35 protein-coding genes and 1 tRNA gene are annotated in these 46819 nt (G+C 44.3%); 19 read left to right on the top strand and 17 right to left on the bottom strand.

All coding sequences use genetic code 11. From position 1 onward, the window contains the following. The 4 genes from pyrF to F3741_04005 form a co-directional block, all read right to left on the bottom strand. Positions 1 to 447: orotidine-5'-phosphate decarboxylase (pyrF, locus tag F3741_04020; protein ID MZG29968.1), on the bottom strand; the 447-nt coding region annotated here is incomplete at its 3' end. A gap of 37 nt (positions 448 to 484) precedes the next feature. Next, the gene (locus F3741_04015; GenBank protein ID MZG29967.1) at positions 485 to 1423 is read right to left on the bottom strand and encodes an ATP-grasp domain-containing protein; all 939 of its coding nucleotides are present in this window, start codon (positions 1421 to 1423) and stop codon (positions 485 to 487) included. Between the two features lie 20 nt (positions 1424 to 1443). After that, positions 1444 to 1998 (bottom strand): CoA pyrophosphatase, encoded by a 555-nt coding sequence (locus F3741_04010; protein ID MZG29966.1) that lies wholly within the window; start codon positions 1996 to 1998, stop codon positions 1444 to 1446. Positions 1999 to 2014: 16 nt separating this feature from the next. After that, entirely contained in the window at positions 2015 to 2356 is a 342-nt protein-coding gene (locus tag F3741_04005; protein MZG29965.1) for a Spx/MgsR family RNA polymerase-binding regulatory protein, read from the bottom strand. Between the two features lie 226 nt (positions 2357 to 2582). Between F3741_04005 and smc the strand changes: the two genes are divergently transcribed. The 3 genes from smc to F3741_03990 all read left to right on the top strand — a co-directional run bounded on the left by smc (position 2583) and on the right by F3741_03990 (position 8950). Continuing rightward, positions 2583 to 6140, top strand: a complete 3558-nt coding sequence (smc, locus tag F3741_04000) for a chromosome segregation protein SMC (protein ID MZG29964.1) — start codon at positions 2583 to 2585, stop codon at positions 6138 to 6140. 161 nt (positions 6141 to 6301) lie between these two features. After that, positions 6302 to 7654: a hypothetical protein gene (locus F3741_03995; GenBank protein MZG29963.1), complete on the top strand. Its 1353-nt coding sequence runs from the start codon at positions 6302 to 6304 to the stop codon at positions 7652 to 7654. A gap of 138 nt (positions 7655 to 7792) precedes the next feature. Next, a complete protein-coding gene (locus tag F3741_03990; protein ID MZG29962.1) occupies positions 7793 to 8950 on the top strand; it encodes a diguanylate cyclase in 1158 nt (385 codons plus the stop codon). 25 nt (positions 8951 to 8975) lie between these two features. Here F3741_03990 and F3741_03985 read toward each other — a convergent pair whose 3' ends face one another. From F3741_03985 to F3741_03950, 8 genes are all read right to left on the bottom strand, one after another. Next, a complete protein-coding gene (locus tag F3741_03985; protein ID MZG29961.1) occupies positions 8976 to 9782 on the bottom strand; it encodes a methyltransferase domain-containing protein in 807 nt (268 codons plus the stop codon). Next, the gene (locus tag F3741_03980) at positions 9782 to 10627 is read right to left on the bottom strand and encodes a radical SAM protein (GenBank protein MZG29960.1); all 846 of its coding nucleotides are present in this window, start codon (positions 10625 to 10627) and stop codon (positions 9782 to 9784) included. Before F3741_03980 ends, F3741_03985 begins: the two co-directional genes overlap by 1 nt. Continuing rightward, positions 10627 to 11556 carry a glycosyltransferase gene (locus F3741_03975; protein MZG29959.1) on the bottom strand — a complete coding sequence of 310 codons (930 nt, stop codon included), beginning with the start codon at positions 11554 to 11556 and terminating at the stop codon, positions 10627 to 10629. The genes F3741_03980 and F3741_03975 overlap by 1 nt, the downstream gene beginning before the upstream one ends. Before the next feature lie 46 nt (positions 11557 to 11602). After that, positions 11603 to 12751, bottom strand: coding sequence for a radical SAM protein (locus F3741_03970; GenBank protein MZG29958.1), 1149 nt, complete (start codon positions 12749 to 12751; stop codon positions 11603 to 11605). A 76-nt stretch (positions 12752 to 12827) separates the two neighbouring features. Then, entirely contained in the window at positions 12828 to 13592 is a 765-nt protein-coding gene (locus F3741_03965; GenBank protein MZG29957.1) for a WbqC family protein, read from the bottom strand. Further along, on the bottom strand, positions 13535 to 14548 hold the full coding sequence (locus F3741_03960) for an NAD-dependent epimerase/dehydratase family protein (GenBank protein ID MZG29956.1): 1014 nt from the start codon (positions 14546 to 14548) through the stop codon (positions 13535 to 13537). The genes F3741_03965 and F3741_03960 overlap by 58 nt, the downstream gene beginning before the upstream one ends. 230 nt (positions 14549 to 14778) lie before the next feature. Beyond that, entirely contained in the window at positions 14779 to 15447 is a 669-nt protein-coding gene (elbB, locus tag F3741_03955; protein MZG29955.1) for an isoprenoid biosynthesis glyoxalase ElbB, read from the bottom strand. 233 nt (positions 15448 to 15680) lie between these two features. Continuing rightward, positions 15681 to 17402: an NAD+ synthase gene (locus F3741_03950; protein MZG29954.1), complete on the bottom strand. Its 1722-nt coding sequence runs from the start codon at positions 17400 to 17402 to the stop codon at positions 15681 to 15683. An 88-nt stretch (positions 17403 to 17490) separates the two neighbouring features. Here F3741_03950 and F3741_03945 point away from each other — a divergent pair, with 88 nt between their 5' ends. Together F3741_03945 and F3741_03940 are read left to right on the top strand one after the other, a co-directional pair. After that, positions 17491 to 17931, top strand: a complete 441-nt coding sequence (locus F3741_03945; GenBank protein ID MZG29953.1) for a hypothetical protein — start codon at positions 17491 to 17493, stop codon at positions 17929 to 17931. A 10-nt stretch (positions 17932 to 17941) separates the two neighbouring features. Next, positions 17942 to 18805 (top strand): hypothetical protein, encoded by an 864-nt coding sequence (locus F3741_03940; protein MZG29952.1) that lies wholly within the window; start codon positions 17942 to 17944, stop codon positions 18803 to 18805. A gap of 4 nt (positions 18806 to 18809) precedes the next feature. Here F3741_03940 and F3741_03935 read toward each other — a convergent pair whose 3' ends face one another. Then, the gene (locus F3741_03935; GenBank protein ID MZG29951.1) at positions 18810 to 24608 is read right to left on the bottom strand and encodes a filamentous hemagglutinin N-terminal domain-containing protein; all 5799 of its coding nucleotides are present in this window, start codon (positions 24606 to 24608) and stop codon (positions 18810 to 18812) included. Positions 24609 to 24617: 9 nt separating this feature from the next. Continuing rightward, on the bottom strand, positions 24618 to 26408 hold the full coding sequence (locus F3741_03930; GenBank protein ID MZG29950.1) for a ShlB/FhaC/HecB family hemolysin secretion/activation protein: 1791 nt from the start codon (positions 26406 to 26408) through the stop codon (positions 24618 to 24620). Positions 26409 to 27342: 934 nt separating this feature from the next. Here F3741_03930 and F3741_03925 point away from each other — a divergent pair. Beyond that, the gene (locus F3741_03925; GenBank protein ID MZG29949.1) at positions 27343 to 27765 is read left to right on the top strand and encodes a hypothetical protein; all 423 of its coding nucleotides are present in this window, start codon (positions 27343 to 27345) and stop codon (positions 27763 to 27765) included. A gap of 618 nt (positions 27766 to 28383) precedes the next feature. Here F3741_03925 and F3741_03920 read toward each other — a convergent pair. After that, entirely contained in the window at positions 28384 to 29232 is an 849-nt protein-coding gene (locus F3741_03920) for a hypothetical protein (GenBank protein ID MZG29948.1), read from the bottom strand. 561 nt (positions 29233 to 29793) lie between these two features. Between F3741_03920 and F3741_03915 the strand changes: the two genes are divergently transcribed. The 8 genes from F3741_03915 to F3741_03880 all read left to right on the top strand — a co-directional run bounded on the left by F3741_03915 (position 29794) and on the right by F3741_03880 (position 39407). Further along, entirely contained in the window at positions 29794 to 31851 is a 2058-nt protein-coding gene (locus F3741_03915) for a hypothetical protein (protein MZG29947.1), read from the top strand. A 203-nt stretch (positions 31852 to 32054) separates the two neighbouring features. Beyond that, positions 32055 to 32852, top strand: a complete 798-nt coding sequence (locus F3741_03910; GenBank protein ID MZG29946.1) for a glucose-1-phosphate thymidylyltransferase — start codon at positions 32055 to 32057, stop codon at positions 32850 to 32852. 4 nt (positions 32853 to 32856) lie between these two features. After that, positions 32857 to 33378, top strand: a complete 522-nt coding sequence (locus tag F3741_03905; GenBank protein ID MZG29945.1) for a hypothetical protein — start codon at positions 32857 to 32859, stop codon at positions 33376 to 33378. Positions 33379 to 33501: 123 nt separating this feature from the next. Continuing rightward, positions 33502 to 33581, top strand: a tRNA-Leu gene (locus F3741_03900). Between the two features lie 22 nt (positions 33582 to 33603). Continuing rightward, positions 33604 to 34947: a trigger factor gene (gene tig, locus F3741_03895; GenBank protein ID MZG29944.1), complete on the top strand. Its 1344-nt coding sequence runs from the start codon at positions 33604 to 33606 to the stop codon at positions 34945 to 34947. Positions 34948 to 35071: 124 nt separating this feature from the next. Beyond that, positions 35072 to 35707: an ATP-dependent Clp endopeptidase proteolytic subunit ClpP gene (gene clpP, locus F3741_03890; GenBank protein MZG29943.1), complete on the top strand. Its 636-nt coding sequence runs from the start codon at positions 35072 to 35074 to the stop codon at positions 35705 to 35707. A 39-nt stretch (positions 35708 to 35746) separates the two neighbouring features. After that, positions 35747 to 36994, top strand: a complete 1248-nt coding sequence (clpX, locus tag F3741_03885) for an ATP-dependent Clp protease ATP-binding subunit ClpX (protein MZG29942.1) — start codon at positions 35747 to 35749, stop codon at positions 36992 to 36994. Positions 36995 to 36998: 4 nt separating this feature from the next. Beyond that, positions 36999 to 39407 (top strand): endopeptidase La, encoded by a 2409-nt coding sequence (locus F3741_03880; GenBank protein MZG29941.1) that lies wholly within the window; start codon positions 36999 to 37001, stop codon positions 39405 to 39407. 119 nt (positions 39408 to 39526) lie between these two features. Here the strand turns inward: F3741_03880 and F3741_03875 are convergent, their stop codons facing one another. Continuing rightward, on the bottom strand, positions 39527 to 40099 hold the full coding sequence (locus F3741_03875) for a hypothetical protein (GenBank protein MZG29940.1): 573 nt from the start codon (positions 40097 to 40099) through the stop codon (positions 39527 to 39529). Between the two features lie 480 nt (positions 40100 to 40579). Between F3741_03875 and F3741_03870 the strand changes: the two genes are divergently transcribed. Next, complete coding sequence (locus tag F3741_03870) at positions 40580 to 41419, top strand: hypothetical protein (GenBank protein ID MZG29939.1); 840 nt, start codon at positions 40580 to 40582, stop codon at positions 41417 to 41419. A 102-nt stretch (positions 41420 to 41521) separates the two neighbouring features. Here F3741_03870 and shc read toward each other — a convergent pair whose 3' ends face one another. After that, positions 41522 to 43486: a squalene--hopene cyclase gene (gene shc / locus F3741_03865; GenBank protein ID MZG29938.1), complete on the bottom strand. Its 1965-nt coding sequence runs from the start codon at positions 43484 to 43486 to the stop codon at positions 41522 to 41524. Between the two features lie 191 nt (positions 43487 to 43677). Here shc and rplM point away from each other — a divergent pair, with 191 nt between their 5' ends. The 4 genes from rplM to argJ form a co-directional block, all read left to right on the top strand. Then, a complete protein-coding gene (gene rplM / locus F3741_03860) occupies positions 43678 to 44109 on the top strand; it encodes a 50S ribosomal protein L13 (protein ID MZG29937.1) in 432 nt (143 codons plus the stop codon). A gap of 30 nt (positions 44110 to 44139) precedes the next feature. Then, positions 44140 to 44538: a 30S ribosomal protein S9 gene (rpsI, locus tag F3741_03855; protein ID MZG29936.1), complete on the top strand. Its 399-nt coding sequence runs from the start codon at positions 44140 to 44142 to the stop codon at positions 44536 to 44538. Between the two features lie 201 nt (positions 44539 to 44739). Next, complete coding sequence (locus F3741_03850; protein ID MZG29935.1) at positions 44740 to 45777, top strand: N-acetyl-gamma-glutamyl-phosphate reductase; 1038 nt, start codon at positions 44740 to 44742, stop codon at positions 45775 to 45777. Positions 45778 to 45782: 5 nt separating this feature from the next. Beyond that, a partial coding sequence (gene argJ / locus F3741_03845) for a bifunctional glutamate N-acetyltransferase/amino-acid acetyltransferase ArgJ (protein MZG29934.1) occupies positions 45783 to 46819 on the top strand: 1037 nt, incomplete at its 3' end.

Raw genomic sequence — 46819 nt, 5'->3', positions numbered from 1 at the left:
GCGGACAGCGCGATCCAAAACCAGGGCCGCGGTGTTGATGTCCTCACGAATTCCAAGATTTGCCAGTGAAGAAGCACTCGTGCTTGTTAACACTGTTACAGCCAGCACTTCCAGTCCTGATTTTTTTACTTCCTGTGCTGTTGCAAGAATTTCTTCTCCCTCTGTAGAGTGGATGGTAATGTATCGAACCCCCAGTTTTTCTGCTGAACGCAAAGCGCCTTTCACCGTAGCGGGAATATCGTGAAGCTTGAGATCGAGAAATATGTTTGCATCAGATTGTTCCCGGATCATTTTTACGATATCAGGTCCTTCACTTATAAAAAGTTCCAGACCTATCTTGAAACAGCCGACCACACCTTCCAACAAACGCACATAACGCTCTGCTTCCTTTTTTCCTTGAACATCAAGGGCAAATATCAACCGGTCTTGTGGAGTCATTACATTTATAAAAAATTAGTGTGAAGAAGCCTGGTAATGCTCATTGTTAATGATGAAAAACACTCTCGGGATAACGGGTCATAACCGATTGGTCTTTGATGTCTAAGTTTTCCGAGTCAAATTCCTGCCCGGTCAGTTCTTTATACATCATTAAAGGAACGTTTCCACCAGCATTAATAGTATGAACATAACCACTGCCGAAACGAAGGTTCACATCGGTAAGATAAAATAATTCTCCATCCTTGAAACCCTGAATTGTACAGGGTCCCGTCAAACCCAGTTTTGCAACCAAAGCCTGAACCCTTTCAATGATTTTCTTGTCCATATTGATACGACTGACCATAACCTCACCACCTCGAACTGCCAAACGTTCGCGCGGAACGACCAAACCGGGTTCACCCTCCTTGCCGCAAAATACATCGACACTGAATTCCTGCCCAGTAATCCGTTTCTGAAATACATGGTCCGGGCATTTATGCGTGTAATATTTCAGCTCATCAATGTCTTCAATCACAAACAGGTTTTTACTACCCTCCCCTCGACGCGGTTTGGCTATAAGAGGAAACGGGACTCCTGTTTTTCCCGCCAAGAAGGTTGGAGGCGTCTCAAAACCTTCATTGCTTAAGAACTCAAAAAGTTTCCATTTATCATGACAAATATCGATAGCTCTATCATCAGGAATCCATAACCGACGATTTTCAGCCTCCAGTTCGTTTCGATGCTGAGCAATAAACTCTATCGATTTATTGGTCAACGGTACCAATGCGCAAACGTTTGCAGTCTCACAAAGTTCAAGAACAGCCCTTAGACATTGCGGGTCGGAAAACAACGGTATCACTTCAGAATGGTCGGCTTGTCTTAAAGAAGGTGAAAGAGGATCACTATCTGCGCAAATCGGCTCTATAGGCGGCTTCGCATCCTGAAAGGCCTTGACCAGGGAAACCCGCCAATGTGAAGCCAGGAAAAGAATTTTCAAAGTTTCCATATTAACAAGTTTCCGGGTATCTAATAAGTTGCCAAATGCCCAATATGATTGAGAATCTTTGCAGATGCCCCCCAGATTCTATGATGCCGAAACCAATACATCACCCCTTCATCGGAAGGTTTGCTACCAACGTCTCTTTGTTGCGTTGCAAGCAAGGTTGTAAAGGGCATCTCCAAAACTTCTCCCACCTCACTTTCGGCAGGTTCATATTCAGGAGCCGACTGTAAGACTGAAACAAAAGGGGTGATTTCAAACCCTAACCGGGTATTAACAATCGGTAACTGGCCCAGAACATTTTCCAGTTCAATCTCAATATCAAGCTCCTCCCTCGTTTCCCTTAAAGCCGTGGACAAAAGGTCTTCATCCTGATCTTCCTCAAACACTCCGCCCGGAAAACTCACCTCACCCGCGTGATATCTAAGGTGCATGGCTCTACGCGTCATCAACACATGGGTTTTATTATTCATGGGATAAAGCATAACCATTACGGCCGCCCTTTGCGGGTGAGCCCGGGTTGTTTCCCTTACAAGAGGAAAGTTGCTCTTCAGCTTTTGTTTTATCAAGAACAGATCCATCTTTGTCCCAGTATTCCTACCAGACCGTTTTATATTCTTCTATATCGAATCCTACGGTGATTTTATCTTTATCCACAGCGATCGGTCTTTTAATTAATTTACCATTTGAGGCTAACAAATCTATGGCCTGGCTTTCAGTCATAGTTGGCAGCTTATCTTTAATTTTTAACTCACGGTACTGAACGCCGCTTGTATTAAACAACTTTTTCATTCCTTTGGCCTTTATCGCAGCTTTAAGAACCTGCCTGGATGGCGGCTTTTCTGTAATATCTATGAGATCAAATTTGATCTTTTTGTCTTCAAGATAACGAATCGCTTTGCGACAGGTCCCACATTTATTATACGAGAATAGTTTCATCTATGAACCTCCACGGGTAACTTGAATATCTAAATCCTTTGAACAAACAACATCTATGAAATATTGGTCAATATTCCCCCACCCAATTGCACAATATGTTGTGGGCATGGATTTCGAGTATACCAAACATGGTATAATTTCACTTTACAATATCATAGGATTGGGATAACCTTCCCCGAAGAATATGCGAATTTAAGATCCGATAATCTCTGGAGCTCCATCAAGTATGTACCTGAAAAACTTAGAGCTAGAAGGTTTTAAATCGTTTGTCGACCCCACAAATCTGGAGTTTAGAAACGGTTTCACTGCCATAGTCGGCCCCAATGGTTGCGGAAAAAGCAATGTTTCAGATGCTATTCGCTGGGTCATAGGAGAACAGCGGTCCAAAACTTTACGCAGCACACGCATCACGGACCTCATTTTCAATGGTAGTAACAGCCGAAAACCAGTAAATAGAGCGGAAATCTCACTCACTTTATCCAGCGTGCCTGCAGGAATACGGATAGCCGGTGTCCCCAATGTAGCTGAGGATGTCAAAGTCACCCGCTGCTACCATCGTTCAGGCGAGAGCGAGTTTTACATCAACCAAATTCCCTGCCGCTTGAAGGATATCACGGATTTCCTGATGGACGCGGGTATCAGCCCAAAGGTTTTGACTATTATCGAGCAGGGTCATATTCAGGATATTATCATTTCCAAACCCGAAGAAAGGCGCATCCTGATTGAAGAAGCTGCGGGAATCCTTAAGTTCAAGCATCGCAAAAACGAAGCAATTCGCAAGCTCGAAACTTCAGGGCAAAACCTGGAACGTGTGGCAGATATTGTCCAGGAACTGGCTCGTCAGGTTGAGTCGTTAAAACGTCAGGCCGCCAAGGCAGAACGGTATAAAAAATTTAAAGCCGAAGCCAAGGAACTGTCACTCAAGCTATTTTCTATCAAAGTTCGTCGTTACCAATCCCAGTTAGAAGCTATAGAGACAGAGTTAGAAGAACAAACTAAAAAGAAAACCGAGTGGAGTGCCCGCCATTCCACCTTTGACAACCAGATAGCTCAACTCAATGTAGAAATCGAAGAGTCAATAAACCAGTTGAATGAGACCCGTGAATCCATTCATCACCTGAACTCCCAAATAGGAAGCAGTGAACAAAGCATCACATTTAAAAAGGAACAGAAGTCTGAAGCCGAAGCGGATATTGAATCTGCTACAAAAGAGATTTCCAAAATGACAGGGGAAATTGATGACCTGTCAAAACAGATTGAAAGCGAAAGAATAAATCTTTCTTCCACCTTGAAGAAAATCAACGAGCAGGAAATTGTGCTCGAACAGCGCAAAACGGATGACCAGGAAAAACGGGAGGCTGTCCAGAAAATTCAGGAGCTGGTTTTAAATGGAGAAAGATCGGTTCACAGCCTGTTCCAGCAAACAGCGCAATCTAAAAACCAGATGACCGCACTCGATACACGCATCCAGGGTTTGGAAAATAGTCAGAACAAACTCATTTCGGAAAAAGAGGATGTCTGTTCCCAAATCAAGGAAAACCAGTCAACACTTGAGAATAGAAAAATTGAACACCAGCAGAAAACCGAAGAACTTGAGCGATTAAAAGAAAGGCAAAAGGCGTTACGAGAGGAAACAAGCCTCTATTCTCAACAGCTTCAATCAGAAATCGACAGCCACACTTCCAGAAAAGAAGACTATTTTCATAAAGCTTCCCTACTGGGCTCACTGGAAAAACTGAGGAACCAGTTTGAAGGATTTCATGCTGGGGTTAAATCCTTAATGAACGTCCAGAGCGGTGAACGCATTTCCGGTCTTCGCGAAGTTTTGGTCGATGTTCTTCAAACTCCGCAAGAATATGAAATGGCGATCGAAACAGCTCTGGGGGAAAAACTCCAAAGCGTTATTGTCAACACCCATTCTGATTCAATGGAAGCCATCGGCTACCTTAAGAATCATCACTCAGGAAGAGGTTTATTCGCTCCTCTCAACCCAAAGTCAATCCCTTCTGAGCCTCTTTATATGAATGGCACACAGGGTATTGTGGGTAAAGCTCTAAATTTTATCGAATGCCAGGAAGAGTATCGTCCTGTTATTGAATTACTTTTAAAAAATGTAGTCATCGTTCAAGACATGGATGTTGCGCTGCATTTGCATCAGAAGCCGGAGTTTCATGGAACCGTTGTAACATTAAACGGGGATATGATCGACCCAAACGGTTTTGTAACAGGGGGCTCAGAAGAAAATGACTCCTCCGGACTTCTAGCCAGAAACCGCGAAATAGAATCCCTCACCAGAAATGTTGAGAATGCCAGGGATGAATTAGATGCCTCACAAAAAAATATCGAAAGCAAAAAAGAAAGCCTTTCGCAGTTTGAAGATAAACTGAGACAACTGGACCAGGAAACTCATTCAGCCGAGATCGCAGCGAACAATGTATTGCGCGACCTGGAGCAATCGCATAAAGAAGCCGAGAAGTTGGAAAACAGGCTTGCTGCTATTGAAGAGGAAATCGCAGCCCTGGGTATGGAGAAAGAAAAACTGGATGATGAAAAATCTTCTCTGGCAAAGCTGTTGGAGTCTGCTGAACAAAAAAGAGCCGCGGAAGAAGAACTTTTATCAGGCCACAGGGAAGAACTGGAGCAGAGCCGTACCAGCCTTGAAGAAATTTCTTCAGAAATCAGCCAACTCAAAGTCCTGATCGCTTCACTGATAGGTCGAAGGGAAAACACGCTCACCGAAATAAAACGGCTGGAACTTCAACAGCAAAATATAAAACAGCATATAGAGAAGCGTGAATCCGACCTGGTTTCCAATAATAAAAGAATTACGGAAATTGACGGAGAAGTTTCAACCCTGGAAGAAAGTATTATTAAACTTAGCCGGGAGAAAGACGGATTGACAGAGACCGCCGTCCGGGAAGAAGAATCCCTGCGGCAAAAGGAAGAAGACCTGAAAGAAAAAGAACAAGACATACGGGAACTTTCCAGAAAAATCCAGGAGATCACAGAAACCCTGTCCCAGATAGAGGTGAAACGATCGGAGAACCGCCTGCAAATTGTCCACATTGAAGAACGCGCTTATGAAGACTTTAATGCAACACGGGATGAGCTGAAGTCGGCTTACGACGAAACCGTTGATGAAAACAAAACGGAAGAGGAAGTCAAAGAGCTGAAAGAAAAGATTGCAAGATTAGGCGAAGTCAACCTTGCCGCGCTTTCTGATTTTGAAAAAACCAACGAGCGATACACCTTCCTGAAAAAACAGCAAGACGACCTTGCGGAGTCCATGGAGCTGCTTCACTCGACCATCGAAAAAATAAACCAGACTACCAAACAGCGGTTTCTTGATACATTTGATATGGTGAACGAAAATTTCAAAGAAATTTTTGCCCGGCTCTTTCAAGGAGGAAAGGCAAACCTGACGCTGGTCGATGAATCCAACCCTCTTGATACAGGAATTGAAATCACCGCCAACCCGTTTGGTAAAAGTCTACAAAGTCTTGCTTTAATGTCCGGAGGAGAAAAAGCAATGACTGCGATCGCCCTGATGTTTGCTGTATTCAAAGTCCGGCCCAGCCCCTTCTGCCTTCTGGACGAAGTGGATGCCCCGCTGGATGAGGCGAATGTGGTACGTTTTCAGGAAATGCTTAAAGAAATGGCTGTCAACACACAGTTTATTATCATCACCCATAACCAAAAAACCATGTCTTTCGCCAACGCGCTCTATGGCATAACCATGGAAGAACAAGGTGTTTCCAAAGCCGTTTCCGTTCACTTCAATTAACCCTCCGCTGACACCAGTTCGCAATACCTTTTCTTACTTCCAGCCGCCCGCAGGAAATAATTTTAGCGAATTATCATCTTCAGCCCCTTAGCGCTATAGTCAATTGGACTCAAGCAAAGTGGATGGTATAATCTTCGCCAACTTCTATAAATGGGCGGATTATGGCAGAAGCAAAAGACATTGATGATAGCCTGGAGTTTCTCCGACATTTTGAAAAATATACGGAGAACCCGGACTTAGGCTCCCTCATACGAGAAAAGCTGAGTCTTGATAAAAAATCTCTGGATCTCCTGGGTTGCCAACTGAAAGGTGACGACTTCAAGATAATTTCTGAGGCCTCCCCTCTTAAATCACTTTCTTTTCTCAATCTTGAACAAACAGGTCTGAATTCTTCCGGACTGCAACCGCTCAGCACCTCTGATTGTTTTCGCAATCTGGAAAAACTTTCACTGGCGAACAACAACCTTGATGACGAAGCCTTGTTCTTCCTTTCCAAGTGCCGGGCATTAACAAAACTTAAGAACTTGAGTTTGTCCAGCAACGAGATCAGTACACTTGGCGCAAAAGTTCTTTCGCTGACTGAAGGAATGAACAACCTTGAATGCCTTAATTTTTCCTATAACCGTTTAGAACCGCTCGGCATCAAATCACTTGCAGACTCAAAGCTTGGTCGACAATTAATAGATATCAACCTTCGTGACACGGGAGTTGGCGATGAAGGCTTAAAGCTTTTAACGCAGGTACCTCCCCTTGAAAAAATAAACAAGATTGATCTGTCTGATAATGGGTTGACTTACGAAGGAATGGAAGCTCTGGCACGATCTGATGTGTTTCCCGGTATTAAAACATTGATCCTCAACAATAATCACATTGGTGATGATGGAGTTTACGCCATGGCAGAGTCTGCCATGTTTGAAAACCTGGAAACACTCGTTATGCACAATAACGGATTGACAACCGACAGTGCCATTTCGCTGTCTAACTCCAAATCAATCACCAAACTTAAAGCACTCGATCTAAACAATAACGATCTTCGTGCTGATGGGGTCGAGGCTTTAGTTGGTTCAACAAATATGAGAGGGATGGAAAGCCTTGATCTTGGCGAAAATAAAGTTGGCCAGGAAGGCGCAAAGGCCTTGGCTCAATCTCCCCATTGCGCAGGATTGAAATATTTAAGGCTGAATAATAATAATATTTCAGACCAGGGAGCTTCAGCGCTGGCTAACTCTAAAACACTGACTCAACTGGAATCATTACATCTGGAAAATGAAAACTGGATTCACGCGCAGGGTATCAAGGCAATGGCTGAGTCCAAAAACCTGTCCAGCCTGCGCCACCTGGTACTCGCCTTAAATGTTATTGGTGATGAAGGCGCCATTTATCTTGCTAACTCCAAGCAGCTGGCAGGACTGCATTCTTTAAATGTAGCGGGTAACAAGCTGAGCCCTAAAGGTGAAGATGCGTTGCAAAAATCCACGGTGCTGACTAACCTGCAAGTTCTCGAAATTGTTTGAAAAGTTGATACTTCCCTTACTTTTTCCTTAAATATTGGTCTGTCTATATTTTATAAAATGGCTGCGTAGTCTATTGATTTTCCCTGCTCAGGTGTTACATTTATAATCGACATGTAACTCTTATGACTGGGTTTCAGGATGAGTAGCTTACGGCAGTCTATCATTGATTCTATAAGTTCTTCCTTTGATGAAGAGTCTGATCTACTGGAAACAATTAAGGGGCTGGTAGAAAAAGAAGGGGAAGAAGTTTATCCAACTCTAATCAATATATTGACCCACCTGGAATTCGATGCGAATGATGCCAAAGCTAATTGGGATCGTATCCTCGCCCACCGCGATCTACTAGAAACAAAACTTGACAGGCCTGTCAAATTGATCACCGCAATGTGCGACTATTTCTGTGATGTTTCAAACACAATGACAACCCCAACAATGATCGAGTTGAATCTATTGGAAGAAACAAGAAAGTCTTCACGCTCTGATGGATTAACCGGATTATTTAACAGGCGATTCTTTGATGAAGCCCTTGAAGGAGAAATGAAACGGGCTCAAAGGTATGAAGGAAGCTTTTCTCTTATATTTTTTGATCTCGATAATTTTAAAAAGTTGAATGACACATATGGTCATCAGGCTGGAGACATGACCCTGAAGAAAACAGCAGAAATCATGTTAACAGAAAAAAGAACCGAAGATCTTGCCTGCAGATATGGTGGAGAAGAACTGGTTCTCATCCTCCCGGAAACGACCAAGGTCAATGCACTTGTAATTGCCGAGCGCATTCGCCAAAAAATAGAAGAACTGGAACTCGTATTTGAGGGAAAACAATTTAGCGTGACATCAAGCGGTGGGGTGGCTTCTTATCCGGCAGATGCCAAGGATGTCAAAACATTACTCAACATGGCCGATGTCGCCCTTTATCAGGCCAAAGAAAATGGTAAAAATAGAATTGTGCTTCATAATACGGACAAGCGTCATTATATACGGGTAGATTTCGCCGGAGATGTTCAAATCAACAAAATAGATCAAGAGCGCAGCCAAGTTACCGCGCAAGGAAAAAATTTCAGCCGTTCGGGTTTGCTTCTGGAAAGCCCGGTTCCCATTGACATCGGTACTCGGGTAAAAGTAAAGCTTGCGGACCAGAAACTTGATACGCCAATTACCATGAAAGCTGAGGTAGTTCGATTAGAGAAATTTGACTCCCATTATGACATTGGAATCTCGTTTCTTGAGTTTAACGATATCAGTGGAAATGAACTGGCGAATGCCCTGACCAAATCCCTGTTACCTTCCAGATAAGTTACTATAATTTTTAAATTAAAAACTAAGGGCGGGTGGCCAACAAGTTAAAAGTATTTTGTGTTCCCAATATTCGGTTTGCTATCCAGGAATGGAACCCATAACGCCGGGCACAATATTTTTCAACCCGGGAAACCTCTAATCCTTCTTTACGAAGAATGTCTTCAACCTGCTCAGGATCAATACCTCCAAACTGTCTCTGGTAATCAGAGTGATGGTACTCGTCATCCAGGATAGAGATATTCTTCACCTTCATCACCAGGTGATATAACTTTTCATCAAACCAGGAAAGCGCACGATGCATGGCAAATTTCATCGGAGAGTGAATGTCCTGTTTGAGAGGTTCAAAAAATACCAGTAATTTTTTTCCTGAAGAAAGCCTTTTACAAACCTGGCGCAACACAAGTTCATAATCATAGAGATGATGTAAAATTGCTGACAAGACGACCACATCAAATTCGTCCTGATTTTTAGATAAAAAATCCTCAGCATCTCCCACCACCAGGCGGGCCTTTTGTTTCATGGCTGACGGAATAGACTCCTCAAACGCCTGTAACATTTCGCGCGATAAATCCACTCCGGTCACATGAAAACCCTGCGATAAAAACTCCAAAGACAGATAGCCTGTCCCACAGCCCAGATCAAGAATTTTCGAGTCGGGTTTCAGGGTGGCGGCGATCTCATTCACAACCTTATCTAAAATGGCGCTCTGGAAAAAATTGGTCTGCTCAGGATGGCGTGATAGATATAACCGATTCTCCAGGGCATGAACCCTTCGGTTTTCTTCCAGCACTTTTTCCCTGGTGGCAAAAGATGTCATTGCTGAGTCCATCAGGGAACGAGCTCCTCAAAAAAGAATCGCTTTTTTGTTTTCGATGTTTGACACTCATTGCAATTAATACAAACATCAGGGAACTCTCCCCTTTCATGCTGTGCACGTAATCTTTCAATTTCCCGACCTTGCCACAAGTCTTGAACGCAGTCATGAACAGCATTCCCCAGTTTCAAAGTTGCGTTGTAATCCACACAACAGGGGATCACCGTTCCGTCCCACAGCACCACAAGCTTGCCATAATCTTTGCCAAAGGGTTCCGGGCAGGGTTCCTCTCTTGGACTTTGGACCAGTTTAGGCTGGGTTCGCACATGGTCAACGATAGATTCCCAATGCTCAATAAACGAATCCACATCTTTCTGCGTTTCTTCTTCGACAGTAAAGACCACACCCATGCCCAGTCCAGGCCGTCTTTGATCTTTTTCATTTTTAAGTTTGAGAATACTCTTTTCTATCTTATCAAGTTCAACACCTCGTATCTTCTTAAACGTCTCGGCGGAACCATCAATGGAAAAACGGATGATATTAAGGGGGCTGTCAATAATTTTTCCAATCATTTTATCCGTCAGCAATGTCCCGTTGGTATTCATAACGATATACTTGACACCTGCATTGTGTGCATAGTCAAACATCCTGAAAATATCTTTATGCAGCAAGGGCTCTCCCCAGTTATGCATGCATAGATGTTCCAGGTCAGGGCAATCATCAATGACTTTTTTGAACAGATCAAAGTCCATGAAACCTTCGCTCCGTGTCATACCTTCTGTCACAAAGCAAAACGTGCAACGCAGGTTGCAGGTATTGGTCGGCTCGATGATTAATGAAGTAAGAGGTTTTACACGCATTATTCAAGCACCTTTTCAACGATATAGTCCGGGCGCTCCTGGATCTGCTTATGGACACGTCCGAGATATTCTCCCAGAAACCCTATCGACAGGAGCTGAACTCCGGCAAAAAAAGCAAAAGCCGCTGTAAGAACAACAAACCCATCATATAAAATTCCATTGACGATTCGCTGATACAAAAGAAAAGTCATCATCAGGAACCCGATAAGTGCACCAAACAGTCCCATATAAGTCACCAGCCTGAGCGGAAAGTTGGAATAACCCGTAACCAGGTCCCATGAAAGTTTTATCAATGTGAGAAAACTGTATTTGGTCTCGCCTTTTTTTCGCGCGTGGTGTTCGACTTCAACCTCTACGCTGGGCAATCCCATCCAACTCATCAGGACAGCCATGTAGCGTGACCGATCCTGACATGCTTCAATTTTATCTATCACGCTGCGACGCATTACACGAAACGAACTCAGGTTCAGCTGTACTTTTTTTCCAAAAAGTATCTGCCCGAATCCTCGCAGAAATTTCGAACCCATGACTCGCAGTAAACCATCCCGGCGCTTTTTATGAACAGTGGTGACCAGGTCAACATCATCCGCCAATGCGTCGAGCAGTTTAGGAATTTCCTCTGGTGGATTTTGCAAATCTGAATCGAGTTGGACTATTATCTCTCCACGACTCAATCTAAATCCGGCAAGCATGGCGGACTGTTGGCCAAAGTTTCTCGTCAATCGAACCAGGCGAACTACTTGATTGGCCTCTCTAACACGATTGAGTTTTTCAAATGATCCATCATCACTGCCATCATCCACAATCAGGATTTCGTATGAACGCTTCAACCCATCACCTACACATATCAGGCGCGAGCATAACTCTTCAATCAAGGGCTCCTCGTTATACACAGGAACGACAATAGAAATTTCAGGGTTCTTATCCATATCCGGTATCTCCGCCATTAACGGCGAATCGATTCCTTCCACAATATCAACCGGTTCCTGCCCGGTGGAAAGCTGGTGCTGAACAACCATTTTCTTTGACCTTCGCAAACTCTACACGTTTAACCTTACGTTCAGTAACGGCCTCACCCTCCAACGCGGAGGTCCCAATATACTCAGACTGGCAACAACCCAGACAGCCGGGGAAAATTCCCTCCTCCTTCAGTTTTTCCCGGAAACCACGAATCCGATCAGACTGCCAGGCCGGTGAACGATTTCCATCAGCAACATTTCCTACCCTGTAATGCGGGCAACTGAAAACATCTCCATAAGCCGAAAAAGCCACCTTGGTCCATGGAATATAGCAACGGTAATCCCGGTAGGAGCTTCGATTGCTGTAGTAGCGCACTATCTCATCGATCGTTATATAGTTCGGTGAAAACCTCAGCTGGGTCTGGTTTCTTCTGCCAGCCTCCTGCAACAATTCCAACTGTTCCCGCAAAACGTTCGGATCAATTTCTTCAACCGGCATCGTGGGCCGCTGCAAGTGGTGATCCTGGTCATAATCCTTGCCATGCCAGTAAGTGGCCGGACTGCTTAAAACATAGTTAGCAACGTTGACCCCCAGCTTGTTGGAATATTCATACAATGGAACCAGTTCCCTGACATTTGCCCGGTTGATCACACACGTTACGTGAATGAGGGGGAATCTTGATTTCAGTTCCTTCCGTTTCGCCACCAATCTCTCCAACCCCTGAGTTGTTTTTCTAAAAGATCCCGGAACGGTGGTGATGCTATCGTGCAATGCTTCTGCTCCTTCTAAAGAAACTCCCATGTAAAACAGCCCGGAACCCCAGGTAGACTTCAATCTCAACCGCATGAGATCATCCACAACTTTTTCGCTCAACGTGGTTCCGTTGGTGATGATATGAACTTTGTGCCGCCTCGCCGCGAACTCAAGAATTTCCATGAAATCACTTTTCATGAACGCCTCACCTCCGGTGAAAGTGATCAGCGAAAAACGGGGGAGTTTGGAAATCGCTTTTTTCACTTCCTCACTCGACATCTCATTTTTATAAGAATGGTTCGTTTCCGTTTCATCAATGATCTCCAGGTAATGGCACATGTCACAACGCAGGTTGCACCGATAAGTCACTTCAAAAAATGCCTGCACCGGAGGAAAGGAAGACCGCGGCATCAGATAAAACGGCAGGAACGAATAAAGACGCGGCAATATTTTTTGCAGAAATTTAAAATCAATCATAATTAAAACCCTATGAACAACCTGAACTCAAAGCTTCATGCTGATTCAAAATATCCAGACTCCGCTCACCACAATTGAACAATAAATCAATTGTGGACATCTGAGGCACAAAGCCGGGATACCTTTGCGGATAAACAGGGTGTTCATATTTCTGATATTCCAGCTCAATACCCTGGTTCGAAAAATCCTCTTCCAATATATAATCTTTAGCCGCTTCACCACTCAAATAATGGGTCGCTCCCAGTTCCCGGCAAATCGAAAGGAGTCTCTCTGTTTTTTCTCCTGTGATATTCATATTGGATGAACGCAGTAGCGGAGTTTCAATGCCAATTTCTTCTTTAAGAAAACTTATCGTTTCCAGGCAAATGTCGAACAAAAACGTCCATTCTTTCTCATATATTTTCTGGCACCTCGGAAAATAGTTTTCAAAAAATTGCGACTTGCAATAATGCTGTCGCAAAGTCTGCAAATGTTTTTTCCGCCATGCCACAGAATTATCGATGCGTGTCTCAATGAGGCTTTGCGAAAATTTGTTTTTCTGCTGAACCGGCACCGTCAACCATGCCCAACCGTCATTCACCCTGACCCGGTTCCTGTTTCTCCAGTCCCGACGGGTATACTGGACATCATCCAGCAGAACAAATTTGTCGGCACGGCTCATCTGCTCAAAAAATCCCAACCACGGCAGATAAGAAGGTTGAAGAATTGTGATCCGCATTACGCTTGCCCTTTGGGAGCCCAAAGCTCTTTCATCCACAGAGTCCGTTCCCACCATTTTCGATTGTTATCATAAAACTCAATGGTGCGTTCGAGACCCTCATCCAAACCTGTTGTTGATTGCCAACCCAGGCATTCGCGGGATCTGTTAACAGAAGATATATGCCGGGTCACCTGCCCGGGTCTGTCTTCAATGAATTGCAATAAACTTTCAGGCTTGTTCATCAACTTTAATATTCTTCTGGCAATTTCAACCACAGACGTGTCTACCCCGGTTCCCAGGTTGATCGTTTGACCAATCACCCGGTCACGGTCCACATGCAGAACCCTGTCCAACGCCTCACAAGTATCTTCCACAAACATCCAGTCGCGCGAGCTTTTGCCATCACCATGAATGGTCAACGGCTGGTCCTGCAATGCGCTGACAATAAAATTAGGAATGGCCTTTTCGAGATGCTGACACGGACCATAATTATTAAACGGGCGAATGATGACCGCCGGCAGGTCGTAAGTTTTCATGTAAGAATAAATCAACCTGTCTGCGCCGGCTTTCGCCGCAGCGTATGGACTCATCGGGTTTAACGGATGGTCCTCATCCATCGGGTCCGCCACAGCCGTGCCATACACTTCTGAAGAAGAAATGTGCACAAACAACTCGACCGGATTGTTCACAATGGCATTTGCCACCACCTGAGTGCCGATTACATCGGTCTCAAAGAAAATAGCATTGTCGTAAATCGAGCGGGTCACGTGCGACTCCGCCGCGAAATGCACCACTATATCCGCCTCTGAAACCAGCTTGCCGACAATGTCGGGATGCGTGATGTTGCCGTGATGAAATTGAAAATGCCCGTTCGACTTCAGGCTGACAGGTATGTTGTCGAGGTTGCCGGCATAAGTCAAAGCATCCAGCAAAAGGATCCTGGTGTTCGGGTAACGGTTATGAATAAAATTGATGAAATTGCTGCCGATGAAACCCGCACCACCTGTGACCAATAAAGTTTTTTCGCCCATAGTCTCCCTGACCAGAAAAAAATCCGTTTCCCTTCCATTATATATAAGGGTCCAGTCATTCTTTACGGAAAAATAGAGGAAATCCTTGAGCGGAGAGGCCTCCGCAGGCCAAATGCATTAAGGTTTTAGAGCAAACAACCTTATTCTCGGCAAAAAGGGGCAAAATGACCCCTCTTTACCAAAGAGGGGCCGGGGTGATTAACCTTCCGGGGTGTAACCTTTTCAATAGATTATTCAGTCACTTCCACCAGCTTATTGATGGTTTTTTCAATGCCTTCGGCGACTTCCGAGATGCTTTGTCCCAGCATATAAGCCGGGGTCGAGACAATATTGTTCTGCTCATCGAAGACAAAATCCCGTGCAGAACAATCCTGGTGCGTGGTTCCCAATGTTTCCATCTTACCGCTACAGTCCTTGTCATTACCAATGGTCAGAGTGGGTTTACTGGGAGCGTCTTCATAGATTTTCGCCATCATCGCCGGGGCAATGCATAACGCCGCTTGCGGTTTTTGTTTGGCGGCAAACTCTTTCACCAGCCGCATGACTTCCGGATGCACATCGCAGTTTTCACCTTTGACCGCAAAGGTTGAGAGATTCTTGGCCGCGCCGAATCCGCCGGGGAACACCAACGCGTCAATGTCATCTGCTTTGACGGTAGCGATATCTTTAATCTCGCCTCTGGCAATGCGTGCCGCTTCAACGAGTACGTTGCGTTTTTCGCCCGCCGCTTCTTCACCCGTAAGGTGGTTGACCACATGCATCTGGTCGACATTGGGTGCCATGCACACCGCCTGGGCACCCGCACGGTCAATCGCCAAAAGAGTGATGACCGACTCGTGAATCTCCGCGCCGTCAAACACTCCGCATCCTGAAAGCACCACACCAATCTTTTTCATTATATTTCCCCCCTGAAAATTAAGAACAGAGTTTAGTTTTGAATTGAGAATTTCACCCGATTCTACCACCCACTCGGCGTGGGGCCAACTGAAAACCATAGAGAAATGAGAGTGCAAGTTATGCTTATTTGTCGTCATCGCGAGCCGCTATAAGCGGCGTGGCGATCCAGACTTTAAATTTTACATTTCTGGATTGCTTCGTCGCTATCACTACTCACAATGACGAAATACGAGTATTATTTTGTCCCACGTGAAATAGGCAGTCGCCTGTCTTTGCCGAAGGCTTTGGGGGTGATTTTTACGCCCGGCGGACCCTGCCGGCGTTTGTATTCATTAAGATCCACCAACCGCGCGATACGCGCGATTTCAGATTTGGACAGTCCCTTCACCTTGATCTGCTCCAAAGAAGCGTCTTCTTCAATATATTTCAACAGCACCGGATCAAGCAGGTCATAAGGAGGAAGAGAGTCTGTGTCCAACTGGTCGGGTCGCAGTTCTGCCGAGGGTTCTTTGGTGAGAATATTCTGCGGGATGATTTCATTCTCCCTATTCAACCAGCGGCAAAGGTCATAGACCAGGATTTTCGGCACATCTTTGATCACCGCAAACCCGCCAGCCATATCGCCGTAGAGGGTGCAATAACCCATGCTGAACTCGCTCTTGTTGCCGGTGGTTAAAACCATCCAGCCGAATTTGTTTGAGAGTGCCATCAGCAAATTGCCGCGAATGCGGGCCTGCAGGTTTTCTTCTGCCAACCCCGATTCTGCGTCCTGGAACGTTTCTTTCAAAATGTACTCATAGGCCTTCATCGCCGATACGATGGGAAAGGTCATGGTTTTTATTTTTAAATTTTTCGCAAGTTCCAGCGAATCATCAACACTGCCCTTGGATGAATGTGGGGAAGGCATCAGCACACCGGTTACATTTTCCGGCCCCAACGCGTCAACCGCCACCGCCGCGGTCAGGGATGAATCGATGCCGCCGCTCAATCCAAGGACCACCTTGGAGAATCGGTTTTTGTGAATGTAGTCACGGGTGCCCAGCACCAGGGCTGAATAGACTTCTTCCTCTTCCGATTTATTTTTGTAATCAAAGGCAGGCAAGGCGGCTGTTTTTTTAGCCTTCGACAACGAGGCCGGTGCTTTACAACTTATTATGCCTGTCGCCCTGGCTTTAACCTTTTTGGGTGACAGGGCCACATCAACATAAATAATTTCTTCCGCGAACGAGTTTGCCTGGGCGATGGTTTTTCCATCGGCACCCACCACCAGGCTGTGACCGTCGAACACCAGTTCATCTTGACCGCCTACCAGGTTGACGTAAGCTATGGGACATTTATAAGTTTTCGCGCGTTGGCCAATCATCTTCATGCGGGCTTTACCTTTTCCCTTGTGATAGGGCGAAGAAGAAATGTTGAGCAGAAGGTCTATGTGTTTGCTTAAAGACTTTCCCGGTCCCGCTTCTTCCCAGATGTCTTCGCAGATGGTGAGGCCGATTTGCACACCCTTCAAGGAAAACCGGAGCGGTTCCTCCCCTTCCGTGAAATAACGTTTCTCATCGAAGACACCATAATTGGGCAAAAGAACTTTGCGTGCGGTTGCCACATGTTTTCCATCACACAATAACGCGGCAGAATTATATAGATGCTTTCCCTGCTGTTCGGGAAACCCGACCACGGCTGTCAGGCCGCGTGTCGCCGAAGCGATTTTTTTCAGGGTCTTTTTGCTGTCTTCCAGAAAACCTTTCTTCAGCAATAAATCCTCCGGCGGATAACCAGTTACCATCAATTCAGGAAACAGCACCACCTCCGCACCCAGTTTCCGGGCCTGGGCGCATGCAGATTTCACCTTTTCGGCATTCACTTTAAAACCGCCAACAAGGGCATTGACCTGGGCCAGGGCAACGCGGATGGTGACTGTCTTCTTTGATGAAGAAGGTTTTTTTGTGGTTCGTGCCATAGAAATTAATTTTTTCGTATTTCAGTATTTTGCATTACTGTGGATTATACTATACTCCTTAACGAACCCAATCTTATCTTGTCCGGTCATGAGTGAAACTGAGTCTAACCCTGCTGAAGAGAGCATCAAGCACTCCATTCGCAAGAATGGTTTCCCTGAAAAGATTGTTCGCCTTCCTTTCAAACCTGTTTATGATTCCTGCAAGAAACACGGGACTTCGCTCTCAGACGTGCTGGACAAACTTCAGGACGAGCAGATTTTTGGGAAGATCGTTGGCAACCATGTAGAGTTTCGTTCGCGGGATAAAATCGATTTCAAGGCTCCGGAAGAAAAGGCCAAGGACGAGTTTTCCTGGATAAAGGGTGCCGCCAACCTTAAAGGATTTCAGGACGCCGCCAAGGACGCCATGGGAAAAATGACACCCGAGCAAATGGATCAGGCACGCAAGATGATAGAAGGCATGAGTGACCAGGAAAAGATGGACCTTCTAAAAATGTTCACCCAGCGTTTTGATCCAGGAAAAAAATGAAGGAATCAATATGTTGATCTTTGCTAAAGATATCGGTAAGAGGGATCACAAACATGCCCTCGAAGAGAAGTTGCCAGAGCTAAAACAGTATATGGAATATCAACGCAAATTGTTTCCTTATACAGTGGTGCGGGCGGGACTCGATCTGGCCTACAAAGAGCTCGATGACATTATGGACTTTATCGAAAACGGTTACCGACCTCCAGAAGACTCATCACGCCGGGAATACCCGACAGATGTGTTTCACTGGTATAAAACCCGCTTCCCCTGGTCATCAGCATTTATGAAAATGGAAGAGATGCATTTCGCCCTGGTCGTTCTCATCAAGGCAATGGATTCATTTCGTACCTTCGAAAAGCCTAACGCCTATCACTGGGCCGTACTATACGATTCTTCCCACAATATCATCCAGGTTTATAATGACCTGGTTCGTAACAACCCGGGCAACTCCCGCGATATTCATTTGAGCAATTCGGTGGAAGTGAACTTCGATGACTTTATCAACAACTACTGGATTGATCTGGATTTCATGATTTTTTCACAGGCCGACTACCCTCACGCCCGGCACCAGGAAAGAAAGAGTAATGTAGAAGAAGAAATCAAAGACATCATGTCAGAAGGTGTGGAGCCAATAACAGCCCTGGAAAAGCTTGATCCACCGTATCAACTAGATCCAAATACGATAAAGCTTCTCAAGCGGGACCCGGTTGAAACCCGGTTTCTAGAATTAAAAAGCGCTCCTGATACCGGCAAAGAGTTCATCAATATCTATGAGGAATATATTGATGATCCACAACATGGAAGAATGAGTGTTATCGATGCTGAGTACATTAAGAATTCTGAATATATGAAAGCAGAGACACCGACTTCATAGTTGGTTAACGAGTATAACCCAGATAACCCGATTCCGTTTTCTGTATACGTGGTGCAGCTGGTTTTTTTCGCATTTTTTTGATCGGTTTATTCAAAGTGATGGAAGCTGTATCCCCAATTTTCTTTCCACTTCTCTTTTTTCTCTTCGCGGTTTTCTGGCTGGACCGGTTCTTTCTCCTTAAGTCCTTTCTTTTGGCCACTTCCATGGCGGGCTGCCTTGTGTCTCCCCAGAAAGATTGGCTCACTTCCATTCCTTCAAACTTTCCGGCAGATCCCTCTGCTAACTCAACCAAATCAAATGATTCACTGAAAAGGTCTGCTGTGAATGGTCCTCTGGGAGAACCAGCAACATGATCTACCGGTGTCTTCTCGTAAAGTCCCTGATCCTTCAATTCGAAGATATTAAATTTCAGTTGTTGTGGTGTGGTGCCATCAGCAAGCTGACCAAGAGTCTTACCCGTACCGGGTATGAGTTCGTTACGGATATCACGCCGGGTAAACTTACAGGCTCCAGATGCTGTACAATTTGTTTTTCCGGAAATCAACCCTTCAAATGAAACCTCTACACCTCCTCCTGAATTGCTAATTTTAACAACTTCCAAATCATCATATTCGAATATGTCGACGGCTCCAGATTTTGTATTGTCTATATCTACAGATTTAACTCTCGTCTCGATGGCATTAGTCGCTCCGAACCCTGTTGCCACATCTGCAACCAGCCTGCCATTTGCCGCGTCAATATCAAGCCACGCACTGGTATTGGCTCCTAACCTAGTGGAACTGGGCGGTAAAGCTGTATCCGCATCGACCACACCTCCACTGGTCGAAGTCAACGTCACAGCCGTATCCGAGGAACTGCTGGTCTGAATCAGGCCAAGCGCAATATCTTCATCGGCAGAAAGAGCCATTGTTCCTGAACCTGAGTTAAACACAGTTCCATCTGCCATAGTCACAGCTCCTCCAGTTCCATTTTGGTCAAGATCGTTATCGGCAGTAACGGTTATTCCAGAGGAGGCAGTAAGGTCTCCTTCGGAAGTGAAAAGGATGTCATCGTCTGCCAGAAGGTTAATATTACCGCCGGCCGTTCCCGCGCCTGTCACATTCAAAGAATTATCTCCACCGACCGTTACACTGAGATCTCCACCAATGGTAGAAGAAGATAGAGTCACCGCGTTGTTGGTGGTTAAAGTCGCATCACCTGTTCCTGAAGTATTCAAGCTCACCCCGCCTGCAAACGAATTGGATGTATTGTCAAGAGTGATAGCTTGATTGGCAACATCCGTCGTAAAAGTTGATGTTCCTGTTATGGACAAAGTTCCTGTATCCGTGATCGCTCCACCCGAGTTGACGCTCAAGTTTCCGGAAGTGGACACATTTGCTCCAAAGCCCACACCACCCGTTCCCGCATCCAGAGTCAGGCTGCTGAAAGAAGAAGCCGTTGATGAAAAGTTAATTGCGCTCGCACCGGAACTCGCTACCAAGGTAAGTGGAGTAGATGTAGAAGTCACACCATCCACAGTTATTGTCCCGTTTGTTGAGTTCCCTATAGTTAAATTACTCGCTGCAATCTGATTTAAATCAGAACTGCTCAGAGAGTAATCACCCGTTCCGCTTCCAAGCCCAATAGTGTCTCCTGACTGGGAAACCAGTAGAGTGGTGCCAGCAGTACCAGAATTGATCGCTCCATCAGTATTGAGAGACAGGCTTTTAGAAGTAATGCTCAACGCATTATTGGTTGTGTTGAGAGTTTTAGAAGAATTGATCGTAAAACTTCCCGTGCCGGAACTGTTTGAATCTGAATTAAAAGTTGTTGTTCCATTGGTGGTGAGGTTTGACGATAGAGTAATTCCATCACCCGAGTTCACTACCAAGCCTTGAAAAGAAGAGTCCGTAGTTCCAAATGTAACTGATGAGCCGGAAGCCGTAGCGTTCAAAGTAAGCGTTCCAAACTGGTCGCTATTGGCAGAGAGCACTCCATCGACAGTTATATTTCCATTTGTTCCATCGCCAATGGTAAGACTTCCAGCCGAGATGTTTCCAAGCTCGGTATTACTCAGGCTCATGCTTCCTGTTGTTCCCAATCCAATTGTGTCGCCTGACTGCGAAACTAAAATAGTAGTTCCAGCGGTTCCACTGTTCATCGTACCGCTCAAGGCCAGGTCTGAGGCTGTAATGGAAAGAGTATTATTTCCGGTACTCAGTGTTGAACCATTAGTGAGGGTTCCCGTTCCATCATTATCCGTATCCGCATCAAATGTCGTGGCACCCGCAGATGTAAAGTTGTTATTGATAGTGATTCCATTGGTTGCGTTTAGATTCACAGCCCCAGCTGCGGAAATACCACCAGTGGTCGCATCCAGGCTAATAGAGCCTGCTGTTGATGTGAGCGTTACACCAGAACCCAGAGTAATTCTGTCATTCGAATTCGACGAATTATTTGAGTCTCCATCCAGAGACAGGTTCCCTGCCGCCGTGACACTACTGTTGATAGTTAATCCATTGGATCCGTTTAAAGTCAGGGCTCCCTGACCGGTTATTGTCCCACCGCTCTGACCAATTGTCAGGCTCCCTGTCGAACTAAAACTGTTGCCGGCAGAAAAAGTGATGTTGCTATTCAGAATGTTGATATCGCCCGTACCGGCTATATTACCCTGCTCCGTTCCATCAATAATCATTCCAAAACCAGATAATCCATTACCAATTCCCAAAGATTCGCCGTCTGAAACATTGATGGTGGTCGAGCCGGTACCGCTATTAATGGTTCCAGTCAAAGTAAGGTCATTAGCAGTTACCGTTAACGCGTTGTTGGTAGTCGATAATGTTCCCGATGAAATTACAAAATCGCCGGAACCATTATTATCCAGATCCGCATCCATAGTCACCGCGCCATTAGCAGTGAAACTGGACCCAAGAGTTATTCCTGAATTCGCATTGAATGTCGCCGCACCGGCTGTTGTCATCGTGTCACTGACCGTAATACTGCCATTTGAAGAAAGCGTTAGAGCCCCGTTCCCGGTTATGCTTCCTCCCGAAGCACCCAGCGTGATATTGCCACCCGATGAAGTGATGCCCATACCACTGACTGAAGTTAAACCGCTGCCACCTTGAAGAGTTATATTGCCCGCTCCGGTCAGTGTACTGTTATTCAAGGAAAGCCCGCTGCTGGCAGTCATTGCCACTGCTCCTGTAGAAGTCAAGGCACTGTTAACGTCTATCGTAGAACCTGTGGAAGTAAGAGTCAGGTTTCCCGCAGAGGAAATACTACCTGCGGACAAAGACATTGCACCTGCCGAACTTAAAGCAGCTCCACTTGCTAAAGACAGGGTTGAAGAATTTGCGTTGACAGTTAAAGCCCCACCGGATGAAGTGGTGATGTTATTGTTTATAGTAATACCAGAATTAGCGGTCAAGGATGCCGCTCCGGCAACAGTCAGATTTCCGGTCAGTGAAATGCTGGAGGGTGCGGACAAAGTTAAAGCCCCTGCCGCGGAAATTCCCCCAGTGGAAGCACTCAGAGAAATATCGCTCGCACTGGTTAAAGTGACCCCGCTGGCTATACTCAGATCATCCTGTGGTGCCACGCTCTCCACAACATTGTTTGAGTCCCCATCCAAAGTCAAGGCTCCAGCTGTCGTTGTCAGGTTGGCATTGACATCGATGCCATTCACCGCAGAAGCTTTTAAGGTTGAAAATGTAGACGCGCCCTGGAAAAATATTCCTCCATTAGCACCAGAAATGTGCGCGTCTTTCAATTCCACTCCACCGGTAAAAGTACTTGTGGTTTGCGTCACACCATCTACATATATAGCACCGTTATTTGAACTGCCATTGATGATGAGCTTGTTACCGCTCATTTTGCCCAAATCTGTGTTGCTGATTGTCATACCACAGGTACCCGTGCAGGTGGCGTTGCCAAGCCCAATATCTCCCAGTTTGGCTTCAGTGATATTGATGTTCCCTGTCCCGGCATTCAGCCTTGTTGCAGAATTGAGCAATGTCAAGTCACTTCCTTTTAACGAGATATCTCCACCATTTGACGTCAGGCTCCCTAAAGACAACCCCCCCGATGCGTCAAAAATAATATCTCCCCCTTGTGTGGATACCGAACTCAAAGTATTTGAGAAGCTAATAGTTCCATCCGTGACTTTGAAGGTTAAAGAATTACCACTGGTCTGCTGCATGTCGAGACTGATCTGTTCACTGCTATCCTTACCCAAAATAATACTGTTGGTAGCGAGTAGAACGACGTTGGTGGTCGCTGTGGCACCTTCAAGGGTGGCCTCATAAATTGTTCCAGTGGTTGCACCACTGGCACTGGCGCCAGATCCCTTTGCAATAATGAGATTGTCAGGATCAAGGAGCAGGGTTCCTGTTTTACCGTTGGCGGCAGTGGTATCCACCGAACCATCAAAATATAATTCTTCTTTTCCGGAAACTTCTACGAACCCACCATCGCCAAAATATTTACCACCCCGACCTTTGACAATGCCGAAAAACCGCATGCGCCGATCGGCCCAGAAAATCACTTTACCCCCGTTGCCATTGTTCACCGCATCCGCAAATATATGTGTATCGGGACCGATAAATACATCCGTCGCATTAGGTACTGTTCCCTGCCCCTGATAGTCACCACCAAAAAGGAGTGTTCCGCCACCCATATCACCCGAAACATCAATAAGTCCATTCCCTGTAAAATTCAGTATGTCACCCAGGACATGGACAGTACCTCCCGTTTCGCCTTCATCATAACCCGAGGCATCGAGTGTTCCGGTCACACTGACTTCTCCTGCTTCGCCGCCGGAGAGGATGATGGCTCCATTTTTCTCAGATACTGAACGAGCCTGAATGACCCCATCCATATTAATCACCTTATCCACAATGTTCTGCGCCGCGTTGACATCCAGACGAACAATCCCGCCATCAGCAAAGACACTCCCACTATTGGAAACCAGAGAAGATAAAACCTCTCCATCCATTCCTGTCACTTGTCCCATCACCTGGCTATCCACTCCCAGGTTGATGAGCTGATCTCCATACAAATCCACGGTAAAAGTTTTTCCAGAAGCCAGGCTCACCTTGCCCAGACGAGCGTTAATGATTCCCATATTCTGGACACCGGGAGCAACCAGAGCAACCAGTCCACCTTCAGCGGCAGTGATACTACCCTGATTGACCACTGTCGCAGATAAATCGGAAGGAATGCCAAAGTTATAATTGCCATCCATGAAATCTGTGTTGGAAATATCGCTGGTGGTCGCGAGCAAACCATTAACATCCACCTGCGCATTGGAACCAAAAAGAATTCCATTAGGATTGATCAACCAGAGATCTCCGTTAGAAGTCAGCTTGCCATATATTTGCGATACATCATTTCCCGTTACCCGATTGAGTGTGACCCCGCCCTGTGACAGTTGAAAGTCGACATGTTCAGAGCCGCCCACACCGAACGCTTGCCAATCAATAATGGCTTTTTCCGTAGATTGATGAATGGTCATTTTCTGGGAAGAGGTCTGGTCAATGGTCGCCGAACCGGCCTGTACCGTTCCCCCAGCAGGAAGCGCGAAAACCATTGACGGGAAAATCCCGACAAGATACGACAGCAATGACACCAGGAAGATAACGGTGTTTCCAGGCTTTTTGGGAATATGAAAAACCCTGCGCCTGCCCACTCTCGTATTTCTTAGAGAGCTTTTGCCTTTATGGCCACCATCACTGTTTAATCGCGAAGCAGAGGCGTTACTAATTTCATTACCACCAGCGTCTCCGCTGGGGAAAGCCCTCTGATTCAATTCAAAAACGTTCATAAAATTTTCCTAAAACTTTGCCGACAAACTGAAAAATGCTCTTCCGTCCTTACTACCTTCTGAAGACACATCTTCATCCAGTGGTTTATTCCATTCGACGTATCCAGATATCACATCTGTTAAGTTGAAACGGACACCAAGTCCCATTGAATAGATATCCTGAGTCTTGGAGCCCGTGGCGGTTTCGATGCGATTCCAAACTTTCCCATAATCAAAAAACGTGTAAGCCTGTAAACCCCTGAGATATTTTTTCTTAGGTTGAAAAGCTTTTTGCAGTTCGAACTTAAACGCCAAACCCTGATCTCCGGTAATTTCTGAAGAGTCATACGCCCGGCCATACTGCGCGCCACCCACCCCAAATTCCTCGGAAGCCAGTAATTTATCAAACGAATATTGCCAGGAAAGGGATCCCAACAGCATCCATGAAGGTGCGAGCTGTTGAAGACGAAGCGCCTCACCGGTTATTTTGGTGAAGTCACTGTGCCCCGCAGAACGAGTCAAATTTTCCGAACCTGTTTCCGTTGAATCGAAAATATCTAAACCTCTGCTTAAGTTAAAACTCACCAGGTTGACACCCCGATACTTGTCAACAAAATCATAAGACATCCCAAGATTGAAAATACGCAAACGGTCTTCTGAGTCAAGTTGTCCTAAAATTTCTGTTTCCGTATCTCGATTTGTGTAACCAAAATAACCATTAAAGTTTTCAGATCTTGATCTTATAAATGGATGCGAAATTCTAAGAGTGAATGTTTTACTTTCACCCACCACCTCAAAATCTTTAAGAGAAGAACCTGGTTCAGAATTACTGATAGATCCGGAAAAATATAATTTTGTGCCTTCTGACGAGATAGGTTTTTCATAGAAACCACTAAAAAAACTCAACTCATCCGGATTACTGGTCACTACTCCCTGCAAGCCCATGCGCTCATAAAATTTGAGGAACGAGTTGCCAGACACCCCCGCATTAATCTGTATGGGTCCGTTAAATTTAGTACCACGATTGTCTATACCTAAGCTTCCGTCATAGTTTTTATTATTAAGAATCAATGTCAGGTTGGTGGCACCCTGTTTGAACCTGGAAGGAGTAAGAACAGACTTGACTGAAACACCCGGCAGGTCATCCACCAATAATAAATACCTCTCAAGATCCCTTGCCTTTAAAGGACGAGACTTTAATAATGCCCTGCGATAATTATTGAGAAGCTTTCTTGGTCCACGTACCTGGCCTTGAATAGCTACCCTGTCGACAAAACCCTCAATCACATCAATTTGAACAATACCTTCCTCAATTTTTTGAGGAGGCACGACCGCCTTGGAAAGAATGTATCCATCGGAGCGATACATATTTGTGATCTCTTGGGCAATATTATAAACCTGCTCAAGATTTATTCTTCGGTGCAGGTATTTTCTAAATAACCGGGAAAAGTTTCGTTTGTCATAAATCGTTGAGCCCTTAATGATCATTCTTTGAAGAAGAAATTTTACTTTCCTCATCTCGGCCGGGAAAACGGGCTTCAAGCTGTCGGGCTTTACAGGCACCACCTGAGATTGCGGAAGCTCCTGTTTTTTGAATCTTTCCTCAAACCGACCTGGAGCCGCTTGCTTATATGTCTGATCTCGTCCCTGGGGAGTAATTTGAGCGTTGGATAGCGATGCCATAGAACTCCACCAAAGGAAAACGCAAAAACCCACCTGCAGTACCCTGCTAAAATCAAGTTTTTGCGTCTGACCCCAGTTCGAACACCTACCGTAGTTCTTAACGGCAAACCGGAACCTAAAGTTAAGCATTTCTGACATCCACCAAAACCCTTGAATTACCGAAAATAAAGGAGTTGCCAGCTTTCCACTGAACGAAAATTCCTCTTACAGACCTGAAGAAAAATCAAGATTATTAGCCATAAATCAATGATTTTACCCATCCAAACTGAGCCAAAGGTCTTTAAGCGGCGAAACCTCTATTTTCAAAAAAATTAGAAAAAATGTTCCCTCTTACTTCCACTAAATTTGGGCGCAACTGTTCGGAAGAAAGAGAGCAAAGAATATGCCAAAAGGAAGGCCCCGGGAAATACCAGGTAAACCTTTTAAAAATAATAAGTTATTCGTTTAATGGATGGGGTTGTATAAGGGGGATTTTTGGTCTGAGGGCAATAATTTCACCAAACTGTCAATAAATTGTTCCTTTGCTTATATCCATGGCAAAAAACATATGAAATTAAAAAAATTCAGATACTTATACTAATAAATTTACAAATACTTTTTTATTTTCTATGATGGTGAAATGTTATTTAAAATTTTCATAAAGTCATTGATGCAGACCAATTCCTGGAGTATGGATCTTGGCAGAGGAACACCAAATGCAAACTTTGAATATCTGTGACTTTTTTCACATGAAAGGTCTGATTGTGGCGCCCAACAGGCTGTCGCAGATTTGCTGAATCTCGAAAATCTGGACTCCGAACATGGCAGTTATGTGATGCCTGCAATAAATACAAGAGTCCTGTTGATGTCCTCAGGGAAAGATTCCATGATCCCAACTTATAGAAACCATTGGGCTTAATCCTAATTTGCCACCACCCCTCATAGACCTGCTACTTCATAATCCCTTTCCATTTTTCACAGATTTAATGGTCAAATATTAATTTTGACAGGGTTGTAACAAGCGCTTAACAGACATGTAATGCTCTCAGCATAAACTGTTTCCTAATTATAAAGTTTATAAAGGGAAACGAATATGGCTTCGGAAAATGATAAGAAAAAAAGGTTGGGCGAGTATCTTTGGGCTGAAATCAATAAAGCAATTCTTCAATCCCCTGATGTGCAACTGTACTTAAGAAAGCTTGAGAAGTTAAACCTTATTGATTATGTTTCAGAATATAATTTGGTTCTCGAAGTAGATAAGCTGATAGATAATATTTTGAAAAAAGGAAATAGCACTGAATCCAGTTCTGGAGAAATACAACTGGAGAAGGATCTAATTATTGAAAAGTCAGAGAGAAAATCATCCGACATCACTTCAGCTTTTTCTCCCAAACCCATGCAGTGGATTGATGGAAAAATACTATCAAAAAATGAAATTCTTTTTGAAGAATATTTAAATTTGGATTTTGATGAAAAACACTGGATGAAAAAGGCTAAAATCCGCTTCGAAAACTAAAAACACCGCCATTGGAAAAACAAAATTGCTGAATCCAATTCACGAGTCTCTTATGGCGTTGCAAGTAAATGATCGGCTAATAAGAAGGAAGGAGTGATGACTGGTTATGGTAATGGGAAATAATAATTTCTGTCAATCCAGCCATAATAATGGCAAATCGGTAGTATTGTCATCCGATTAGCAGAGTGATTTAGCACATTTTTTACATACGCTTACATCCTTGTGCAATTATTTCTGTTTTTTTCTTTCTTTGCCGCTGAGCAAGGCAGGACAACAGAAAATAGAAAAACGAGAAACAACGTTCCACAACCAAACTCAAATCTCAACGGGGCTAAATACTGAAGTCAAATCTTAGGTCGATCACTAATTTCTTTTCAACGATCTTTACATGCTATCGACTACACTAAAACTCCACTTAAATAGTTCAAACACATAACCATTAGGGCTGGACTCTGAGTAATATGTGCTAACTGTTCAGTAGACTTCTCTAAAGCCTGCTCTGCCTTTTTAGAATGATTTCAAATCTCGTCAATAGAGTGCGGCAAAATACCGCAAACCACGTCTGATTTCAATTTCCCAACCTGACATTGCCTGCTTATCAGGTATGATCTGTCAATATTACGCGGAGTCTGCTTCTAGATCTGTATGGGATAAGAGGTTTTCTTCCTCAATAGCCAAGGCGATATTTGGGTCAGATTTAAAACTATCATTAATCGTACTCAGTAAAGTGGAAGCCTCTAAATAAAAAGAATTTTTATTATCCTCATTTATTTTTCGCAACGAAAGCTCTTCGTACATGGTGACCATATTTTCTGAACGAGATATAGATTCTCTGACTTTGGAAAAGGGAATATTGCGCTTTTTACTTTCGATAGCAATCTCTGCATATTTTATCCATATTTCAATATCACCTTTAGCATCACCAAAGGCAATATACTTTTCCAGCATTTTTTCTTTTCCTAACTTTTGCAACTCTTCTACTTTTTCTCTACCCCAGCCGTTCAACTGCATGCCTTTAGTAGCTCCGCAAAGATACTTTAATGAGTGCACCAGTCGATTCATTTGACTGTCGAGTTGCATACCATAGTTGGTATATTCTTTTATCTCTTTAACACTTTCAAAAATATGCCAAATGCCACCGCGCTCTTGAACAGCAGTTCGTCTTTTATCAAGTTCATTAGTCTGAGCAACACAGTCTTGCTCATTTTTTACTTCAGGTCTTGAATCGGAAACTGTTTTCAGCTTTTTTTTAAGTGAATTATCAATCGGAAGAGAAGGTAAATTTTCATAAGAAATTTCAGGAATCTGCGCGCTCGATTTAGTGAAATCTTTTAGCGTATCGTAGTGATTTTCTTTAATTGACATTTGCATAGGGGTCTCTTCAACAGGTCCAGCAGAAGCCCCTGAAACAAAAATACCCGTAAACACGACATATAAAATAAATTGTAAAAATCTTATTTTAAACATTTTGGTCTCTCATAAATTTTTGGTGAAATTTTAAATATACACTAAAATTATTTTTCTTGCATGAAAATTATATGATCCAACTTCTGTTAAACCAGCCGTAATAATGGAAAATTGTTAGTATTCTCATCCGATTAGCAGAGTGATGCCGAGGTTGCGAGAGCTAGAGGAACGAAGGGCTAAATATGAGGAGTGATGACTGGTCCCTGATTCAGCATATCCAAAAGACGATTGCTTGGGAATTTCGAAATCTTCCCTTCTATTTTCTCCCCCGATGTTCGAATCACCGCATCAACGGTTTCTTTACTCACATAAGCGTTAAATGCCATAACCCTACCCCCTTTAAAATCAGATAATTAATATGATTATTTTTATGGGATGAATTAATTTTAACCTCCCCACAATTTAAAATCCATCAAATCCTTTTAATTTTCAATGCTCTAAGAGCCTAAAATCAGGCTCATTACTTATAAATACAACTGTCCATCTTCTTTCTTTTAGAGGCGCTATGTTACAATCACCGGACCGCTGGTGACCTCCTTTTTTCTGAATATTCAAATTTTCATGAAACAAAAAACAAGTTCATTGCCAAAAACCGCACCCTACCGTCTGCAGGGTACAGATGGAGTGCGTAGGGAAATCAGGCTGGCTAAAGATTCTGAATGCGGGAGAAAAACCCCTCAGCAGGTTTTTCTGGAAAAGGGATGGATTACAGAAGAGTTCATGGAACTCTATGCATTTTGTTTTGTAAAAAACCAGCCCGGAAAAAAAACTTCCAACAAAACTATTGTAATCGGATGGGACCCGAGAGACCCTTCAGGTATTTTTACGGATGCGGTTATTCGGGGAGTACGCAAAGCAGGGGGTAATGCACTCGTTCTGGGTATCGTCCCAACCCCCCTGGTGCCTCTATTCATGCTTCATGAACGAACTGATGGTGGGATAATGGTTACAGCCTCCCACAACCCCAAAGACCAGAATGGCATTAAACTCTTTCTACCCTTTCATGGTATGAAGCCCTTACCAGCTGATGATGCCATTTTGACCCAAAGTATTATCAAACAAAACTTTGCTAATTTAAAAAAGACTTCCATAAAGGGAAGACAAACAAATTGTCGAGAAAAAGCGCTAGAACTTTTTCGGAACTTTTCCCTCCAACCTGAAAACTCCTGGATCGATTCTCGAGACTATTTTAAATCCCTCATACTGATTGTAGACCCGGCCTATGGCTCGCTGTCGGGAATAGCCGCACAAATATTTCGAGATGCTGGAGTAAACAAGGTCTATGAAGTGAACGCAGGCAAGAGTGGTGCCGTCAATTTGCGATCAGGAGTCGCAGATCTTGAAGGATGTCCATACATATCCTCAGAAATGATAGCAAAACCTGGCGGTCGATTTTATCGCCATAAAGCTGTTACAAAACTTTTCGAAATTGCGCGGGCTCACAGGAAAGCTGCAAAATCCGGTAAAAAAAGAATCGCCGCTGCGATCTTCGATGCCGATGGCGACCGTTTTTTCAGGCTGGAGTACGACCCTTTTAAAGACATCGTATGGGTCTTGAGTGGAGATGAAACGGCCATTTTGCAGGCGCAATATCTGGTATCTCAAGATAATTGCAGAGGATCCCTTTATATCAATACTGTAGAAAGTGACCTCAATGCTTCTACCTATGCAAGGTCTATCGGATTAAACCCACTTCTAACCGCTGTAGGTGACAAATGGATTCTGCTTAAAATACGTTTAGCTCTGATAGAGCAAAAACTGCTCACTGCCAAGCTTGCAAAGAAAAAGCAGTCACAACTTAAAAATAAGATCAAACCGTTACAAAAATCTGGTGTGACAAGTATAAAACCTCTTATCGAACTTGATGCTTCCATTGGCGAAAACCCTGATGTACCCGGAAGCGATATTTTAGCAGTAGGCAGCGAGGAAACGGGACACAATATCACAACCGGCTTCCTGACCCTGCCTGACAAAAAAAGCTTACAGGTGTATTCCGGTAACGGGTTAAAAAGCGCCCTCAACACTTTCGCCTCGACCGAACATCTGGCAAAAACCCTTAAACCGGAAAAGTATATCCAGTCCATTCGACAACCTTTTCCTCCAGGTTTTAAATCCACTCTTTATACTTATTACATACGTCAGGAAATGTTCTGCAGGGATTCTTCTGTTTGGAAAAAAGTAAAAAAACAAATATATCAGACAGCAAAACTAAATGGTTATACCTGCAAAACCCGCAATTTCCCTGATGATCCAGATATGTTATACATTTCCCTTGCAGCGGGAAAAGCCGGTGTCTTTGTTAGAAATTCAGGCACCGAAAATAAAATCAGTGTCAATTTGCGTGGCAGAAAATCAGATGCCGGCAAACTGAAAAAAATAGGAATCGAAACCCAAAAGCTTTTGTTCTCTCTACTTAAAGACCCCGAACACGCTTTATACAAAATGGAATTGTACGCTCTCAGCCAAATAGCGTCTCAACCAGTGATTGACGAAAAACTTGAAATAAAAAAACAATACAGGTCCAGGCTGATCGATGAGATGAGAAAACAAAACTTGATTCAACCCAGTCCGGAAGGAAACAGACTGACCCCGCTCGGCAAGTGGTATATACTCCACTAACCCCTTGGCAGGGGAGGCAATTAACAGTTAATTTTCAGCCGAGATAAAAACTTTCGGCCATTAAAAGCCATTGCTCGTTGGCAACATGCCTAGTAGCCCCTCTAGCAAGGGTAGCAATTAGCATTAGCTCTTTAAGCCGAGAGAGATATTTTCAGGCAGCAAAAGCCATTGCTCGTTGGCAACATGCCTAGTGGAGGTATTTTGTGAAAGATATAAACCTGTTTTTTTCAGACTTGAAAGAACCATACAGCGAGATCTTTGCAGATTGCGAAAGAGTGTGGGACCCTTTGAAAACATTGGGTTCCATATTGGAAAAGCTATTAAATCAAAAAGCTCAAAGTGGATCCTATGTATCCCATTTGCAGGGTGTGAAAACCACCCTGGATTCATCCAGTTTTCACCGGGGTGGTAAGGGCATTTATGTTGAAAACTGGATTGAAATGGCTGAGCCTGTTTATTTGAAAGAACTGGATATATTCATTGGCAAGGGAACCCAGTTAGAACCTTCGGCCATAATAAAAGGACCCGCAATAATAGGCGAAGATTGCGACATCAGGCAAGGGGCCTATATACGAGGAAACGCGCTGATTGGCAACCACTGTGTGATAGGCCATACAACAGAATTAAAAAACAGCATTATCATGGATCATACTGAAGCCGGACATTTCAATTACATTGGCGACAGCATCATTGGAAGCCATGTGAACCTTGGCGCTGGATCGAAACTGGCCAATCTGCAATTTAGAAGTGCTGATGAAAAGCTCAAGGGCTACATAAAACCTATCAACATTCCCCTCGATTCTGAAACCCTGGACACCGGAATGGAAAAACTGGGCGCAGTGATCGGCGACAACGCGGAGCTTGGTTGTAATGCTATTATCTGCCCAGGTACATTGGTCGGGAAAGAAGTCTGGGTCTACCCAGGCCTGACCCTCCCCAAAGGCTATTACCAAGCCAACGCCAGGGTCGTTCCGAAAGATCGAAAACCCAGATCAGTATAAATTAATGGGCCAGAGCGATTCCAACAACCAAACTCCACTCGATGGTTTCTTTGACATGCTTGACGCTATCGAAGAAGATATTTCCCATTTGGTATCGGATGAGAATGAGGAAACTACTGAAATAGGTGGATATGAATGCCTGTTTATCAGCTTCAGTAATTTACGGCTTTACTGTGAAAGCTCTGGAATCGATCTGGAACAGATTGAAGACCAGTATCAGGCACTCAGGGACTCACCCAATGAACATAAAGTTGGCAACCTGAAAATTGATGAAGAGCTGGATACAAATAATGAGGTCCTTAATTTCTGCAAGTTAATGGAACAGATTGAAAACAGCTTATCCGCTTTGGAGAAACGTTGCGAAAACAGTGAAGAAATTTTTGATGAATGGACTTGCGTGTTCATCATGTACTCCTACCTCAGAAAGTATTGCGAAAAAGGGCAAGTCGATTTCGAAAACCTCCAGCAGGAAATCTCGAATCTGCACTCCGAGATGGAAAAAGATGAAAAATCCCCTGAAATCTAGATATTTGCAGAATCCGTTCTCATTAAATGATATATTGCTTATAGAGGTTTTCTGCGAGGGGTCAGCCCACAAAACAGCTGAAAAATCCGGGTAACTAAAATATTAAAACATTGATTTATAAATGCGGATGTGGCGGAATTGGCAGACGCGCTGGATTTAGGATCCAGTGGGCAACCGTGGGGGTTCGACTCCCTCCATCCGCACTCTTTAACGGGTTGGAAATTTATGAAGATTGAGATAGAAGACGTTGATTCCTGCAATAAAAAAATCAAGTTCGAAATCCCTCATCAGGATTACGATACTAAACTGAAAGAGTATTACAAGAAGCTTGGGAGAGAGGTTAATGTTCCCGGATTCCGAAAAGGAAAAGTTCCCATAGCCATGCTGGAAAAAAAGTTTGGCCCGGAAGTAAAAAGGGAAGTATTGAGCAGCCTGATCAGCGACCAACTCAATAAAGCCATTGTCGAAAAAGACCTCAGGGCAGTGGGTCAACCCCATGTCATGGATGTCAGTGCCGAAGAAGGCACAGATATTTCAGTTTCTGCTTCTATCGAAGTGCTCCCCACATTGGAAATCAAGGACTTCTCGAGCATAGAACTGGAAATGAAAACCCCGAGGATCACCGAAGATGATATCAATAAAACAATCGAAACAATGCGCCAACATAAAGCTGCGAATGTCGATGTGACCGACCGGCCCGCACAAGACAAGGATTTGCTGAAGATAGATTTTACCAGTAAGATTGGCGACGAGCCCTTTGAAGGAGGAATGGCAAAAGACCAAATCATTCAGGCAGGTGGTGGGCAATTGATTGAGGGACTGGACAAGGGAATGATTGGAATGGAAATTGGCGAGACACGTGACATCACGGTTCAAGTTCCCGAGGACTACCACAACAAGGAAATAGCCGGAAAAGATGTCGACTTTCAAATTGTCCTGAAAGGCATTCAGGTACAAAAGCTACCCGATCTCGACGATGAGTTCGCCAGAAATATCGTGGACAAAGACTTTGAAAGCCTGGATGACATGAATAAGAAGATTCGCTCTGAGTTGGAAGAGTTTGAACGCAAAGAAGCTCGTAAAGCGATAAAAAAACAGCTGACGGAGAAAATCAGCGAACAAAACCAAATCGATCTACCTGAAGGCCTGATTAAAGAGCAAGTCAAGTTCATGGTCGAGCAAGCCAGGAAAACACAGGAGAAAGCAGGAGGGCAAAAACACGATCACGATCATGACCATGATCATGGTACAGAAGTAACACCTGAGCAGCTCAAACAATATCGTGAACCTGCCATGAAAGCTCTTCAGGAAGAATTGATACTCGACCAGTTATCCCGTGATCTTGATTCCCAGGTCAGCGAAGAAGAGCTGGAGAAAGAAGTCGAAAACATGTCCAAATTATTGGGTGGGGGCAACCTGCAACAGATAAAACGCGAATGGGAAAAAAACGGGGTTTTGGCCCGCCTTCATAGCCGAATGAAAAGAGATAAAACCCTCGACGCCGCACTTGAAAAAGTTACGATCAAAGAAGAAATAGTTGACAGAAAAGATTTAATTGCTGATAATTAAAAATCAACCATTACAAAGATATCTAATTATTTTTTAATGACTTACAAGCAAAAAACAGTTTCTGGACCGCATTCCGGTCCAGATAAAAGTTTTTCCTTGCCCAATTTCTAATCTCGAGAAAATCATGACAGAAACATACAACCAGTTGGTACCCATCGTAGTTGAACAAACCAGCAGAGGCGAGAGATCTTACGATATTTATTCACGCCTGCTTAAAGATCGCATCATTTTTATAGGAAGTGCTATTGAAGATCATATGGCTAACCTGATCATTGCCCAGCTGCTATTTCTTGAGTCAGATGAGCCTGATCAGGATATCTATCTTTATATAAACAGCCCGGGAGGACAGGTCAGTTCGGGAATGGCAATCTATGACACCATGCAATATATCAAACCCGATGTTCAGACTATTTGCATAGGTCAGGCAGCCAGTATGGGGGCATTGCTTCTAGCTGCCGGGGCGCCTAAAAAGAGGTTTGCCCTACCACATTCCCGTATCATGATCCATCAACCCAGTGGTGGATTTCAAGGTCAACACACCGATATTGAAATCCAGGCAAAGGAGATTACCAGAATCCGGGCTATCCTTGACGGTATTTTGTCGAAGCATTCCGGTAAAAACATTTCCCAGGTCAACAAAGATACCGAGAGGGATCATTATATGACCGGAGAAGAAGCCAAAAGTTATGGCCTCATTGACAGTGTCATCGCTAACCGGGATGAATCCGGTTCAGATGATAAAAATAAAAAGAAGAGTTGATTCTATAGAATAAGCAATTCAACCTAAACCGAGGGCTTTATGGCAAAGAAAAGTACAACCACCGGAAATTACCGCTGTTCATTTTGTGGTAAAAGTCAGGAAGAAGTCAAAAAACTGATTGCCGGACCAAGTGTCTACATTTGTGACGAGTGTATTGAACTTTGCAATGAAATAATGGTGGAAGAGTGGGCCCAGGAAAAGGGCGAAGACTTCCAGCACCTTCTCAAACCACATGATTTATACAAACATTTAAACCAATATATTATTGGGCAGGAACGCTGTAAGAAAATCCTGTCCGTTGCGGTTCACAATCACTTCAAAAGAATCGATTCCAATGCCGACATGGATGATGTGGAACTGCAAAAAAGTAATGTTCTCTTGATAGGTCCGACCGGGTCCGGGAAAACACTCATGGCACAGACCCTGGCGAGAATTCTTGATGTTCCCTTCACTATTGTAGATGCGACCACGCTGACAGAGGCCGGTTATGTCGGTGAAGATGTTGAGAACATCATCTTAAAACTTTTGCAAAGCGCTGATTACGATGTTGAAAAAGCCGAGCGTGGCATTATTTACATTGATGAAATCGATAAAATTTCCAGAAAATCAGAAAATCTGTCAATCACACGTGATGTCTCGGGTGAAGGAGTTCAACAAGCACTTTTGAAAATCATTGAGGGCACAACGGCCAGCGTACCCCCACAGGGTGGACGTAAACACCCTCATCAGGAATTTTTACAGGTCAACACCACCAATATCCTTTTCATCTGCGGCGGTGCTTTCGTTGGGCTTGGATCTTTGATTCGCAACAGAATTGGAAAGAAAAGCCTCGGCTTCGGACAAGAGGTCGTTTCCAAAAAGGAAATTGATGAAGAAGATATTTTTGAGAAGACACAGCCGGAAGACCTCCTCAAGTATGGACTCATTCCAGAGTTTGTAGGACGTTTTTCAGCCGTCGCCACACTGAAAGAACTTACTATTGACGCCATGGTAAAAGTCTTGACCGAACCTAAGAACGCGTTAGTAAAACAATATAAAAAATTATTTGAGTTTGAAAACACCAAACTGAAATTTACTGACTCCGCAGTACGCGCCATTGCAGAAAAAGCAACCGAACGAAAAACCGGGGCAAGGGGACTGCGCGCAGTTATGGAAGAAACCATGCTCGATATCATGTATGACCTCCCTTCAAAACCTGAAGTGGAAGAGGTTGTCATCAATGACGATGTAGTCCTTAAAGGCGAAAAACCCATGTTGGTTTACGAAAACAAAAAACAGGCCAGTTAAAATCATGGGTTCAGAAAAAATCGCATTACCGCTCCTCCCCTTAAGAGATATTATTGTTTTTCCGTTCATGGTGCTTCCCCTGTTTGTAGGACGGGAGAAGTCCATACTCGCCCTGGAAAAATCCATGGCCGAGCAGAAAAGTATCTTCCTTTCTGCACAACGCAACCCAAACAATAACGAACCCGAAACCTCGGATATCTACGAAACAGGAACAATCGCTAATATCCTGCAGATCCTAAAACTGACCGATGGAACCATGAAGGTTCTGGTAGAAGGCCTGCAAAGAGGGCGAATTGAATCTTTCATTGAGAATCCAGACTATTTTGAAGTAGAAGTCAGCCGCATCCATGAAAACGACCAACTCACTCCAGATGTGAAAGCGCTGATGCGAAGTGTCGGTACGGTGTTCGAACAATATGTAAAACTGAATCAAAAAATTCCTCTCGAAGCTGTTGCCGCAAGCTCCAATATTCTCGAGCCACACCGTTACGCAGATACCATTGCTGCCTATATGGTGTTTCAAACTCAGGAAAAACAAGACTTGCTTGAAACCCTTAACCCTGCAGACAGGCTGAATAAACTTCTTGGTATTTTAAAATCCGAGATGGAAGTCCTTAAAATTGAAAAACGCGTTCATGGCAGGGTGCGTAAGCAAATGGAACGCAGTCAAAAAGAGTTTTATCTCAACGAACAGATCAAAGCTATCCAGAAAGAGCTGGGCAAACGTGATGAGTTCAAAACCGATATGGATGAACTCAAACAGAAAATCAAAAAAGCCAAAATGCCCAAGGATATTAATGAAAAAGCAGTGAAAGAATTAAAGCGTCTTGAGTTGATGCAGCCCATGTCCGCTGAAGCAACGGTTGCCCGAACTTATATAGAATGGCTCACAGACCTGCCATGGAAAAAAGGCGCCGGCGCTGAAAAAATCAAAATTGCCGAAGCCCAGAAAATTTTAGATAAAGACCATTACGGTCTCGAAAAAGTTAAAGAACGAATTACCGAACACCTGGCAGTATTGAAACTGGTCAAAAAAATCAGGGGTCCTATCCTCTGCCTTGTCGGTCCGCCGGGTGTGGGCAAAACTTCGTTAGGACAATCCATCGGCAAGGCAATGGGCCGCAAGTTCGTCCGGGTCTCACTGGGCGGTGTGCGTGATGAGGCAGAAATCAGAGGGCACCGCCGAACTTATATTGGAGCCTTGCCGGGTAAAATTATCCAAGGTATCAAAAAAGCCGGTGTCCACAATCCGGTTTTCATGCTCGATGAAATCGACAAAATGAACGCCGATTTCCGTGGAGACCCATCTTCCGCCTTGCTGGAAGTGCTTGACCCCGAACAGAACTCCAGTTTCAATGACCATTATCTGGAAGTCGATTACGACCTCTCCAATGTGCTTTTTATCTGTACCGCCAATGTTCTGCATTCCATTCCGCAACCTTTGCTTGACAGGATGGAAGTGCTGCGATTGCCGGGTTACACCGATCAGGAAAAAATGGGCATCGCAAAAAGTTTTCTCATCCCAAAAAAAATACCGGAACATGGCCTGACCAAAAAGAATCTGGAAATTTCTGACAAAGCTATTGATAGAATCATCCACGATTTCACCCGTGAAGCTGGTGTGAGAAACCTGGAGCGGGAAATAGCCACCCTCTGCAGAAAAGTAGTTAAGGCTGTCGTCGAAAAGGGCAAGAAGACCAGCGTAAAAATCACACCGTCCGTGCTGGAAAAATATCTTGGTATCCCTAAATTCAAAAAGTCTGATTCAGATGGCCCCTTGGAGATCGGCACTGCTACCGGGCTGGCATGGACCGAAGTTGGAGGCGAGACCCTCGCCATTGAAGTTACCGTTTTGCCTGGTACAGGAAAATTGGTGCCCACCGGACAACTTGGCGATGTGATGAAAGAATCAGCACAGGCCGCAATGAGCTATGTCAGGTCCCGCGCAAAAGATTTAGGGCTTGCTGCTAACTTCTACCAGAAAAATGATTTCCACATACATATTCCCGAAGGCGCTGTTCCCAAAGATGGACCTTCAGCCGGTATCACTATGGCAGTTGCCCTGGTCTCAGCATTGACCAAAACACCTTTGCGCCCCGAGCTGGCAATGACCGGAGAACTGACCCTGACTGGAAAAGTTCTACCCATTGGAGGACTCAAAGAAAAGGTTCTGGCAGCGCACAGGTTCAACATCACCAATCTGGTTATCCCTGCTGAAAACGAAAAAGATATTCCGGACATCCCCGAAAACGTCCGGAAGAAAATACAGTTTTATCCCGCCAAAACGATGGACGAAGTGATCAAACACTCGTTCGATAAGAAGTTCAAACTCAAGAAAAAACCTGCCGCTAAAAAAACTAAAAAAACCGCAAAAACATCCAGCAGACAACCCGCCGCCTCCCGTTTAAACTAAGCCGGGAAGCCCTTACAGCCCCCTCTAGCGAGGGTAGCAATTAACATTTAATTTTTAGCTGAGCTTACCCGTTATCCCAATATGCTGTGGAGTTTGGATCCAGCGTCACGCTGGCACGCCTAGTGATGGCGAAGCATCTCGACGGCGAATTTGGTCCGCGTGAGATGTTCGGTGGCGGACGCGATCACTTCTCCGCTCATGACATCTGTCAAAGTGAGATGGACATCAATGTTTGTCCCAAGGTCGGTGATTTTACCCGTAATAAGAGCCTGAGAGTTAAGCGCCTTACCCATCTCCCGAATTTCTTCTTTGTTATAAGAGTAGGAAGGTTCGAGGTTTAAATTCTCCATCACCGCATTGACTTCTCCCTTTTGCGCGACCCGGAAAATCTTATCTTTGAAAAAATATTTTTTAGTGATCGCTTCGACGATCCTTGAGGTTAGATATTCTCCGAGGACTGGAAGCTTGTCTTTTTCATCAACCAGATCCATAACCGTGACTTTGTTGATTTCATATTCTTCAATATCCGAGGTCAAAGTTTGAATCAAGTCTTCGGATTTACTTTTGTAGTAATTGGAATCTGTCTGGGTACGGAAAACTTTACTCCAGAACTGCGATGGTCCCATCTTCACTTCACAACCTGAGATAAAAATGGACAAGATCATTAAACAATAGAATTTTTTCATGTTCATAGTATTTAAACCTTTAATATTTTATGGTCTTATCGTCATTATACGTGTATCACTTAATGTGTTTTGCAATTCGTATGCCTTGGCCAGGTTTTAAGGGATACACGCCAGCGAAATTAAAATAACCCTATTGAATATATGGGGTTATGGGGTTTCTGAGTGCGTGGATCTGATTGTCTGAGGCGAGGCAAAATGGCTATGGAATGGTAAAGTTCTTCATTTATCCACCATTTTTTTGACACTCATTGCTCTGCATTGCGACAATGCAAGGATCATTTGCAATTTAGCTGGCAGAGTGTCTTCATGCTGAAGTTGTCTTTTATTTTGGCTGGTTGAGATAGTTGAGAGGGGGGGGATCATTCATCTTAACTATTGAAACATTTATAGGTTAAACGGTCTTAAATCACTGCAAGCAGAAGAATTTTAGTGTATAACATTAACTTCATTTAAAAACCCAAATAAGTATAAAAGAGGTATACAGATATGCAGTACGCACCAATAGTATCTATTTTATTGGTCATGGTAACGGGTTGTGGCAATGGAGTTGAAGGCGAAGATGTAGTCGAAAAAACTGCCTTCAGGATGCCAGTAAAAGAAAACACCTGGGTGCGCAAGGAATCAACGCGAAAAACCAGCGATACTATAGATGACGTAGCCAATAGCAAAGTTACTAAAATTTCAATCGATCCCGCCCTGGCGTCCAAACTGAAGCAATCTAAAGCTATTAATGTAAAGACAGAACAGGATTGTGCTGATAAGGCCAATGCCCTGAATAAGAGACGAATTGAAGTGCAAAAACGCGGTGTTGTCTGGCAGGCATACGAAAGAAATGTAAAGTCCAAACCTTATTCCAATGACGGCATGCAGTTGGACAGCCAGTTGAACCGGTTAGTATTTTCTGTCCGACACATTTGCAAGAACGCTAAAGGTGTTCGTCTAGATGCCTGGGGTACTAAGACGGTACAAAGGTTTGAGAGCATGGGGAAAGAAGGCTACACAAATTATTTCCTCAACCTGGGAGAAGTGCCGGGTGATATAGACAGGTGGGTACGTTTTGCAGAGTTTGCCATTAAAAGCCGTGACCGCGATGTCTCTTATTCTAAAATAGGCGAGTCTTTGGGTTTGGCAACTAGCATTCTGGATCTTTATGATGATCTTTCGCAACGCATTATCACTGATGACGCGAGCCTGAAAAAATTTATCACTGAAGGGGCCACGCTTTTAAGTGTCATCAACGAAAGTTTCACCGAGGATCCTCGTATTGTACTGGCTCTGCAATACGAAAAGCTGTATCCGTTTGAAGACATCGAAGGTGAGATGTAGCGGGGAGTCCCGGCGGCCAACGAGCAATAGCTTTTGCTGCCTGAAAATATCTCTCTAGGCTGAAAATTAATTCTACCTGCCTCCCCTGCCAAGGGGCTATTGCTAACTACTCTCGGTCGTTGACCGACGGTAGCGGGACAAAGCCATCAATGGGAAGAAGTGCTGATACATATGATATTTGATGAAGAAATGGATGGGAAATCCAGTGCCGGTAAACTCCTCCTCCCACCAGCTTCCAGAAAACTCCCCCGAATCTTTTTGTGTTTCGATTAAATAACGAACTCCCTTTTCTACAACAGGACTATGTTCCTCACCAGCGGCGAGGAGACCCAGCAAGGCCCATGCAGTTTGCGAGGCGGTACTTTGACCACGGCCGCGCAGACTGGGTTCCGCGTAGCTTTGACAGGTTTCACCCCAGCCCCCGTCTTCATTTTGATGGCTTTCAAGCCAGCGCACAGCTTTTCTGCTGAAGGGTGCCTTCATATCCTCACCAATGGCTTTCAAACCGTTCAAAGCCAGAAACGTCCCATAAATATAATTCACTCCCCACCTGCCAAACCAGCAGCCATCCAACTCCTGCCGATCTTTGACAAATTCAAGAGCACGTTTAACCCTGGGATGATCTTTTGTGAACCCCCATTTTGCCAACATCCAGATAATCCGGCTTGTTACATCGACAGTAGGAGGATCCAGCAACGCTTTATGGTCGGCAAAGGGAACTTCGTTGAGAACTTCCTTGTCGTTATCCACATCAAAAGCACCCCAACCTCCATTCTTGCTCTGCATGCTCAACAACCAGTCCATCGCCCGCTGGCATTCACTTAATTTCCAGCGGTTATCAGGGACTTCAGCCCGGTTGAGAAAAAGCAGTATCTCTGCGGTATCATCAGTATCGGGATACAGTTCATTGTAAAATTCAAAAGCCCAGCCGCCTGGCTCCGCATCCGGATTTTTCACTTGCCAGTCGCCGCGTTTGACCACCTGCTTGCTGATAATCCATTCAGCCGATTTCACCAGAGCCGGGTGGTTCGAAGGCAACCCCGAATCCAACAAGGCATTAGAGCAAATGGCTGTGTCCCATAAAGGTGAAACACAAGCCTGCATCCACATTCGCCCATCTTTTTCGAGCATGAAGCGGTCAACCGCCTCCATTCCTTTCACACAGGCTGCATGATCCCTGGAATATCCTAAAAGGTGAAACGCTAACAAAGAATTGAACATGGCCGGTTGAATGCCCCCGAAATCGCCCTCTTCCTCCTGATGGTCCAGAGTCCATTCTTCAACTTTACGCAAGGCTTTTTTGCGAAATGGCTTCCACGGAAACTTCCCTACGGTCTTTATGAGTCGGTCCAGATAAATAAAAGTATCCCTCCAGCTTGTGAATGGCAGTCCGCTGGGTTTGAAATCCAGATCCTGATCGTTTTTGGTAAACAACTCCTGAACATCACATCCCTCAGGCAGTTCATGGACCGGTTCGAAGGAACGCACTACAGAGAGGGGAACCACAGTACCGCGGGACCAACTCGAAATCTCATAGATATTGAAAGGGAACCAGTTTGGAAACAAAATCAATTCCACAGGTACTGCCGGACAAACATCCCAGGAAATCTGGCCAAACATGGCGAGAAAGATTTTAGTGAAGACCCGGGTATTTTTTATGCCGCCATTGGCAAATATAGCCTGCCGAGCTCGCACCATCTCTTCCCGGTCAGCAGGCAGGCCGGCCATTTTCAGGGCCATATACGATTCTACTGTTGAGTTGATATCACACAGACCACCATGAAATAGTGGCCAGCTACCATCCTCCCTTTGCTGGTGAAGCAGATATTTTACGACCTTTTCCTGTTTGGCCAAATCCAGACGGTCGGTGAAATGCATGAAGAATATATATTCAGCCGATATTGTTACATTGGCCTCCAGCTCGTCCACCCAATAACCTTCTTCAGTCTGGCGGGATAACAAAAACTCGCGTGATCGCTCAATGGATCGGTCCAGCTCTTTTTTTGCCACATCCCCAGCGGTGTTGGAGGCTTCGGCATTTTGTTGCTCTATTATCATATTTTCCATATAGTTAGCTTATAAGATCAAAATAGCATTAAACACGCTAATTTAATCTATTTTCCGGTCAAAATAAAGTAAAGAAACCAGCCAGACATCCGTTGAATTAATTTTGATTTACAGTTGACAGGTACAGGTATCTCCTTTATTATAGCCGGTTTACACGATCAAAAATAAATATTTACTGAAACCGAAAAATAATGAAAACAACGTTTTTTGCTAAAAAGGCCGATGTCGTTAAAAAATGGGTGGTGATTGATGCAGCTGATAAGCCATTAGGGCGAGTTGCCAGCAAAGCAGCATCAATTATTCGCGGCAAGACCAAGCCCACTTTCACACCTCACGTTGATGCTGGGGATAATGTAATTATCATTAACGCCGCAAAAGTTAAGTTGTCCGGAAAAAAATGGGACGACAAAATTTATTATCATCATACCGGTTGGCCGGGGGGAATCAAATCCGTCACAGCAAAACAGGTTCTTGAAAAAAAACCTTCTGACTTGCTGAAAAAGGCAATTCAGGGAATGCTGCCGAAAACAAGATTGGGCAGATCTCTGCACAACAATTTTAGAATTTACAATGACGAACAGCACCCGCATACAAGTCAGAATCCGGAACTAGTTGGTATCTAAACTTTTTAAACTAAGAGAGCAATAACGATTATGGAAGGCACCATCGAAAAATTTTACGCAACGGGAAAACGCAAAGAATCTATCGCTAAAGTATGGATTCAAAAAGGCACCGGCAATATTACAGTTAACAACAAGTCCATTAAAGAATATTTTTGCCGGGAAAGCCTTGAGTGCATCATCAAGCACCCGTTGATCACGACTGACACTTTAAAGTCAATAGATATCCAGGCCACCGTACAAGGCGGAGGGCTTTCCGGCCAGTCCGGCGCATTGCGATTGGGTATATCCCGTGCTCTTATTTTGACCGACGCAAGTTTGCGGGCACCTCTGAAAAAAGCTGGATTCCTCACTCGGGACTCAAGAACCGTAGAAAGAAAGAAATACGGTCAACCCGGGGCACGCAAAAAATTCCAATTCTCCAAACGCTAATCGGGCCAAGCCCGATGGATATTGGGGCTTATTTCCAAGATAATTCTTTGCGCGCTGACAATAGATTCCAGCGCTCATACTATTCAGGCCTGAAACAAAACCGCCCATTATGGTATGGTAGTTTGTAGCCTGCCCCTCTGAAGCATCAATTCAATAAAATTAAGGGATAGAATAATCCCCTCGAATCAGGCAAACATTTCTATGGTTAAAATAGGTATAGCTGGAGCTAGTGGATACACAGGTTTGGAGTTAATCCGACTTCTTTCCGGACACCCGGATGTAGAACTCACGGTTTTGACTTCAGAAACTTTCCAGGGTCAAAACATTGCTGAGGTTTTTCCTGCTTTGAATGGAGTTGTTGATCTCCCACTTCATCCTCTTGAAGACAACATCGCAGAAAAATGTTCTATTTTATTTCTGGCTTTGCCCCATTTAGCGGCTATGGACAAGCTTCCTGTTTATCTAAAGTCTGACTGCAAAATTATCGACCTGAGCGCAGACTATCGGTTGAAAGACCCTGAAGCTTATTCAGACTGGTACTCCGTCACCCATACTCACCCTGAACTTCTTAAGCAGGCCGTGTATGGATTGCCGGAACTGCATCGTCAATCCATTCGAGCAGCAAAGTTGATTGCCAACCCAGGTTGTTATCCAACCAGCGTGATTCTGGCATTAGCACCGCTTCTTAAAACAGATTGGGTTGACCTTGACTCAATCATCTCAGACAGTAAGTCCGGTGTTTCCGGGGCCGGACGCAAACCTTCCCTGACCACACACTACACCGAGGCCAACGAAGGTATCAGTCCCTATGGTCTTGCCGGTCACAGGCATACACCTGAAATGGAGCAAGAACTTTCAGCTTTGGCAGGCAAAACCGTAAACATTACTTTTTCCCCGCATCTGGTACCCATGACCCGGGGTATGTTGAGCACAGTTTACATTAATCTAAATGAATCCATTGACGATAAAAAAATAGTCGAACACTATCGCGATTTTTATAAAGATGAAAGTTTTGTGCGCGTGTTGAATCCCGGCAAGTTCGCCAGCAGCAAACATGTTCTATCTTCTAACTTTTGCGATATAGGCCTTAAGGTGGATACAAGGAACCAGCGTCTTATAATTACAAGTGCGCTCGATAACCTGATTAAAGGGGCTTCAGGACAAGCTATCCAGAATATGAATATCATGCTGGGACTGGATGAAAAAACCGGTCTTATGTCCCCGGCAGTTTTTCCTTAGACATCATGAAGTTTTCAAAGAATCGCAATCCGTCCGTTCCCGGCTTCAAAGCCGTAGGGATGAGTTGTGGCATTAAACCAAAAAACATTAAAGATCTTGCTTTGGTGGTTTCCGATGTTCCAGCCACTGCTGCGGGTATTTTCACTAAAAACCTTGTTGTATCCCCTGGTGTAACCTGGAGCAAGCGGGCCCTGGCCAAATCCGGCAGTTGCCGAGCCATTGTTGTCAACAGTGGAAACGCCAATACCGTCGTCGGGCCAAAAGGCATGAAAGATTGTGACGCGATCACAAAAAAGGTTTCCGAAGAATTATCCATACCTCAAAAAGAAGTTCTAATCGCTTCCACCGGAGTGATAGGAGTTCCACTTCCCTCCGATAAAATTTTGAAAGCCACGCCACAATTGGTGAAAAAACTTGGCAAGACTGCCAAACACTGGACCAGTGCCGCTGAAGCGATCATGACAACCGACCTGGTATCAAAATCGGATCGTATTCAATACACCTATAAAGGGAAGAAAATCACGATCGGTGGAATCACAAAAGGATCGGGAATGATTCACCCGAATATGGCCACCATGCTTGGTTTTTTATACACCGATGCGGTGATCGATTCGGAAACTCTAAAAAAAGCCCTTGTTGAAGCCGCTGATCGTTCGTTTAATCGCATCACTGTGGACGGTGATAACAGTACCAACGACTGTGTCATAGTTCTTGCAAATGGAAAGGCAAATAACTCACCGATAAAATTCGGAACACCTGGCTACAGGGAATTCTTAAAAGCTCTGACAACAATCTGTAAAAACCTTGCATCAAAAATTGTCCTGGATGGGGAAGGAGCAACCAAGTTTGTCACGGTCCGTGTCCAAGGTGGAAAGACACGAAAGCAGGCTTACCTGATAGCGAATTCCATTGCAACATCTTCCCTGGTCAAAACCGCATTGTTCGGAGAAGACCCGAATTGGGGGAGAATTTTTTGTGCGGTTGGAAATTCAGGAGCACGGTTCGATCCTGACAAAGTAGATATTCTGTTAAACAAAAATCT

This window comes from Nitrospinota bacterium, assembly GCA_009873635.1.
GTDB lineage: Bacteria > Nitrospinota > Nitrospinia > Nitrospinales > VA-1 > LS-NOB.
Note: the sequence above shows the minus strand (reverse complement) of the source record. Positions and strands in the feature narration are given on the sequence as shown.

Coding starts and splice junctions, on each gene's coding strand:
- F3741_03875 (MZG29940.1), bottom strand. CDS start 40,099: ATGAACATGAAAAAATTCTATTGTTTAATGATCTTGTCCATTTTTATC.
- clpX (MZG29942.1), top strand. CDS start 35,747: ATGGCAAAGAAAAGTACAACCACCGGAAATTACCGCTGTTCATTTTGT.
- F3741_03870 (MZG29939.1), top strand. CDS start 40,580: ATGCAGTACGCACCAATAGTATCTATTTTATTGGTCATGGTAACGGGT.
- rpsI (MZG29936.1), top strand. CDS start 44,140: ATGGAAGGCACCATCGAAAAATTTTACGCAACGGGAAAACGCAAAGAA.
- F3741_03950 (MZG29954.1), bottom strand. CDS start 17,402: ATGGCACGAACCACAAAAAAACCTTCTTCATCAAAGAAGACAGTCACC.
- F3741_04005 (MZG29965.1), bottom strand. CDS start 2,356: ATGAAACTATTCTCGTATAATAAATGTGGGACCTGTCGCAAAGCGATT.
- F3741_03940 (MZG29952.1), top strand. CDS start 17,942: ATGTTGATCTTTGCTAAAGATATCGGTAAGAGGGATCACAAACATGCC.
- F3741_03925 (MZG29949.1), top strand. CDS start 27,343: ATGGCTTCGGAAAATGATAAGAAAAAAAGGTTGGGCGAGTATCTTTGG.
- F3741_03880 (MZG29941.1), top strand. CDS start 36,999: ATGGGTTCAGAAAAAATCGCATTACCGCTCCTCCCCTTAAGAGATATT.
- F3741_03990 (MZG29962.1), top strand. CDS start 7,793: ATGAGTAGCTTACGGCAGTCTATCATTGATTCTATAAGTTCTTCCTTT.
- tig (MZG29944.1), top strand. CDS start 33,604: ATGAAGATTGAGATAGAAGACGTTGATTCCTGCAATAAAAAAATCAAG.
- F3741_04010 (MZG29966.1), bottom strand. CDS start 1,998: ATGGATCTGTTCTTGATAAAACAAAAGCTGAAGAGCAACTTTCCTCTT.
- clpP (MZG29943.1), top strand. CDS start 35,072: ATGACAGAAACATACAACCAGTTGGTACCCATCGTAGTTGAACAAACC.
- F3741_03850 (MZG29935.1), top strand. CDS start 44,740: ATGGTTAAAATAGGTATAGCTGGAGCTAGTGGATACACAGGTTTGGAG.
- smc (MZG29964.1), top strand. CDS start 2,583: ATGTACCTGAAAAACTTAGAGCTAGAAGGTTTTAAATCGTTTGTCGAC.
- F3741_03945 (MZG29953.1), top strand. CDS start 17,491: ATGAGTGAAACTGAGTCTAACCCTGCTGAAGAGAGCATCAAGCACTCC.
- F3741_03965 (MZG29957.1), bottom strand. CDS start 13,592: ATGGTGGGAACGGACTCTGTGGATGAAAGAGCTTTGGGCTCCCAAAGG.
- F3741_03985 (MZG29961.1), bottom strand. CDS start 9,782: ATGGACTCAGCAATGACATCTTTTGCCACCAGGGAAAAAGTGCTGGAA.
- shc (MZG29938.1), bottom strand. CDS start 43,486: ATGGAAAATATGATAATAGAGCAACAAAATGCCGAAGCCTCCAACACC.
- F3741_03915 (MZG29947.1), top strand. CDS start 29,794: ATGAAACAAAAAACAAGTTCATTGCCAAAAACCGCACCCTACCGTCTG.
- F3741_03980 (MZG29960.1), bottom strand. CDS start 10,627: ATGCGTGTAAAACCTCTTACTTCATTAATCATCGAGCCGACCAATACC.
- F3741_03975 (MZG29959.1), bottom strand. CDS start 11,556: ATGGATAAGAACCCTGAAATTTCTATTGTCGTTCCTGTGTATAACGAG.
- F3741_03995 (MZG29963.1), top strand. CDS start 6,302: ATGGCAGAAGCAAAAGACATTGATGATAGCCTGGAGTTTCTCCGACAT.
- F3741_03905 (MZG29945.1), top strand. CDS start 32,857: ATGGGCCAGAGCGATTCCAACAACCAAACTCCACTCGATGGTTTCTTT.
- F3741_03970 (MZG29958.1), bottom strand. CDS start 12,751: ATGCCGCGGTCTTCCTTTCCTCCGGTGCAGGCATTTTTTGAAGTGACT.
- F3741_04015 (MZG29967.1), bottom strand. CDS start 1,423: ATGGAAACTTTGAAAATTCTTTTCCTGGCTTCACATTGGCGGGTTTCC.
- rplM (MZG29937.1), top strand. CDS start 43,678: ATGAAAACAACGTTTTTTGCTAAAAAGGCCGATGTCGTTAAAAAATGG.
- F3741_03920 (MZG29948.1), bottom strand. CDS start 29,232: ATGTTTAAAATAAGATTTTTACAATTTATTTTATATGTCGTGTTTACG.
- F3741_03935 (MZG29951.1), bottom strand. CDS start 24,608: ATGAACGTTTTTGAATTGAATCAGAGGGCTTTCCCCAGCGGAGACGCT.
- F3741_03930 (MZG29950.1), bottom strand. CDS start 26,408: ATGTCAGAAATGCTTAACTTTAGGTTCCGGTTTGCCGTTAAGAACTAC.
- F3741_03960 (MZG29956.1), bottom strand. CDS start 14,548: ATGGGCGAAAAAACTTTATTGGTCACAGGTGGTGCGGGTTTCATCGGC.